The 56,884-nt window shown below is 71.2% G+C and carries 49 protein-coding genes and 1 pseudogene (2 of these 50 cut by a window edge); 25 read left to right on the forward strand and 25 right to left on the reverse strand.

Features of this window, described 5'->3' with window-relative positions; all coding sequences use genetic code 11:
• Together ABD830_RS06480 and ABD830_RS06485 are read right to left on the reverse strand one after the other, a co-directional pair.
• Positions 1–603 carry the 5' portion of an aldo/keto reductase gene (locus ABD830_RS06480; protein WP_344985474.1) on the reverse strand. Its footprint begins 351 nt before the window's first position, so the window shows 603 of its 954 coding nt (coding positions 1–603); it begins with the start codon at positions 601–603; its stop codon lies off the left edge, out of view.
• Positions 604–613: 10 nt separating this feature from the next.
• Positions 614–1,843: a cytochrome P450 gene (locus ABD830_RS06485; protein ID WP_344985475.1), complete on the reverse strand. Its 1,230-nt coding sequence runs from the start codon at positions 1,841–1,843 to the stop codon at positions 614–616.
• Positions 1,844–2,105: 262 nt separating this feature from the next.
• On the opposite strand from ABD830_RS06485, the gene ABD830_RS06490 reads away from it, so the two are divergent.
• The 5 genes from ABD830_RS06490 to ABD830_RS06510 are packed head-to-tail and all read left to right on the forward strand — an operon-like array spanning position 2,106 to position 10,460.
• Positions 2,106–3,656 (forward strand): FAD-dependent monooxygenase, encoded by a 1,551-nt coding sequence (locus tag ABD830_RS06490; RefSeq protein WP_344985476.1) that lies wholly within the window; start codon positions 2,106–2,108, stop codon positions 3,654–3,656.
• On the forward strand, positions 3,649–4,521 hold the full coding sequence (locus ABD830_RS06495) for a phytanoyl-CoA dioxygenase family protein (protein ID WP_344985477.1): 873 nt from the start codon (positions 3,649–3,651) through the stop codon (positions 4,519–4,521). Before ABD830_RS06490 ends, ABD830_RS06495 begins: the two co-directional genes overlap by 8 nt.
• A 48-nt stretch (positions 4,522–4,569) precedes the next feature.
• Positions 4,570–5,619, forward strand: coding sequence for a ketoacyl-ACP synthase III family protein (locus ABD830_RS06500; RefSeq protein WP_344985479.1), 1,050 nt, complete (start codon positions 4,570–4,572; stop codon positions 5,617–5,619).
• 45 nt (positions 5,620–5,664) lie between these two features.
• Entirely contained in the window at positions 5,665–6,723 is a 1,059-nt protein-coding gene (locus ABD830_RS06505; RefSeq protein WP_344985481.1) for a ketoacyl-ACP synthase III family protein, read from the forward strand.
• Positions 6,723–10,460: a type I polyketide synthase gene (locus tag ABD830_RS06510; protein ID WP_344985482.1), complete on the forward strand. Its 3,738-nt coding sequence runs from the start codon at positions 6,723–6,725 to the stop codon at positions 10,458–10,460. The genes ABD830_RS06505 and ABD830_RS06510 overlap by 1 nt, the downstream gene beginning before the upstream one ends.
• A gap of 6 nt (positions 10,461–10,466) precedes the next feature.
• Here the strand turns inward: ABD830_RS06510 and ABD830_RS06515 are convergent, their stop codons facing one another.
• Both ABD830_RS06515 and ABD830_RS06520 read right to left on the reverse strand, forming a co-directional pair.
• A complete protein-coding gene (locus tag ABD830_RS06515; RefSeq protein WP_344985483.1) occupies positions 10,467–11,405 on the reverse strand; it encodes a serine/threonine dehydratase in 939 nt (312 codons plus the stop codon).
• Positions 11,406–11,413: 8 nt separating this feature from the next.
• Positions 11,414–12,601, reverse strand: a complete 1,188-nt coding sequence (locus ABD830_RS06520; RefSeq protein ID WP_344985484.1) for a trans-sulfuration enzyme family protein — start codon at positions 12,599–12,601, stop codon at positions 11,414–11,416.
• A gap of 59 nt (positions 12,602–12,660) precedes the next feature.
• Here ABD830_RS06520 and ABD830_RS06525 point away from each other — a divergent pair, with 59 nt between their 5' ends.
• Genes ABD830_RS06525 through ABD830_RS06550 form a run of 6 tightly spaced genes read left to right on the forward strand, consistent with a single transcriptional unit; the run spans position 12,661 to position 18,116 of the window.
• Entirely contained in the window at positions 12,661–14,079 is a 1,419-nt protein-coding gene (locus ABD830_RS06525; RefSeq protein ID WP_344985485.1) for an aminotransferase-like domain-containing protein, read from the forward strand.
• A gap of 12 nt (positions 14,080–14,091) precedes the next feature.
• A complete protein-coding gene (locus ABD830_RS06530; protein WP_344985486.1) occupies positions 14,092–14,778 on the forward strand; it encodes an alpha/beta fold hydrolase in 687 nt (228 codons plus the stop codon).
• 45 nt (positions 14,779–14,823) lie between these two features.
• Complete coding sequence (locus tag ABD830_RS06535; protein ID WP_344985487.1) at positions 14,824–15,702, forward strand: ABC transporter ATP-binding protein; 879 nt, start codon at positions 14,824–14,826, stop codon at positions 15,700–15,702.
• A complete protein-coding gene (locus ABD830_RS06540) occupies positions 15,699–16,412 on the forward strand; it encodes an ABC transporter permease (protein ID WP_344985489.1) in 714 nt (237 codons plus the stop codon). The genes ABD830_RS06535 and ABD830_RS06540 overlap by 4 nt, the downstream gene beginning before the upstream one ends.
• A gap of 19 nt (positions 16,413–16,431) precedes the next feature.
• The gene (locus ABD830_RS06545; protein ID WP_344985490.1) at positions 16,432–17,514 is read left to right on the forward strand and encodes a sensor histidine kinase; all 1,083 of its coding nucleotides are present in this window, start codon (positions 16,432–16,434) and stop codon (positions 17,512–17,514) included.
• The gene (locus tag ABD830_RS06550) at positions 17,511–18,116 is read left to right on the forward strand and encodes a response regulator transcription factor (RefSeq protein ID WP_344985491.1); all 606 of its coding nucleotides are present in this window, start codon (positions 17,511–17,513) and stop codon (positions 18,114–18,116) included. The genes ABD830_RS06545 and ABD830_RS06550 overlap by 4 nt, the downstream gene beginning before the upstream one ends.
• Before the next feature lie 19 nt (positions 18,117–18,135).
• Here ABD830_RS06550 and npdG read toward each other — a convergent pair whose 3' ends face one another.
• A complete protein-coding gene (npdG, locus tag ABD830_RS06555) occupies positions 18,136–18,789 on the reverse strand; it encodes an NADPH-dependent F420 reductase (RefSeq protein WP_344985492.1) in 654 nt (217 codons plus the stop codon).
• Between the two features lie 183 nt (positions 18,790–18,972).
• Positions 18,973–20,115 (reverse strand): lipase family protein, encoded by a 1,143-nt coding sequence (locus tag ABD830_RS06560; RefSeq protein ID WP_344985493.1) that lies wholly within the window; start codon positions 20,113–20,115, stop codon positions 18,973–18,975.
• A gap of 174 nt (positions 20,116–20,289) precedes the next feature.
• Here ABD830_RS06560 and ABD830_RS06565 point away from each other — a divergent pair, with 174 nt between their 5' ends.
• On the forward strand, positions 20,290–20,868 hold the full coding sequence (locus ABD830_RS06565; protein WP_344985495.1) for a hypothetical protein: 579 nt from the start codon (positions 20,290–20,292) through the stop codon (positions 20,866–20,868).
• Here the strand turns inward: ABD830_RS06565 and ABD830_RS06570 are convergent.
• Positions 20,843–21,877: a LysR family transcriptional regulator gene (locus ABD830_RS06570; protein ID WP_344985497.1), complete on the reverse strand. Its 1,035-nt coding sequence runs from the start codon at positions 21,875–21,877 to the stop codon at positions 20,843–20,845. The two genes, ABD830_RS06565 and ABD830_RS06570, sit on opposite strands and share 26 nt — an antisense overlap.
• A gap of 73 nt (positions 21,878–21,950) precedes the next feature.
• Here ABD830_RS06570 and ABD830_RS06575 point away from each other — a divergent pair, with 73 nt between their 5' ends.
• Positions 21,951–22,259 (forward strand): CBU_0592 family membrane protein, encoded by a 309-nt coding sequence (locus tag ABD830_RS06575; protein WP_344985499.1) that lies wholly within the window; start codon positions 21,951–21,953, stop codon positions 22,257–22,259.
• Here the strand turns inward: ABD830_RS06575 and ABD830_RS06580 are convergent.
• Positions 22,236–23,440: pseudogene (locus ABD830_RS06580) on the reverse strand (RNA-guided endonuclease InsQ/TnpB family protein); the annotation flags it as partial. The gene ABD830_RS06575 and the pseudogene ABD830_RS06580 overlap by 24 nt on opposite strands.
• 149 nt (positions 23,441–23,589) lie before the next feature.
• Here ABD830_RS06580 and ABD830_RS06585 point away from each other — a divergent pair.
• The gene (locus ABD830_RS06585; RefSeq protein ID WP_344985501.1) at positions 23,590–24,234 is read left to right on the forward strand and encodes a cyclase family protein; all 645 of its coding nucleotides are present in this window, start codon (positions 23,590–23,592) and stop codon (positions 24,232–24,234) included.
• On the opposite strand, the gene ABD830_RS06590 is transcribed toward ABD830_RS06585, so the two are convergent.
• On the reverse strand, positions 24,231–24,404 hold the full coding sequence (locus ABD830_RS06590; RefSeq protein WP_344985502.1) for a hypothetical protein: 174 nt from the start codon (positions 24,402–24,404) through the stop codon (positions 24,231–24,233). The two genes, ABD830_RS06585 and ABD830_RS06590, sit on opposite strands and share 4 nt — an antisense overlap.
• Positions 24,405–24,436: 32 nt before the next feature.
• On the opposite strand from ABD830_RS06590, the gene map reads away from it, so the two are divergent.
• Positions 24,437–25,285: a type I methionyl aminopeptidase gene (gene map / locus ABD830_RS06595; RefSeq protein WP_344985503.1), complete on the forward strand. Its 849-nt coding sequence runs from the start codon at positions 24,437–24,439 to the stop codon at positions 25,283–25,285.
• A gap of 16 nt (positions 25,286–25,301) precedes the next feature.
• Here the strand turns inward: map and ABD830_RS06600 are convergent, their stop codons facing one another.
• The 4 genes from ABD830_RS06600 to ABD830_RS06615 all read right to left on the reverse strand — a co-directional run bounded on the left by ABD830_RS06600 (position 25,302) and on the right by ABD830_RS06615 (position 29,808).
• On the reverse strand, positions 25,302–25,691 hold the full coding sequence (locus ABD830_RS06600; protein WP_344985504.1) for a sensor histidine kinase: 390 nt from the start codon (positions 25,689–25,691) through the stop codon (positions 25,302–25,304).
• Between the two features lie 237 nt (positions 25,692–25,928).
• Complete coding sequence (locus ABD830_RS06605) at positions 25,929–27,905, reverse strand: bifunctional copper resistance protein CopD/cytochrome c oxidase assembly protein (RefSeq protein WP_344985505.1); 1,977 nt, start codon at positions 27,903–27,905, stop codon at positions 25,929–25,931.
• Positions 27,902–28,495 (reverse strand): copper resistance CopC family protein, encoded by a 594-nt coding sequence (locus ABD830_RS06610; RefSeq protein ID WP_344985508.1) that lies wholly within the window; start codon positions 28,493–28,495, stop codon positions 27,902–27,904. The genes ABD830_RS06605 and ABD830_RS06610 overlap by 4 nt, the downstream gene beginning before the upstream one ends.
• A gap of 44 nt (positions 28,496–28,539) precedes the next feature.
• On the reverse strand, positions 28,540–29,808 hold the full coding sequence (locus ABD830_RS06615) for a helix-turn-helix domain-containing protein (RefSeq protein WP_344987642.1): 1,269 nt from the start codon (positions 29,806–29,808) through the stop codon (positions 28,540–28,542).
• 445 nt (positions 29,809–30,253) lie between these two features.
• Here ABD830_RS06615 and ABD830_RS06620 point away from each other — a divergent pair, with 445 nt between their 5' ends.
• The 3 genes from ABD830_RS06620 (at position 30,254) to ABD830_RS06630 (ending at position 36,426) form a co-directional block, all read left to right on the forward strand.
• Complete coding sequence (locus tag ABD830_RS06620) at positions 30,254–31,159, forward strand: AfsR/SARP family transcriptional regulator (RefSeq protein ID WP_344985510.1); 906 nt, start codon at positions 30,254–30,256, stop codon at positions 31,157–31,159.
• Entirely contained in the window at positions 31,080–33,116 is a 2,037-nt protein-coding gene (locus ABD830_RS06625; protein WP_344985511.1) for a tetratricopeptide repeat protein, read from the forward strand. The genes ABD830_RS06620 and ABD830_RS06625 overlap by 80 nt, the downstream gene beginning before the upstream one ends.
• Before the next feature lie 529 nt (positions 33,117–33,645).
• Positions 33,646–36,426 carry an AfsR/SARP family transcriptional regulator gene (locus ABD830_RS06630; RefSeq protein ID WP_344985512.1) on the forward strand — a complete coding sequence of 927 codons (2,781 nt, stop codon included), beginning with the start codon at positions 33,646–33,648 and terminating at the stop codon, positions 36,424–36,426.
• Here the strand turns inward: ABD830_RS06630 and ABD830_RS06635 are convergent.
• From ABD830_RS06635 to ABD830_RS06650, 4 genes are read right to left on the reverse strand one after another with little or no spacing between them, the layout of a single operon-like run.
• On the reverse strand, positions 36,396–36,509 hold the full coding sequence (locus ABD830_RS06635) for a helix-turn-helix domain-containing protein (protein WP_344985513.1): 114 nt from the start codon (positions 36,507–36,509) through the stop codon (positions 36,396–36,398). The two genes, ABD830_RS06630 and ABD830_RS06635, sit on opposite strands and share 31 nt — an antisense overlap.
• Positions 36,506–36,652 (reverse strand): hypothetical protein, encoded by a 147-nt coding sequence (locus ABD830_RS06640; RefSeq protein WP_344985515.1) that lies wholly within the window; start codon positions 36,650–36,652, stop codon positions 36,506–36,508. Before ABD830_RS06640 ends, ABD830_RS06635 begins: the two co-directional genes overlap by 4 nt.
• 58 nt (positions 36,653–36,710) lie before the next feature.
• On the reverse strand, positions 36,711–37,658 hold the full coding sequence (locus tag ABD830_RS06645) for a hypothetical protein (protein WP_344985516.1): 948 nt from the start codon (positions 37,656–37,658) through the stop codon (positions 36,711–36,713).
• 60 nt (positions 37,659–37,718) lie between these two features.
• Entirely contained in the window at positions 37,719–39,212 is a 1,494-nt protein-coding gene (locus ABD830_RS06650; protein WP_344985517.1) for a PucR family transcriptional regulator, read from the reverse strand.
• A gap of 95 nt (positions 39,213–39,307) precedes the next feature.
• Here ABD830_RS06650 and ABD830_RS06655 point away from each other — a divergent pair, with 95 nt between their 5' ends.
• From ABD830_RS06655 to ABD830_RS06665, 3 genes are all read left to right on the forward strand, one after another.
• On the forward strand, positions 39,308–41,518 hold the full coding sequence (locus ABD830_RS06655) for a molybdopterin cofactor-binding domain-containing protein (protein WP_344985519.1): 2,211 nt from the start codon (positions 39,308–39,310) through the stop codon (positions 41,516–41,518).
• Positions 41,502–41,735 (forward strand): EF-hand domain-containing protein, encoded by a 234-nt coding sequence (locus ABD830_RS06660; protein WP_344985520.1) that lies wholly within the window; start codon positions 41,502–41,504, stop codon positions 41,733–41,735. The genes ABD830_RS06655 and ABD830_RS06660 overlap by 17 nt, the downstream gene beginning before the upstream one ends.
• Positions 41,736–41,886: 151 nt before the next feature.
• On the forward strand, positions 41,887–43,272 hold the full coding sequence (locus ABD830_RS06665; protein ID WP_344985521.1) for an NCS2 family permease: 1,386 nt from the start codon (positions 41,887–41,889) through the stop codon (positions 43,270–43,272).
• Here ABD830_RS06665 and ABD830_RS06670 read toward each other — a convergent pair.
• Positions 43,269–44,276: an excalibur calcium-binding domain-containing protein gene (locus ABD830_RS06670; protein ID WP_344985522.1), complete on the reverse strand. Its 1,008-nt coding sequence runs from the start codon at positions 44,274–44,276 to the stop codon at positions 43,269–43,271. The two genes, ABD830_RS06665 and ABD830_RS06670, sit on opposite strands and share 4 nt — an antisense overlap.
• 138 nt (positions 44,277–44,414) lie before the next feature.
• Here ABD830_RS06670 and ald point away from each other — a divergent pair, with 138 nt between their 5' ends.
• Complete coding sequence (ald, locus tag ABD830_RS06675; protein ID WP_344985524.1) at positions 44,415–45,533, forward strand: alanine dehydrogenase; 1,119 nt, start codon at positions 44,415–44,417, stop codon at positions 45,531–45,533.
• A gap of 33 nt (positions 45,534–45,566) precedes the next feature.
• Here ald and ABD830_RS06680 read toward each other — a convergent pair whose 3' ends face one another.
• Positions 45,567–46,283 (reverse strand): thioredoxin-like domain-containing protein, encoded by a 717-nt coding sequence (locus ABD830_RS06680; RefSeq protein WP_344985526.1) that lies wholly within the window; start codon positions 46,281–46,283, stop codon positions 45,567–45,569.
• A gap of 120 nt (positions 46,284–46,403) precedes the next feature.
• Between ABD830_RS06680 and ABD830_RS06685 the strand changes: the two genes are divergently transcribed.
• Positions 46,404–47,051: a DUF305 domain-containing protein gene (locus tag ABD830_RS06685; RefSeq protein WP_344985527.1), complete on the forward strand. Its 648-nt coding sequence runs from the start codon at positions 46,404–46,406 to the stop codon at positions 47,049–47,051.
• A gap of 7 nt (positions 47,052–47,058) precedes the next feature.
• Positions 47,059–48,471, forward strand: a complete 1,413-nt coding sequence (locus ABD830_RS06690; protein ID WP_344985528.1) for a phytoene desaturase family protein — start codon at positions 47,059–47,061, stop codon at positions 48,469–48,471.
• Positions 48,472–48,521: 50 nt separating this feature from the next.
• Here ABD830_RS06690 and ABD830_RS06695 read toward each other — a convergent pair whose 3' ends face one another.
• The 6 genes from ABD830_RS06695 to ABD830_RS06720 all read right to left on the reverse strand — a co-directional run bounded on the left by ABD830_RS06695 (position 48,522) and on the right by ABD830_RS06720 (position 56,214).
• Entirely contained in the window at positions 48,522–49,580 is a 1,059-nt protein-coding gene (locus ABD830_RS06695; RefSeq protein WP_344985529.1) for a threonine aldolase family protein, read from the reverse strand.
• Complete coding sequence (locus ABD830_RS06700) at positions 49,577–50,206, reverse strand: SDR family NAD(P)-dependent oxidoreductase (RefSeq protein ID WP_344985530.1); 630 nt, start codon at positions 50,204–50,206, stop codon at positions 49,577–49,579. Before ABD830_RS06700 ends, ABD830_RS06695 begins: the two co-directional genes overlap by 4 nt.
• Positions 50,203–52,266, reverse strand: coding sequence for a DUF6421 family protein (locus tag ABD830_RS06705; RefSeq protein WP_344985532.1), 2,064 nt, complete (start codon positions 52,264–52,266; stop codon positions 50,203–50,205). Before ABD830_RS06705 ends, ABD830_RS06700 begins: the two co-directional genes overlap by 4 nt.
• 76 nt (positions 52,267–52,342) lie before the next feature.
• Positions 52,343–52,999 (reverse strand): response regulator, encoded by a 657-nt coding sequence (locus tag ABD830_RS06710; RefSeq protein WP_344985533.1) that lies wholly within the window; start codon positions 52,997–52,999, stop codon positions 52,343–52,345.
• 69 nt (positions 53,000–53,068) lie between these two features.
• Entirely contained in the window at positions 53,069–54,751 is a 1,683-nt protein-coding gene (locus tag ABD830_RS06715) for a serine/threonine protein kinase (RefSeq protein ID WP_344985535.1), read from the reverse strand.
• Entirely contained in the window at positions 54,751–56,214 is a 1,464-nt protein-coding gene (locus ABD830_RS06720; RefSeq protein WP_344985537.1) for a zinc ribbon domain-containing protein, read from the reverse strand. Before ABD830_RS06720 ends, ABD830_RS06715 begins: the two co-directional genes overlap by 1 nt.
• 104 nt (positions 56,215–56,318) lie before the next feature.
• On the opposite strand from ABD830_RS06720, the gene ABD830_RS06725 reads away from it, so the two are divergent.
• Positions 56,319–56,884: the beginning of a hydantoinase/oxoprolinase family protein gene (locus ABD830_RS06725; RefSeq protein WP_344985538.1), read on the forward strand. It continues 1,450 nt past the right edge of the window; only the first 566 of its 2,016 coding nucleotides appear in the window; its start codon is at positions 56,319–56,321; its stop codon lies beyond the right edge, outside the window.

Consider the following 56,884-nt stretch of genomic DNA (forward strand, 5'->3'; position numbering starts at 1 on the left):
GGCCGCCGGCACCACCTCGCGCTCGGCGCCACGCTCCAGCAGCGACCAGTGGTTCTGCGCCGACACGAACGACGCGCACCCTCTCTCTCGGGCCACGTGCGCGGCCTCGGCGATCTGCCAGCCGGCGAAGTTGGAGCTGCCGATGTAGCGCACCTTGCCCTCACGCACCAGCTCGGTCAGGGCATCCAGCGTCTCCTCGATCGGAGTGACGCCGTCGGGGAAGTGGTACTGGTAGAGGTCGATGTAGTCGGTACGCAGGCGCCGCAGCGACCCCTCCACCGCCCGCCGGATGTACGAGCGGCCGCCCAGCGTTCCGCGCGCCTCGCCCTGCTCGGGATCGGGGCGGTTGCCAGGCCTGCCGAACTTGGTGGCCAGCACCACCGTGTCCCGCCGGCCGGCCAGCACCTCGCCGAGAATCTCCTCGGAGGCGCCGTGCACCGCGCCGTACGCCTCCGCGGTGTCGAAGAGCGTCACACCCTCCTCGATCGCCGCGTCCACCACCGCCCTGGTGCCGGTCACGTCGAGGCGCGCACCGATGCTGTTGCAGCCCAGCCCGACCACTGACACCCGCAGGCCCGAGGCGCCCAAGGTCCTGTAACGCATGATTCCGCAGTCACCTTTCGGTCGTACGGTCCGCCGGAGCGGCGCCCCAGGTGACCGGTAGCCGGTCCACTCCGTACACCGCCATGCGGTCACGGGTCGGCACCTCGGCCGCCGGAACGGCCAGGCGCAGGTCGGGGAAGCGGTCGAAGAGCGCGGTCAGCGCGATGCGGAGCTCGGTCCGTGCGAGGTGCTGCCCGAGACACTGGTGGATACCGTGCCCGAACGCCAGGTGCCCGGTCACGGGGCGTCCCACGTCCAGTGTGTCCGGGTCGGGGAAGCGGTCCGGATCCCGGTTGGCGACCGGCAGAGCCAGCACCACGGTCTCGCCGGTCGCGATGACCTGGCCGCCGATCTCGACGTCGACCAGCGCGGTGCGCCGTACGTCGAACTGGAGGATCGACAGGTACCGCAGCAGCTCCTCGACCGCCGGCTCCGCGAGTTCCGGGTCCGCGGCCAGGCGGGCCCGCTGGGCCGGGTCGGTCAGCAGCACGAACGTCCCGAGCGCGAGCATGCTCGACGTCGGCAGATGGCCCGTGGCCAGCAGCACCATCCCGAGGTTGGCGAGTTCGTCGTCGCTCAGGTCGCCGGTCGCCATGGCGTGAGCCAGCAGCCCGTCGTCCGACGAGCCGGCCCCGGCGCGCAGGCGCGCGAGGAGGCCGCGTATGGTCCCGATGATCGACCCCACGGCGTCGGCGGTCTGTTCCGGCGTGGAGTCCAGATCGTTCATCACCGCTGTCGCGGCCTGAACCACGTGCCGGTCCTGCGGCGGGACACCGAGCAGTTCGCAGATGACGAGTGCCGGGACCGGCATGGCGAACGACGTGACGAGGTCGGCGGTCGGCCCTGAGTCCGCCATCGCGTCGAGTGCCTCCGCGGTGTACCGCCGGATCGCGGGCGTCAGCTCGGCGACGCGCCGAGGCCCGAAGTGGTGGCCCAGCAGGCGGCGGTACCGGGTGTGTTCGGGCGGGTCCATGTGCGGAAAGATCCCCGGCGGCGCGGGTGTCGGCCGCTGCTGCGCTCGCTCGCGGCCGACCGGCTGGTGCAGCAGCTCGCGCCGGGTGCTGAAGCGGGGATCCGCCAGGATGGCTCGGGTGACGCCGTACCCGGTCGCCACCCAGCCGATGTGCCCGTCGGGATAGGCGAGCCGGCTGAGCGGGGCTCGCTCCCGTAGCTTGACAGGCGGGTCGAAGGGGGTGGGTCGGTCGGTCTCCAACGGCTGGGCCTTCCGGCCGTCGCTCATCCGGCAATCTCCCATCCGCGCACCGGGCAGGGGTCTCTCCCGGCACGCTGTTGATCATCGGCGCTGACGATTATGCCCGGTAAGTCCGAAAAATGACACCACTAGTCATTTATGGATCATCCGATTAGCATCGGCGCTGACCGTCCCGGACACCCATCTGTCAACTCCCGGATTGCGAGACCGCGGTACGTATTCACCGGTCTGTGATAGGCAACCCGGCAGCTCTTTCAGCAGTCTCGGTCTTCCCCCATCAGAGGTGTCGATGGCGTATCTGGATGCGCAGGTAGCGGTTGTCGGTGCAGGCCCGGTAGGGCTCCTGCTCGCGTGCGAGGTGGCCCTTCACGGCGTTCCGGTGGTCGTGCTCGAACGACTGCCCGAGATCGAATGGCGCCCGAAGGCCGAGGGCATCACCGGACGGGCCATCGACATCATGGACCGTCGCGGTCTCATGATCGGCGTCACCGACGCTCTCCCCAGGCCGCCCACGTCAGAGGAGCGGGAACGCGTCGCCGAAGGTGAGCGACGGCCGGACAGCCTGCTCCCCAAGGCGTTCCCCGGCGCGCGGCATTTCGCCACCATGTTCCTGCTCCGCCCGGAGTCCCCCGACCTGCTGGTGCCCCAGCAACTCCTGGAGGAGGACCTGGCGCGGCGCGCCGCGGAGCTGGGCATCGAGGTACGGCGCGGCCACACGGTCACCGGTTTCGTCCAGGACGACGACCGGGTGCGTATCGACGTCGAGGGTCCGGACGGGCCGTACCGGATGGAGACGGAATGGCTCGCCGGCTGCGACGGCGGCCGGAGCGTGGTCCGGAAGCTGTCCGGCATCGCCTTTCCCGGAACGGACGGCGTCACGACCGGATACCGCGCCTTCGCCGAGATCGACGACCCCGGGTTCCACCTCCCCGGCTGGTTCCGCAAGGACGGCGGACTCCTCGTGTACGAGGAGGGACCGCCCCGGTTCATCACGCTGGAGTTCGACGGCCCACCGGCGAACCGGGACGCGCCCATCACGCTCGAGGAGTTCCAGGAGGCGCTGCGCCGGCTCAGCGGCACCAAGGTGACGGTCACCGAGGTCAAGAAGATCACCCGGTTCACCGACAACGCGCGGCAGGCCGAGACGTACCGCAGCGGACGGGTGCTGCTCGTCGGCGACGCGGCGCACGTTCACTCCCATTGGAGCGGCCCAGGACTGCGGCTCGGGATGGGAGACGCACTCAACGTCGGCTGGAAGCTCGCCGCGGTCGCGCGCGGCCGGTGCCATGAGGACCTGCTCGACACCTACACCTCCGAGCGGCACCCGATCGGCGAGCAGACGCTGGAGATCCAGCGTGCCTCGATCGCGTTGATGCGGCCCGGCCCGTACGTCGACGCGCTGCGCCGGCTGCTCAGGGAGCTGCTGCTCCGCGACGAGGCGAACCGGCAGCTCACCTCCCTGGTCGACGACCTGCACATCCGCTACGACATGGGCGACCCGTCGCTGACCGGTCCGCTGGTCGGGCGCTACAGCCCGGACCTGCAACTACGGCGCGCCGGCGACACCGTACGGGTCGCCGAACTGCAGCGCACCGGGCGGCCGCTGCTGCTCGACCTCGGCGCCGGTCCCGAGCTGCGCGCACTCGCCGAACCCTGGGCCGACCGGGTCGACGTGGTCACGGCCGAATGCGCCGAGGCCCCGGCGGAGGCGCTGCTGATCCGGCCGGACGGCTTCGTCGCCTGGAGCACGCCCGCCGGCCCGGCGTCGCTGCGGGACGCTCTCACCCGATGGTTCGGCCCACCCGAACGCCTACCTGGACAGGAGGCTGGCAATGACTGATTCCAAGCTGACCACACTGCCCGTGTCGGCCACGGTCGACGAGGCGATCGACGTGGTCGAGCACGACGGAGCGGTGATCATCGAGGACTTCCTCGACGCCGATACGCTCAGCGGCCTCTGGGACGACCTGGGCCCGGACCTGGAACTCCAGGCGGACGGCGACGGGCGGCTGGTCGGCGAGAAGACCCGGATCCTGCCGGGGCTGGTGCGCCGGAGCGAGCACTCGATCACGATCATGCGGCAGCCGCACTTCCTCGGCAGCGCGCGGCACTTCCTGCAGCGCCCGGTCAGGGCCTGGCTCGGCGAGCAGCGGATAGAGCTGGTCCCGACGATCCAGCTCGGCATCTCGCGGGCGATCCAGATCCGGCCCGGTGTGCCGATCCAGGGGCTGCACCGGGACGACACGGCCCACCTCCGTACCCACCCGGGTCCGGAGAGCCGGGTGCAGGTGATGATCGCCGCGAGCGAGTTCACAGCGCGCAACGGCGCCACCCGCGTGGTCCCGGGGAGCCACCGGTGGGACGACGAGCGGGCGCCCCGCGACGACGAGGCGGTCCCCGCCGAGATGCGGCCCGGCGCCGCGCTGCTCTGGCTCGGCAGCACGTACCACGGCGCCGGTGTCAACGCCTCCGACGCGCCGCGCACCGGCCTGTCATACGCCTACGACCTCGGCAATCTCCGCCAGGAGGAGAACCATTACCTGTCCTTGCCGCTGGACACGGTCCGCGGCTACCCGGAGGACATCCAGCGGCTCCTCGGCTATGAGGCCTGCCCGCCCATGTGCGGCCTGTACGAGCTGAGCGATCCGATGCTGCTGCTCCGCGACGGCCCGGAGAACCCCGCCGCGACGGCCGGCCCCCAGTGACGCCGGACGGCCTTTCGCGCCACCACACCCCGCGCTGAAGAAGGACGGATGCGTACACCCGACATGTACCTGCGCAGCATCGGCGTCCATCTGCCGCCGGTGGTCAGCATCGAGACAGCCGTCGCCGAGGGCCGCTATCCGGCCGACGAGGTGGAGTACTTCCGCCTGCGCGGTGCGGCGGTGGCCGGCGACGTGCCGGCTCCGGAGCTCGCGCTCCGTGCGGCCCGGCACGCGTTCGAGCGCTCCGGCGGGATGTCACCGCGCGACCTGGACCTCATGCTGTACGCCGACGTCTGGCACCAAGGGCCGGAGGGCTGGCAACCGCAGTTCTACCTGCAGCAGCACCTGGTCGGCGGCGACGTCCTGGCGGTCGAGCTGCGGCACGGCTGCTGCGGGCTGTTCAGCGCCCTGAAGCTCGCCGCCGGCTACCTGCGGCCGGGCGGCGCCGCGCTGCTGGTCGGCGCCGACAACCACGGCACGCCGCTGGTCGACCGGTGGCGCATGATCGAGGGCAACGTGATGGGCGACGCCGGATGCGCGCTGCTGGTCACCACGGACACGGGCTTCGCGGAGCTGCGGTCGGTCAACGTGAGCGTGCTGCCGGAAGCCGAGTCGGTCAACGACGGCGGCGTGCCAATGTGGCCGCCGGACGCGACCGTGGGCCGGCCGCTCGACTTCGCCGCCCGCAACCATGAGTTCCGCAAGCGGCTGCTGGACCGCGACGGCTCCGGCGTCATGCTGGCGATCCAGACGACGCTCATGGAGCTGGTCGACCGCACGCTCAAGGAGGCGGGGATCACGCTCGACGAGGTGGCGCGCGTGGCCCTGCCCCACGGACGCTGGGACGACCTGGAGCACCGGTTGGTGAACTGGTTCGGACTGACCTTGGACGACACCACCTGGGACTACGGCGCCGGCATCGGCCATCTCGGGGTCAGCGACCAGTTCGTCGCCCTCGACCACCTGCTGGCCACCGGGGCGCTGGCACCCGGCGACTACATGCTGCTCATCGGGGTGGGCGCCGGCACCACCATGGCCTGCGCGGTCCTGCGGATCCTCGACATCCCCGGGGCGTACGCCTCCGACGGGCCCGGCTGAGCAGGCGCGCATCGACGATCGACTTCGACCAGCCCAGGAGGCGGCATGGAGACGGCGGACATGTACATCAGCGGGGTCGGGTCGTACCTTCCTGGCACGGTGAGCGTGGACCACGCCGTGGCGGCGGGTTGGTACCCGGCCGAGGAGGTCGAGCTGCACCGGCTCGCCGCGGTCGCGGTGGCCGGTGACGTGCCGCCGCCGGAGATGGCGTTACGGGCGGCGCGGAGCGCGGTGGCCCGCAGCGGGCGCTCCCCCACCGATCTGGATCTGCTGCTGTACGTCTCGACCTGGCATCAGGGGCCGGAGGGCTGGCCGCCCCAGGCGTACGTGCAGCGCCACCTGGTCGGCGACGGCGTCCTGGCCACTCAGCTCAAGCAGGGGTGCAACGGCATGTTCGCCGCCCTGGAGCTGGCCGCGAGCTACCTGCGCGCGCCCGGCCGCCAGGCGGCGCTGCTGGTCGCCGCCGACAACTACGGCACCCCACTCGTCGACCGGTGGCGGATGCTGCCCGGGGCCGTCGCCGGTGACGCGGGCAGCGCCCTCGTGCTCGACACCGAACCGGGGTTCGCCCGGCTGGCGTCGGTGTGCACGATGTCGGTGTCGGAGGCCGAGGAGATGCACCGCTGCGCCGAGCCGCTGTTCCCGCCCGGCGTCACCGAGGGCCGCACGGTGGACTTCGCGGCGCACAACGACGTGTTCCGGCGGCGCGCGGTGGTCGAGGGCGACGGCACCGGGGTCCTGGTGACGCTGGACGAGCGGATGGCCGAAGTGATCGACCAGGCCCTGTCGGAGGCCGGCGTCAAGGCGGACGGCCTGACCCGGGTGGCGTGCATGAACACCTCCCAGGAGATCGCCGACCAGATCTGCGAGCACCGGCTGGGCATTCCGGCGTCCCGGTCGGTCTGGGACTTCGGCCGGACGATCGGCCACTGCGGGGCCAGCGACCAGATCCTCGCGCTGGAGCACCTGGTCCGCGGCGGCGACCTGGGTCCCGGCGATCACCTGCTGATGTTCGGTTTCGGGCCGGGCGTGACCATCTCGGCCGCCGTCGTGGAGATTCTCGAGTCGCCCGCGTGGGCGCGGATACGGGAAGGCGATGTGTGATGGCTCGACCTGGCGAGATGATCGCGCTGATCGGGATCGGCTGCCGCCTGCCTGGCGGCGTCGGTTCGGCGGACGAGTACTGGAACCTGCTGTGCGAGAGACGGGACGCCAGCGGACCGGCGCCCGAGGACCGATGGCGTGACTACGCCGACCGCGGCCCGTCGTACGCGGCGGCGGTGCGCCGCACCCTCGCGCGCGGCAGCTTCCTGGACGGGGTGGCCGACTTCGACGCGGAGTTCTTCGGGCTCTCGCCACGCGAGGCGGAGCTGATGGACCCGCAGCAGCGCCTGGTGATGGAGACCGCGTGGGAGGCGCTGGAGCACGCCGGCGTGGCGCCGACCTCGCTGGCCGGCACGGACGCGGGCGTGTACGTGGGCGTCTGCACCGGCGACTACGGGCATCGGCTGCTGGAGGACCTGCCCGACATCGAGGCGTGGACCGGGATCGGCTCCGCCACCTGCGCGGTGGCCAACCGGGTGTCGTACGCGCTCGACCTGCGCGGCCCGAGCATGGCGGTGGACACGGCCTGCTCGGCGTCGCTGGTCGCCGTCCACCTGGCCGTGCAGGCCCTGCGGTCCGGCGAGACCGATGTGGCACTGGCCGGCGGGGTCAACCTCATCCTGTCCCCCGGTGAGACGCTGACCCTGGACGCCGCGGGCACGCTGGCGCCGGACGGGCGGAGCAAGTCGTTCGACGCCGCCGCCGACGGGTACGGGCGGGGCGAGGGCGCGGTGGTCGTGGTGCTCAAGCGGCTCGCCGACGCCGTGCGCGACGGAGACCGGGTCCTCGCGACCATCCGCGGCAGCGCGGTCAACCAGGACGGCCGCACCGCGGGCATCATGGCGCCGTGCGGCCAGGCGCAGGAGCACGTCATGCGCCGCGCGCTGCGGCAGGCGGACGTCGAGCCGGGCACGGTCGGCTACGTCGAGGCGCACGGCACCGGCACCGCGGTCGGCGACCCGCTCGAAGCGGGCGCGCTGAGCGCCGTCTACGGGAAGGGCAGGCCGCCGGAGCAGCCGTGCCTGATCGGCTCGGCCAAGTCCAACATCGGTCACCTCGAAGGCGCCGCCGGCATCGCCGGCCTGGTCAAGGCCGTCCTGGCACTCGAACGCGGTCAGATCCCGCCGAGCCGGCTCGACACGCCCACTCCGGCCGTCGACTGGGAGGGCGCCGGGCTGCGGGTGGTCGACGCGCCGACGGCGTGGCCCGGCTCTGCGCATCCACGCCGGGCCGCGGTCTCCGCCTTCGGCTACGGCGGCACCGTCGCCCACGTCGTCCTCGAACAGGCGCCGCCGGCGGAGCCACCCGCGGAAGGGACCGCGGGCCGCCTGTTCCCGGTGTCGGCCGCGTCGCGGGCGGCGCTGCGGCAGGCCGCCGGGAACCTCGCCGGCGTCGTCGGCGACCTGCCGGCGGCCGGCGTCGGGCACACGCTCGCGCTGCGCCGCGCGCACCTGCCGCACCGGGCGGTGGTGGCGGCGGAGGATCCGGCCGCGCTGGCCGACCGGCTGCGCACCCTGTCGGCCGGCACCCCGCACGACGCGGTGACCACCGGGCAGGTGCTCGTCGATCCCGGCCCCGGCCCGGTGTTCGTGTTCTCCGGACACGGCTCGCAGTGGGCCGGCATGGGCCGCGAACTGCTGGAGACCGAGCCGGCGTTCGCCTCGGTGGTCGACGAGCTGGAGCCGGTGTTCGCCGCCGAGATCGGCTTCTCGCCGCGGAAGGCGCTCACCGAGGACGAGCTGACCGAGGTGGACCGGATCCAGACCATGATCTTCGTGATGCAGCTCGGCCTGGTCGAGCTGTGGCGGGAGTACGGGGTGCGTCCGCACGCGGTGATCGGCCATTCGGTCGGCGAGATCGCCGCCGCCGTCACGGCCGGGGCGCTGAGCCGCCTGGACGGCGCCCGGTTGATCTGCCGGCGGTCCCGGCTGCTGCGGCGGGTCGCCGGCCGCGGTGCGATGGTCATGGTGCAGCTGCCGTTCGCCGAGGTGGCACGGCTGCTGGGGGACCGCACCGACGTGGTCGCCGCGATCGCGTCGTCGCCCGGCTCGACGGTCGTCTCCGGCGATCCGGAAGCCGTGGCCGAGGTGCTGACCGGCTGGCTCGAGCAGGGGATCCCGGCCCGCCGGGTCGCCTCGGACGTGGCCTTCCACGGGCCCCAGATGGATCCGCTGCTGGCCGAGCTGACCGCCGCCGCGGCCGACCTGACGGCCGACGCCCCCGGCATCCGCGTCTACTCGACGGCGCTGGACGATCCACGGACGAGTCACGGCTTCGACGGCGCGTACTGGGCGGCCAACCTGCGCCGGCCGGTGCGCCTGGCCGACGCGGTCGCGGCGGCCGCGGCGGACGGGTACCGCGCGTTCGTCGAGATCTCCCCGCACCCGGTGGTCACCCACTCGGTGCTGGAGACGCTGGGCGCGGGCGGGCACGAGGAGGTCTTCGTCGGCGCGTCGTTGCGGCGCAACCGCCCGCCGCGCGTCACCCTGCCGGCCAGTGTGGCCGCGGCATACTGCGCCGGCCTCGATGTGGACTGGCATCGCCTGCAGCCGGCCGGCGGGCCGGTCGTGCTCCCCACGTACCCCTGGCAGCACCGCAGGCACTGGCGTGCGCCGTCGGCCCCGGACACCGCCGGTCGCGGCCACGATCCGGACACGCACACGCTGCTCGGCGACGGCATCGATCTCGCGGGCTCCGACGTGCGGCTCTGGCGGACCGGCGTGGACGACCAGACCCGGCCCTACCCCGGCAGCCACGCCATCGAGGGCGTGGAGATCGTGCCGGCCGCGGTGCTCGCGGCGACCTTCTTCGCCGCCGCCGGAGGTCAGACGCTCGGCGAGGTGACGATGTCGGCGCCGCTGCTGACCGCCGACCGCCGCGAGGTCCAGGTCGTCCGGCAGGGAACCGGGCTGCGGCTGGCCGCCCGTACCGCGGGCGAACCGGACGCCGCCTGGCAGATGATCGCCACCGCGACGGTGCCCGCCACGCCGGGAGAGGCGCCGGCCCCACCGGCGCACGCGCTCTCCCCGGCGGAGCCTGGTCTGATCATGCAGCGGCTCGCCGCCGTCGGCGTACCCGGCACCGGGTTCGACTGGATGGTCGAGGAACTGCTGCGCGGCGACGGCGCGCTGCGCGCCCGGGTACGGTGCGGGCCGGCCGCCACGTGGGCGCCCGTCCTGGACGCGGCGATGTCGGTGGCGCCGAGCGCGTTCCCCGGCGACCCGCTGCTTCGCATGGTGACGCACGTCGACCGGCTGGTCGCGGCCGGAGAGCCACCGGACACGGTGGACATCGAGGTGTGGCTCGACCCCGAGCGCGCCGACACGGTGCAGGTACGGGTGACCGACGGCGCCGGTGACGTCGTCGGCTGGCTGTCGGGGCTGCGGTACCCGGTGATCGACGTGCCGGCCCCCGCGGAGAACGGCGCCGACGGCGCGCGGCCCGCCGAGTCCATCGCCGACCTGGGACCGGAGGAGCTGCGCGCGTTCCTCCTGGAGGAGGTGGGCGCGCAGATCGCCAAGGAGATGCGGCTGGCCCCCGGCGATCTGCAGCCGCACCGGCCGCTGGTCGAGCAGGGGCTGGACTCGGTGCTGACGGTGGTCGTCCGGCGGCGGCTGGAGAAACGGTTCCGCTGCTCGCTGCCGACGACCCTGCTGTGGCAGCAGCCGACCGTCGCCGCGGTCTCCGACTACATCGCCGGGCTGGTGTCCGCCAACGGGAGCACTGAAGCGGGGTAAGGGAGGTCAGGCGGTCGTGAGGGTGGCGGGGTCGGTGTTGGAGCCGCAGAGCACCACCGCCACCCGCTCGCCCGGGGCCGGGGTGTAGGCGCCCGCCAGCAGCGCCGCGTACGCGGTCGCGCCGGCGGGCTCCGCCGCCAGCCGGTGCCGCGCCCAGAGGGTGCGCCGGGCCTCGACGATCGCCTCGTCGCTCACCAGCACGCTCCGCACCCGAGGCGACGAAAGGATCTCGAACGGGATGGCGCCGAGCCTGGTCGCGCCCAGCGCGTCGGCCGCCACCCCGCTGACCTCCACCGGCACCGGCTCCCCCGCCCGCAGCGCCTCGTGCAGGGTCGGGATCCGCTCGGGCTCCACCGCGACGATCCGCGGCCCGGACATGGACCCGGCCTCATGAGCGGCCCCGGAGGTGCCCAGGGTGATCCCGGCGGCGAAACCTCCGCCGCCGACGGCGACCACCACCGTGTCCACGCCGCCCGTCTGCTCCACGATCTCCAGCCCCGTGGTCCCCTGCCCCGCCACCACCTCGGCCTGGTCGTACGCGTGCACCGCCAGCGCGCCCGTCTCGGCGGCGCGCTTGGCGGCGGCCTCGGCGGCCTCGGAGTAGATGGCGCCGGTCTGCGTGACATGCGCCCCCAGCGCCGCGAGCCCCGCCACCTTCACCGGGCTGGTCACCTCGGGCACGAAGATCTCCGCCCGCACCCCCAGGGACCGCGCCGCGTGCGCCACCGCCAGCCCGTGGTTGCCCCCGCTGGCGGCGATCACCCCGCTGGGCGGCAGCGCACCGGCCGACAGGATGCGGTTGAACGCCCCCCGCACCTTGAACGACCCCGAGTGCTGCAGCAGCTCCAGCTTGAAGAAGACCCCGGCCGAGACCTCGAGGACCGGCGTGCGGAGCACGTGCCCGTCGATACGACCCGCCGCGGCCAGCACATCCGAATAATCCACAACGCCCACTATGCCAGGGCCTGTGAGACGTCATTCCAAAGGTCCTCGGGGTGCTCGATGCCCACCGCGATGCGTACGGTGCCCTCGCCGATCCCGCTCCTCGCCAGCTCATCGGCGCTCAGCGCGCGATGCGACGTCGTGGCGGGGTGCAGGACGAGCGTCTCCACGCCGCCGAGCGAGGGAGCGAGCAGCGCCAGGCGTACGGAGCTCATGAACTTCTCCCCCGCCGCCCGCCCGCCCGCCAGGTCGAACGAGAGCACCCCGCCGAAGTCGGACAGCAGCTTGCCGGCCAGCTCGTACGAGGGATGCGAGGAGAGCCCCGGCCAGTGCACCGCGGTGACGGCGGGGTGCGAGGCGAGGCGGGTGGCGAGGAAGCGGGCGTTGGAGCAGTGGCGCTCCATGCGCAGCCCCAGCGTCTGCAGCCCCCGCAGCGACAGCCAGGCCGCGAACGGATCCGCCGAGGCCCCCAGCTCGATCGCGAAGTGCCACACCTTCTCGTAGAGGGAGTCGGAGGCGAAGACGGCGATCCCGCCCACCACGTCGGTGTGCCCGGACAGGTACTTGGTGGTGGAGTGTACGACGATGTCCGCACCGTGCTCGATGGGCCGGGAGAGCAGGGGCGTGGCGAACGTGTTGTCCACCACGGACAGGATCCCCAGCTCGCGGGCCGCCGCGCACATCCCGGGCAGGTCGGCCACCAGCGTCATCGGGTTGCTGATCGTCTCCAGGTAGACCAGGCGGGTCTCCGGCCGGACGGCGGCGCGCAGGGCGGCGGGGTCGTTCTCGGGCACGTACGACACCGTGATCCCGAACCTGCCCACCAGGTCGTTGATCATGGCGGCGGTCCCGCCGTACAGGGAGGTCTGGGCGATGAGGTGGTCGCCGGGCTTGAGCAGCCCGAGCAGGACGGTGTTGATCGCGCCCATGCCCGAGCCCGTGGCGATGGCCGCGGTCCCGCCCTCCAGGTCGGCGACGGCCAGCTCCAGCGAGCGCACGGTGGGGTTGGTGTAGCGCGCGTACACGAACGGCCCGTCGGCCCGCCCCATCGCGTCGGCCATCACGGCGGGGTCGTCGAAGCTGAACCCGGACGTCTGGTAGATCGGCATGGTGATCGGGCGGCTGCCCTCGATGGAGGGTTGCGGCACGTGAACGGCGCGGGTCTCCGGACGGAGAGACTCAGGACGGGATTCGGTCATAGACCCAGGATCCCCGCGGAGGAGGTCCGATGTGAGAGCCAATACGGCAGAATTGGTCCATGAATGGGGCCAATCTCGATGACCTCGTCGATCTGCTGGGCCGCTGGGCGTCGGGCCGCGGCCCGCTGTACCTGCTGCTCGCGGCCAGGCTGCGGGCCCTGATCGACGACGGCGTGCTGCCGCCGGACCAGGCCCTGCCTCCCGACCGGGTGCTCGCCAGGCGGCTCGCGGTGGGCCGGGGCACCGTGGTGGCCGCGTACGACCTGCTGCAGCAGGAGGGCCGCGTGCTGCGCCGCCAGGGCAGCGGCACCCGGGTGGCCGCGCTCGACCTGCCCTCGACACGGACCGCCGACAGCGTGGTGGCCAACTCGCTGCTGCTGCACATCCTGCACCCGCCGGACGGCGTGCAGCTCCTGACGTGCGCCGCGCCGGAGGACCCGCCGGCCGCGATGTTCGAGGCGTACGAGGAGGCGGGCGCGCGGCTGGCCGGGACGCGGGACCTGGGCTACCAGCCGGCGGGCCAACCCGCCTTGCGCGCCGCCCTGGCCGCCTACTTCACCGACCGCGGCGTGCCCACGACGGCCGACGAGATCATGGTGACCACGGGCGCGCAGCAGGCCCTCACGCTGCTGACCGGCCTGCTGGTGGCGCCCGGTGACACGGTGCTGACCGAGACGCCGACGTATCCGGGCGCGCTTGAGGTGTTCCGGCACGCCGCCGCCGTCGTCCGGCCGGGAACGGCGGAGGATCTGCGCGAACGTCCCGCCATGGCCTACTTCGTCCCCACCGCCCGCAACCCGGACGGCTCCATCATGGACCGCCCGGCCCGCAGGCGGCTGACCGCGCTGGCCGCCGAGCACGACGTGCCGCTGATCGACGACGAGGTCTGCGCCGAGCTGTGCTTCACCGGCGAGACTCCTCCTCCGCTGGCCTCGTTCAAGGGAGGCGAGCACCTGATCTCCGTCGGCTCGCTGAGCAAGCTCGTCTGGGGCGGCCTGCGGGTCGGGTGGATCCGCGCGGCCGCTCCGCTGGTCTCACGGCTGGCCAGGCTGCGAGCCGTGCACGACCTGGGCGGCGAGGTCTTCAGCCAGCTCGCCGCCGTCGCCCTGCTGCGCCGTCTGGACGACGTACGCGCGGCGCGCGTGCGCACGTTGCGGGAGCGCCACGACCACCTGTGCGCCGAGCTGCGCGCGCACCTGCCGTCGTGGTCCTTCGAGCCGGCCCTCGGTGGCCAGACCATCTGGGTACGGATCCCGCGCGGCGACGCCGACTCCTTCTCCCAGGTCGCGCTCAGGCACGGCGTCGCGGTGCCGCCGGGCAGGTCGTTCGACCCGCTCGGCGGGCATGCCGACCGCATGCGCCTGCACTTCCTCTTCCCGGAGGAGGAGCTTTCGCGAGCGGTGAACAACCTGGCCGCGGCCTGGGCGGACTACGACGGATCGGGCCGCTCGGTCTCCCGTCACCCCCTGGTCGTCTGACAGGGTGGACCCATGGAGACGACCTTCGTACTCGTGCACAGCCCTTCCGTCGGACCGTCGACCTGGGCGCCCGTGGCCGAGTCGCTGGAGCGCCGCGGGCACGCGGTCGTGGTGCCCGACCTGACCGGCGTGGCGGCGGGCGGCGCGCCGTACTGGCCCCGGGTGGTGGAGGCGGTGCGAGCGGTCACCCCGGACACTCCCGTCGTGCTGGCCGTACACAGCAACGCGGGGTTCTTCCTGCCGCTGGTCAAGGAGGGGCTGGGCGATCGGGTGGTGGCGTGCGTGTTCGCCGACGCGCACATCCCGCCGCGCGAGGGCCTGATCAAGGTCGCGGACGAGAGCTTCCTGCCGTTCCTGCATGACCTGGCGGGCCCCGACGGCGTGCTGCCGCGCTGGACCGACTGGTGGGACGAGGAGGACGTGGTGGCCATGCTGCCCGATCCCGCCGTACGCGTACGGGTGGCGGCCGAGCAGCCGCGGCTGCCGCTCGACTACTACACCCAGCCCGTCCCCGTGCCCTCCGGCTGGGACGACGTCAGGTGCTCGTGCCTGTGGTTCGGGCCGCCGTACGAGAACGTCGCCGAGGACGCGGCCCGCCGGGGCTGGCCCGTGACCCGCCTGCCCGGCATGCACCTGCACCAGCTCGTCGACCCTGAGGGCGTCACGGACGCGCTGCTCAGGCTCTCGCGGAAGTCGTGAATTCTTCACTGTCGCCCCGCGATCGTCCTCGGAACACTCGTACACATGACAGCGATCAACGTGCACGGGCTCAGGAAGAGCCACCAGGGGTTCGAGGCGGTGAAGGGCATCTCGTTCGAGGTGGCGGAGGGTCAGATCTTCGCCCTGCTGGGCCGCAACGGCGCGGGCAAGACCACCACGATCGAGGTGCTGGCCGGCTTCCAGCGGCCTGACGGCGGCACCGTGCGGGTGCTCGGCCTCGACCCGTACGCCGACCGCGCGGCCGTCAGGCAGCGCACCGGGATCATGCTGCAGGAGGCGGGGTTCTTCCCTGACCTGACGGTGGCCCAGACCGTCGACACCTGGCGCGGATTCACCGCCGCGCCCCGCCCGCGCGACGAGGCGCTGGAGCTGGCCGGGCTGACGGACAGGCGGACCACCAAGGTGCGCCAGCTCTCCGGCGGCGAGAAGCGCCGGCTCGACCTGACGCTGGCCCTGCTGGGCCGCCCCGACGTGCTCTTCCTCGACGAGCCGACCACCGGCATGGACCCCGAGGCACGCAGGAGCACCTGGGACGTCGTTCGCGATCTCGCCCGGCAGGGCACCACGATCCTGCTCACCACGCACTACCTGGAGGAGGCGCAGCGTCTGGCCTCCGCCATGGCGATCATGGATGCGGGCGAGGTCGTCGCGTCGGGCGACATGGCGGAGACCCTCGCCGCCCGCTCCGGGCGGGTGGCGTTCCGGCTGCCCGCGCACGTGGACCCCGGCGACCTGCCGCTGCCCGTCACCGTGGAGGGCGAGACGGCCGTCTGCCGCGCCGACGACCCCGACCTGGCCGCGCAGACGCTGCTGACCTGGGCGGCCGGGCGCGGCCTGCGCCTGGCGGGCCTCGAGGTGCGCACGGCCACCCTCGAAGACCTCTTCCTGGAGAGCGCCCGATGAGCCTGACCGCCACCTACCGCCTCGGCACGCGCCTGTTCTGGCGGGACAAGAGCATGCTGTTCGCCTCGGTGATCACCCCCGTGGGGCTGGCCGTGGGGATGCCGGTACTCATGAAGCAGGTACTCGGCGCCTCGTCGGCGACCCCGATCTTCCAGAGCTCGATCTCGCTGCTGCTGGCGATCACCGCGTTCATGAACGTCGCCGTCGCCCTGACCGCCCGCCGCGACCAGCTCATCCTCAAGCGGCTGCGGGCGAGCCGGCTGACGGACGGGCAGATCCTGATCGGCCAGATCGCCGGCACGGCCACGCAGACCGTGGTCCTGATCGTGCTGTGCACGGTGGCCGTACGGTTCGTGGCCGGCGTGCCGCTCCCCGCCGACCCGCTCGGGTTCGCCGCCGTCATCGTCGCGGGGTCGGCCGTGCTGTCCCTCCTCGGCGCCGCGTACACGGCCGCGATCCCGCGCTTCGAGCTGGTGGCCGCGTTCACCATGCCCGTCTTCCTGGTGGCCGGGGTCTCCGCGGGCGCGATGGGCCCCATCCCGCTGCCCTCGTGGCTGCGCCCCGTCCTCGACCTGCTGCCCACCACCGCCGTCGTCAACGCCGTCAAGACCGGCGACCTCGCCGTGCCCGCCCTGGTGCTGGCCGCCTGGACGCTCCTCGGGCTGGTCGCGATCCGGCTATGGTTCCGCTGGGAACCCCGCAGGTCATAAGAAAGGTCATCTCGTCGCTGTGATCTCGTCATCGGCCAGGAAGCTCGCCGGCGGTCTCATCATCGCCGTCTCGGTCGCCTACACGGTGATCGCGCTGCTCTACTTCCGGTGGGGCCTCGGCTACGGGGCGGCGAGCGGGGTCGCGATACTCGCCGTGATCTCCACGCACTACCTGAACATGCGGGCGGGCCTGCGCGGCGAGCGCCCGCCCCGCTTCCCGCTCACGCTCGTGCTCCAGGCGGTCGCCACGTACCTGCCGGACCTCCTGCTGCCCGGCGGCATGTCGGCGGTGTCCGCGCCGATGCTGGCCGGGACGCTGCTGGTGTTCCTGCCGCTGGGCTGGGGCGGCGCGCTGGTGGGGCTCATGATGCTGTACGAGGGCGGCGTGCTGGCGACGGGCATCGACATTCTGGTCGTGCTCTTCTACACGGTCACCGTGCCGACGACGGGCGCCATGATCTACGCGCTGGTGCGGTTCGTACGCGTGGCCGCGGACCTGGAGCAGGCCAGAGCCAAGCTGGCGGACGCCGCGGTGCTCAAGGAGCGCCTGCGCATCTCCCGCGACCTGCACGACGGCCTCGGGCGCAGCCTCACCGCGATCGCGCTCAAGGGCGACCTGGCCTCCCGGCTCGTCGAACGCGACCCCGCCGCCGCCCGCACGGAGGTGGGCGAGCTGGTGCAGGTCGCCAGGGAGGCGGCCCAGGACGTCCGCCAGGTGGCCAGGGGCTACCGGGCGATGTCGCTGGCCGGCGAGGTGGACCGGGCGGTGGCGCTGCTGGAGTCGTCGGGCATCGGCGCGCAGGCCCACCTGACGGACGCGGCGATGCCGAGACGCTCGGAGGAGGCCCTGGCCTGGGCCGTACGCGAGGCGGTCACCAACGTGCTGCGCCACAGCAGGGCCACGACCTGCACGATCACCACGTCCGTGAACGGCGGCAGGCTCCGGCTCGAGGTGGCCAACGACGGCGTCCCCGAGTCTCCCGGCCCCGCCGGAGGGGGCCTCACGGGGCTGGCGGAGCGGGCGGCCCAGGCAGGCGGCTCCTGCACCGCCGCCCCGACCGGCGCCGGCGGCTTCCTCCTGGCCGTGGAGGTCGCGGCGTGATCAGGGTGCTGCTCGCCGAGGACATGCACATGATCCGCGCCGCGCTCACCGCCCTGCTCCGGCTGGAGCCGGACATCGAGGTCGTCGCGGAGGTGACCCGGGGCGACGAGATCGTGCCCGAGGCCCTCCGGGTCCGGCCCGATGTCGCGGTCGTGGACATCGACCTGCCGGTCGTCGACGGCATCACCGCGGCCGCCACGCTCCTGGAGCGCCTTCCGTCGTGCCGCGTCCTGGTGCTCACGGCCATGGGCCAGCCGGGCCACGTACGCAGGGCGCTGGCCGCGGGCATCGAGGCGTTCCTGGTCAAGGACGCGCCGGGCGACCGGCTGGCGGACGCGATCAGGCGCACCGCGTCCGGGCTGCGCGTGCTGGACACCGAGCTGGTGTCCTCGGCCATGCAGTACGGCGAGAGCCCTCTGACGCCCCGCGAGTCCACGGTGCTCAAGGAGGCCGCCAGGGGCGCCTCTGCCGAGGAGATCGCCTCCCGCCTCCACCTCTCCCCCGGCACCGTACGCAACTACCTGACCGGGGCGATCACGAAGACGGGCGCGCGCAACAAGATCGACGCCATCCGCATCGCCGAGGACGCCGGCTGGCTGTGACTCCCTTGGGAATCCGGGATCAGATGTCGGTGATGCGCAGCCCCGCGTGGGCCTTGTAGCGGCGGTTCACGGAGATGATGTTGGCGGTGAGCGCCTCGATCTGGTGAGCGTTGCGCAGCCGCCCCCCGTACACGCCGCGCACGCCCGGGATCACCTCGGCCAGCGCCTGCACCGTGTCGGTGGCCTCGCGGTCGTCGCCCAGCACCAGCACGTCGAGGTCCACCTTCTCCACCGCCGGATCCATCAGCACGACCGCGGACACATGGTGGAAGGCCGCCACCACCCGGCTCCCGGTCAGCACCGCCGCGGCCTGCTGCGCCGCGCTCCCCTCCTCGACCGGCAGCGCGTAGGCGCCCTGCTTGTCGAAGCCGAGCGGGTTCACGCAGTCGACCACGATCTTCCCGGCCAGCTCGGCGCGCAGGGACTCCAGCAACGCCTTGTGCCCCTCGTACGGCACCGCCACGATCACGATGTCGGCCTGGGCGGCGACCACGGCGTTCTCGGCGCCGCTCGCGCCCGCCCCGATGTCGCCGGCCGCGTCCTGGGCGCGCTGCGCGCTACGCGACCCGATCAGCACCTGATGCCCCGCCAGCGCGAACCGCCGCGCCAGCCCCTTCCCCTGGTCGCCGGTGCCGCCGAGGATGGCGATGGAGAGTCCGCTCACGTCTGTCATACGCCAGATAATGCCACCTCGCCGGACGGCCCCCGACCCGCCCACCCCCTACCGAGCTGCCCTTCCGCCGGCCGAGCGGATGGGCAGCGTCCCGGCCGAGCCCGCGCGAGGCTGGCCCGGCCGGGCGGGTGGGCGAGGCGGCCCTGCCGGGAGGCGGGCGAAGCGGCCCGGCCGGCAAGCGGGTCAGCAGTTGCCGGTGGCGGGCAGCCCGAGGATCCGCAGGGCCAGCCATTCGATCGCCGGCGGCCCTCCTTCGACGGCCCCCGAGACGTGGTCGGGGGCGGGCAGCGCGGTCCACCGCACGGTCACGCCGGCCCGGCAGTACTCGGACCGCAGCGTGGACCCCACGGCGAGCGGGATGATCTCGTCGCCCTGCGCGTGATACAGGAACATCGGGACCCGCGGAGCCACGGCGCCCAGGCGGTTCTGCCCGAGCCGGACCAGCCACTTCGGCTGGTTGAGCAGGTCGACCGGGCTCAGGTCGGAGAAGCTGAGCCCCGCCAGCTTGCCGAGGTCGCCCACGCAGTCGTCGGCGGCGTCGGCGAGCAGGGCGCGGCCCCGGTCGTTGAGGTCGGCCTGGAGGTTCAGCTCGGGGTAGGCCGCGTCGAGCCCGACCCCGGCCGCGGCCGCCAGGCCGAAGTTCGGCCCGCCGTCCAGGTGGTCGGCGACCGCGTGCAGGTCAGCGGGCACGCCGCCGGCCGCGACACCCTTGAGCCGCAGCTCGGGCGCGTACGACGGCTGCAGCTGCGCCGCCCACCCGGCCGACGAGCCGCCCTGGGAGTAGCCCATGACGGCGACGGGCGCCCCGCTCGACAGCCCGGCCGCGGACACGCGGGTGGCGGCCCTGATCGAGTCGAGCACGGCATGCCCCTGCGAGATCCCGGCCATGTACGTGTGCGGCCCCGGCGTGCCGAGCCCCTCGTAGTCGGTCATGGCCACCGCGAACCCCTTGAGCAGGAAGAGGCTCACCAGCGCGAGCTCGGCCTCCCGGCCCTGGCTCATGCTGACCGAGGGGGCGCACTGGTCGCCGAGCCCGTGGCTGCCCACGGCGTACCCGATGATGGGGCGCGCGCCGAGCGGGTAGCCGCTCTTGGGCACGAGCAGCGTCCCCGACACGGTGTTGAGCGCGCCGGTGGCGGAGGTGGAGGTGTAGCGGAGGTGCCAGGCGTTGACCGGGACCTCCAGCAGCTTGCCCGGCAGGAGGTAGACGGTCGTGGGCTGGGCGGAGACCACGTCTCCCGGAGCCGCGGCGCGGGCCGGGGTCGTGGTGAGGGACATGATCAATAACAGGATCATGGACATGCTGACGCGGACACGTAAGGTCATGTGCCGCCCCTCTCCGTGAGGACCACATACTTGGGACGGCGGCGCCGCGAGCCGATCGTTACCCGGGAGTAACCCCGTGTCAAGGGTTGAAATGACGCGGAAACACACCTCGTGTCAGCACATCACTCCCGAATCAGCCACCCCCGGACGTGCCGGTCGTGCACCATGGGTGACATGGACTCAGGATCGGTGGCCCTGCTACGCGAGCTCCTGGCCGAGACCGGCTGGCTCGAACGCGCCCGCGAGCTGGGCGTCGCCCTGCGTGCCACCCGCTCGCCCGGCGGCCTGCTCCTGGTCGGCACCCCCGACGAGGAGCCCTGGCACCTGACCGCGCACCTCGCCGACGAGGCCAGGTTCTCGGGGTTGTCGCAGCTCACGCCCACGCTGGTGCGCTGGGCGCCGCCCGCCGACGCCCCCGCCCACCTGCGCGTCGGCCTGGAGCGCCTGGAGCGGGCGGCCCGGGGCGAGACGCTGTTCGTGCTGAGCGAGCAGCAGGCGCCGGTGCCGCTGCTCGAACGCGTGAACGACGCGCGGCGCACGGGCGCGACCATCCTGGCCGTCGAGGGCGGCGACCGGGAGCTGGCCGGGCTGGCGCACGACGCCATCCAGGTGCCGCGCGAGGGGCCGGTGACGTTCGACGGGGCGCAGCACCTGGTGAGCGCGGCGGCCGGAGAGCAGGAGCGCCGCCCCGGCCTGCGTGAGCGCCTGGCCCGCCTGCTGGAGAAGGTCAGCGGTCCCCAGCTGGCGGACTAGCCACACGATCCTCGACCGGCCGCTCGGCCGTGCGGTCCTCAGGCGGTGGACCGGCCGGCTGGTCCTCAGTGGTCGGGCCTGCCAGGCGGCCGCTCAGCGACGTGCCGAGCGCCGCCGTGGTCTCCTCGATCGCGCCGATCACCACGGCCTGCACCGGGTCGGGCTCCCCCGACCTCGTACGGCTCACCCGCGTGACGGCGTCGAGCCTGCGCGCCCCCACATCCCGGATCTCGCTCACCCGTACCTCGCCCTCGGGCACGTCCAGCAGCGCCAGCGCGGGCACGATCGCCACCCCGTGCCCGGCCGCCACCAGCGCGAGCGTCGGCCCGAACTCGGTGATGACGTGCACCTTCCGCGGCTCGAACCCGTGCAGCCCGGCCAGCCGCTCCAGCGCCTGGCCGCACGCCTGGTTCGGCTCGCCGGCCACCCACGGCTGCTGCATCAGGTCGGCGACCGTATGCGGGTCGGGCCAGTCGGGCGGCAGCACGATGCGGTATTCGTCCACGTAGAGCAGCCGGGTGCTCAGCGACGGCTGCGACAGCGCGGGCAGGCTCATGTCCTGCTCGGTGATGAGCACGTCCACGGCCCCCATCCGCAGCTCCTGCAGCGCGGGCTGGCCGTAGATCTCGTGGATGGTCGGGGTGATCTTGGGGTGGCGTGCGGCCAGGTCACGCATGGCCGGGACCAGCACGTGCTTGATGACCGTGGGGAAGGCGGCGATGCGTACGGGCCCGGCCAGGCGTTCGGTGAAGCGGGTGAGCTCCCGCCTGGCCTCCAGCAGTTCCTCCTCCACGCGTTCGGCGTAACCGGCGAGCACCCGCCCGGCCGGGGTGAGTGAGACGCTGCGCTGGGAGCGGTCGATGAGGGCCAGCCCGACCTCGCGTTCGAGCTGGGCGAGCTGCTGGGAGACGGCGGAGGGGGTCAGGTAGAGTGCCTCGGCGGCCCGCATCACGCCGCCGCGGCGGGCGACCTCGTGGAGAATGCGCAGCCGCCGTGGATCAATGTCCATGCAGGTCAGCTTACGCGCACCTTTAGGTTTCTTTATTTGTGCTTCAGCGCCCTGGATCCGGACAATGGCCGCCATGGATCTCGTCCTCGCCGCCGTCGGATGGGTCGGCGCCGCGCTGCTGCTGGGCGGCTACGCCCTGGTCACGTCGTCCCGGTTGCCCGGTGACGGCGTGACGTACCAGATCGCCAACCTCGCCGGCTCGCTCGGGCTGATGGTCAACAGCGCTTACAACGCCGCCTGGCCGTCGGCCGGGCTCAACCTCATCTGGGCGGGGATCGGCGCCGTGGCCCTCGTCAAACTCGCGCGCCGCGCGCGCGAGCAGGAGTCGCCAATTGACATCCTCCCCCTCGTAAACGAGGGGGATTCTCACGGTCGCCCGTGAGGGTTCCTGCTTCACCGCCGGTTGCCCGCCCGAGAGGACTCTCGTTGAGGTCTTACACCAGCTCCACAGGCGTTTCAGCTCTCCGCCAGCCCGGCGGCGAGCACGTTCTTGGCCGCGTTCACGTCCCGGTCATGGACCGCGCCGCAAGCACAGGTCCACTCGCGGACGTTCAGCGGCATCTTGTCTCGCAAGGCCCCGCACGCCGAGCACAGCCTGGAGGAGGGGAACCAGCGATCCACCGCCACCAGTTCCCGCCCGTACCAGGCCGCTTTGTACTCCAGCATGCCCCGCAACTCCCGCCACGAGGCGTCGGAGATGGCGCGCGCCAGCGAGCGGTTCTTCACCATGTTGCGCACGGTCAGGTCTTCCACGGCGATCACTTGATTCTCGCGAACAAGCCGTGTCGTGACCTTGTGCAGGTGATCCCTCCGGCGATCCGTGATGCGGGCATACACCCGTGCCACCCTGCGCCGGGCCTTGTCCCGGTTGTTCGAGCCTTTCTCCTTACGGGCAAGCGCCCGCTGCGCCTTGGCCAGCCTCTTGCGATCGGCCCGCTCGTGACGCGGGTTGACGATCTTCTCTCCGGTGGAGAGCGTCGCCAGAGCGGTGATCCCCGCGTCCACGCCCACCGACTGCCCCACCGGGGGCAGTGGTGTGATCTTCTCCTCGACCAGGATGGACACGAACCAGCGCCCGGCCGCGTCCCTCGACACGGTCACCGTGGACGGGACCGCCCCCTCCGGCAACGGGCGCGACCACACGATGCTCAGCGGCGCATCCATCTTCGCCAGCGTCAACTGGCCGTCCCGCCAACGGAAGGCCGAGCGGGTGTACTCCGCCGACGCCCGCGACTTCTTCCTGCTCTTGAACGTCGGGTACTTGGCCCGCTTGGCGAAGAAGTTCGCGAAGGCGGCCTGCAGGTGGCGCAGCGCCTGCTGCAGCGGCACGGACGACACCTCGGACAGGAAGTCGTACGCACCGCTGCGCTTCCACTCGGTCAGTCGTGCCGAGGACTCCACGTAGGAGATGCGGCGGCCTTCCAGGGTGTAGGCGCGGGTGCGTTCTTCGAGGGCCCTGTTGTAGACGAGGCGGACGCAGCCGAACGTCCGGGCGAGCTCGGAGGCTTGCTCGGGGGTCGGATAGAAGCGGTACTTGTAGGCCCGCTTCACGGTCTTCGCCACGTCTCACATTCTATCAGCCGACCGGCTAAAAATCGCACTCTTGTTCGATACAGCGGTCCGCCTTACGGCGAATCGCCTACCCCTGCCCTGCTCCGCAGGAGTCCAATTCCTCCCCCGCCTGAAGGCGCGGGTTTTCTCGGAGGTATCTGATGATCGTCGAACTCAGTCACCGCATCGTGGACGGGATGGTCACCTATCCCGGCATCCCCGGACCGAAGCTGGGCGTGCACCTGAGCCGGGAGGACTCGCGCGCGGTGTACGCGCCGGGCACGGAGTTCCACATCGGCGTGATCACGCTCGCCGCCAACACCGGCACCTACCTGGACACCCCGTACCACCGCTACGCCGACGGGCCCGACCTGTCGCAGGTGCCGCTGAGCAAGCTGGTGAACCTGCCGGGCCTGGTGATCCGCGGCGGCGAGGGCCGGGAGGTGGTGATCGACGAGGGTCTGGACGTACGCGGGAAAGCCGTGCTGATCCACACCGGCTGGGACCGTCACTTCGGCACCGACGCGTACCTGCACGGCCACCCCTACCTCGCGCCCGGGTCGGCGCAGTGGCTGGCCGACCAGGGCGCGGCGCTGGTGGGGATCGACTCGCTCAACATCGACGACACCCCGCCGCACGGCGAGCGCCCCGCCCACTCGATCCTGCTGAAGGCGGGGATCCCGCTGGTCGAGCACCTGACGGGCCTGGCGGAGCTGCCCTCCGGCGGCTTCCGCTTCCATGCCGCGCCCCCGATGGTCGCGGGCATGGGGACGTTCCCGGTCAGGGCGTACGCGATCGTTCCCTAGTCTTCTTCCTCGGCCTCGTCCCAGGCCTTGTTGCGGTCGGCGGCGCGCTGCAGCGCCCCGGCCGCCTCCTGTTCTGAGGCGTAGGGACCCATCCGATCCTTGTTGGGGCAGCCCTGCTCGGGCTCGACCCGCATGTGCTTGAGACAGAACCACCACTGGCCTTCGCTCACGAGGTCAATTCTGCCCCGTAGACTCATGTTTCATGACGACACTGCTCCAGCCCGGGCGAGTTTCGCCCATGCGAAAGGTTCCCGCCCACATCGAGCGGCCGGAGTACGTCGGCAAGAAGCGCCCCAGGACCGGCGAGTCCGACGTGAAGAGCCCCGAGATCATCGAGCGCATGCGGGTGGCCGGCCGGATCGCCGCCCAGGCTCTCGATGAGATCGCCAAGCACATCCAGCCGGGCGTGACGACCGACGAGCTCGACCGGATCGGCCACGAGTTCCTCATCGACCACGGCGCCTACCCGAGCACGCTCGGCTACAAGGGCTACCCCAAGTCGCTGTGCACGTCGATCAACGAGGTGATCTGCCACGGCATCCCCGACGACACCGTGCTCCAGGACGGCGACATCGTCAACGTCGACATCACCGCCTACATCGGCGGCGTCCACGGCGACACCGACGCCACCTACCTCGTGGGCGAGGTGGACGAGGAGTCGCGGCTGCTGGTCGAGCGCACGCGCGAGGCGATGATGCGGGCCATCAAGGCGGTCGCGCCCGGACGGCAGCTCAACGTGGTCGGGCGGGTCATCGAGGCGTACGCCAAGCGCTTCGGCTACGGCGTCGTGCGCGACTTCACGGGTCACGGCATCGGCACCAGCTTCCACTCCGGGCTGATGGTGCCCCATTACGACGACCCGTCGCTGCGGGTGGAGCTGGTGCCGGGGATGACGTTCACGATCGAGCCGATGCTCACGCTGGGCACGATCGAGTACGACATCTGGCCCGACAAGTGGACCGCGGTGACCAGGGACCGCAAGCGCACGGCCCAGTTCGAGCACACGATCGTGGTGACCGAGACCGGCAGCGAGATCCTCACCCTCCCCTGAGGAGTGTGGCGGTTCGTCACCGGTGCCTGGGCACCACCCCGGTCACCGTCGTGCCCTGCCCCGGCACGCTGTTGACCGAAAGACTCCCGCCCAGCTCCGCGAACGCCGCCCGCATCCTGGCGATCCCGCTCCCCGCGCCCGTGAGGGAGAAGCCCTGCCCGTCATCGCTGATCGTCATGCGTAACCCGCTCTTGGAGACGGTCACGGCGATGGACACGATCTGTGCCCGGCTGTGCAGCTCGACGTTGGACAGGGCGTCGTCCATCGCGGTCATGACGCCGCGTAAGACCCGTGAGGAGACGTCGGTGGCGGGCAGCGCCCAGGTCTCCACGACGATCCCCGTGCGCTCGGACCACTCGGTGAGGTAGCTCTCGAGCGCCTCCCCCAGACTCTGCCCCCCGCGCATCCGTGTCTCTTCCGACAATGGTCTCGCCTTCCTCGGCACGCCGGTCCCGCGCCGGTCCCCACTCCGGCGCTCCAACCTGGCGGTGCGCATCCCCCCTCAAGGCCTACGCACGCTGACTGATGCGGTTATGCCCGTCTCCCCTGCGAGACAGGCTACCGGCCGGTCCAGAGACGTGTAGTGGGAAGATAGAAGGCCATGGCCGAACCGCTACTCGCCCATGCGGCCGCGGGAGAAGGGCTACTCGCCCTTGTCGGCGCGGTTGAGGCGGGCGAGATAGTCGTTGTAGGAGTCGAGCTCGGCATCGCCCCCGCCCGAGCGGTCGGCCCGCCTGTCGGTGCGCCGGGCCTGCCGCTCGTCGTCCCTGTACCACTGCGCGGCGATGGCCAGCAGCACGAGCAGGGTCGGGATCTCGCCGAACCCCCACGCGATGGCCCCACCGTCGCGCTGGGTCTGGATCAGCGTGTCACCCCAGGTGCGGCCGAGCTGCTCGTACCAGCCGGAGGCGATCACGGTGCCCATCATCATCAGCGCGATCCCGAAGAACGCGTGGAACGGCATGGTGACGAAGAGCATCAGCAGCCGCCCGACGTACGGGAGCCGGTTGGGCCCGGGGTCGATGCCGATGATGACCCAGAAGAACAGGCACCCGCTGAGCAGGAAGTGAAGGGTCATCCAGATGTGCCCGAGATGCTCTTGCATGGCCGACTCGAAGAGCGGCGTGAAGTACAGCGCGTACGTCGAGGCCACGAAGATGAACGTGGCGACGCCGGGATGCGTGATGACCTTGGCGAACCGGCTGTGCAGGATCGTCGTGATCCACTCCCGCGGCCCCCGGTCGCCCCTGCGGGTGGCGGGCTTGAGCGCGCGCAACGCCAGCGTGACGGGGCCGCCGAGGACCAGGAAGATCGGCACGACCATGGAGAGCGTCATGTGCTCGATCATGTGCATGTCGAACATGACCTTGGCGTACCGCGACAGGCCGCTCTGCGTGGCGAAGACGAGCAGGGCCACCCCGATGTACCAGGAGACGGTGCGTCCCCACGGCCACTTGTCGCCACGCCGCATCAGCCTGAAGACGCCGAGCCCGTACAGGCCGCCCAGGACGGCGGCGACCACGGCGAAGAACAGGTCGAGCCACCACAGGGTGAACACGTTGCCGAGCGTGATCGCGGGGGGAAGCGGGAAGCCGAGCAGCTCGAACGCCCGGTCGGCGGGCACGCTGAACTCGGGCGGCGGCGTGCGCGACAGCGCCACGGCCACGCCGACGGTGGCGAGCATGAGCAGGAACTCACCTGAGGCCAGCCGGGTGAACGCGTGGGGCCTGCCCTTCTTGAGGTCGGCCATCGTGCGCTGCCTGTGCCAGTAGCCCACGTAGCCCAGCAGCACGAAGGCCACGATCTTGGCCACGGCGAGCAGGCCGTACTGGCTGGTCCACAGGTCGGACAGCGCACCCAGCCGCGCGACCAGGCTGAACACCCCGGAGACGCCGACCCCGGCGTAGCACCAGACGGCCATGTCGGAGAAGCGCGCCGCGGCGATCTCAAGCTGCGGCTGCCTGCGGACCGCGTGCTGGGCCAGCACGGCGAGCCCGCCCACCCACAGCGCGAGCGCGAGCAGGTGCAGCGACACCGCCGACGTGGCCAGGTCGTGGTTGGGTGAGGACGAGCTGTGCCCGGTGAGAGGCACGGGCAGCAGCGTCGCCAGCGCGAACACCAGCAGCCCCGCCGCGGCCCCGGCCGTGATGGCGCCGCGTGAGAACAGCGCGATCGCCACCCCGAACAGCACCACGAGCGTGAGCGCCACGCCCTGCGTGGTCTGGGTGGCATAGCTGGTGAGGAAGGGACCGCTGAGGATCTCGGGCACGGACCGGCCGATGGACTCGGCGGTGCCGAACACGATGCTGGCGAAGGCCGACCCGGCCCAGGCCAGCGCCGCCCACGAGGCGGCCTTGACGTATTCGAGGCCGCTCCTGCCGAGCACGCCCTTGTCGTTGGGCAGCAGCGCGGCGGCCATCAGCAGCAGGCCGACGGTGGCCAGGCCCGAGACGTCCATGGCCAGCTTGGACAGCGGCAGCCCCCACCGGACGACCGCTCCGGAGTCGGGCAGCCCCGGGATGATCCGCGGGAACGCGCGGCCGCCGGCAATCATGCCGATCACCAGCGCGACGACCGAGGCGGCCGCCCCGGCGAGCGCCAGACGCGCCGCCTTGGTCATGGCTTCTTTCTCCGCGCGCTCAGCAGGAAGCCGATGCCGATGCCGACGAGCGCGCCGATCACGATGACCAGCCAGACCGGGAACGTCGCCGCTTGGGAGGCCGACGCCTGGTCAGTGGCCGTCGCCTGGTCAGTGGCCGAGGGCTGGACCTGAGCCTGGGCAGGCGGTTCGGAACTCACCGACGCGGCGCTCTCGGCGCTCGCGGACGCGCTGGGGGACGGCGTCTCCGCCCCCTCCACCTTGAACGGGATCTCGCCCTCGATGGGATGCCCGTCGGACGACACGACCCGATAGGCGATCGTGTACTTCCCGTCGGGCAGCGGCCCCCCGACCGCCTGCGTCACCACTTTGCCGTCCGCCTCGGGCTTGCCGCGCTGATGCTCGGCGTCACCGGGACCGCGCACGATGACGTACGGCAGGCGCACGCCGGCAGTGAACTCCAGCCGCACCTCCTCAAGGGCCTTGACCTTGGCACCCTTGGCCGGGGAGCTGCTCTTGAGCGCGTCGTGCGCCAGCGCGGGCGGGGCGGTGACGAGCACGAGCAGGGCGGCGGCGACAGCGGCGAGTGCCGCGAGCGGGGATCTCTTCATGACATCCTCAAGGCTACCGACGCCGCTGCCCGGTCCTGACCTCGCTACAACCCCGCGCAGGCCAGGGCCCGCTGGTAGGCCTCCACCGCGCCGTCGGAGTCGTCCAGCATCTCCATGGTCTCGGCCGCGGCGTACCAGGTGCCGGCCACGCGTCGGGAGTCCGGCAGCGGCGCGAGCCAGTCACGCACGGCGCGCGCGTGCCCCTGGGCCTCCTCAAGGTTTCCCATCGCCCCATGAGCACGGCTGATCAGCAGGTCGGCCTCTGCTCCAAGGGCGCGCACCTTGCCGGGCAGGACGTCCTGCCCGGCCTGAACGTGGGCGAGCGCCTGGGCGGGCGAGCCCAGGATGATCTCGGCGCGGGCCAGCTCGACCCGGCACCGGGCGATGTCGACCGTGCTCGCCGAGGTCTGCGCCAGCTCTTCCGCCGCCCGCAGCATGATGTCGCGGGCGGCCTGCGCCTGGGCGGGACGGGCCTTCAGGAGCATCGAGCCGTACGCATTACGCATGCGGGCGAGGTTGCGCGGCTGGCCGCTCTCGGACTGCACCGCCATCGCGCGCTCCGCGAAGGTGAGCGTCTCCTCGCCGTGCCCGGTGCTTTGCGCCACCACCGCGGCGTTCCAGCAGGCGGCGACGACCGACCTGGGCGTACCCAGCATGTCGGCGGCGTTGAGCAGCTCGGCGGCGAACTGCCTGGCCCTTAGCATGTCGCCGCGGAACATATAAGCGGACAGGAGCGTGGCACCCAGCTCGACAAGGAGGTCCGTCCACGTGGGACGGGCAGGGCCGCCCAGGATCTGCTCCCCGACCGCGACCGCTTCGGTGAGCCTGTCGCTGTCCCGGTAGACTCGGCACAGCGCGATGGCGAGCTCGACCTCACGCTCCGGCGTGGTCTCCTCGGTCCGCAGCCTGGCGAGGATGGAGATCGCTTCGTCGAGGTCGCCGATCGCCTCCGTGGCGAGCGCCAGCCCGAATTCCGTATCTTGACGAAGCTTGGTGAGACCTGTCAGGTTGTTGTCCGTCAATAGCTCAGCGAAGCGAGTCCGAGCCTCGGAGGCCTCACCGTTCTCCAGGGCGAGACGCGCGTAGCCCAGCGCCAGCTCGATGTCTTCCATCTGCTCGGCCGTGACACCGTTGACCAGGTAGGAGAGCGAACAGTCGAGCTTCTGAGCCAGCAGCTCCAGCACCGCCGGGGTAGGGGTACGTTTGCCACTCTCGATGAGCGAGACGTAGCTGTCCGACAACTCCGGATGCGCAAGCTGTGCCTGCGACAAACCTCGCTGCCGCCTCACTGTCTTGATACGGAGTCCGACCATGTCAGATGTGGTCACCGCTGCCGCTCCCTGAGATTATTGCGTCCGAGCAACACGAATAGGCGAGGGAGAACCCCCGATGCGTACGCGTACTGCGTTGACTGTACTTGCTGCCGTGATTCTGGCTCTCACGACCGTCGGAGGCAATGCTACGACCGCATGGGCCGATTCGTCTCCTGTGAGTATGTTCGACACCCCCGTTTGCTGCTGACCACCGCGGGCAAGAGGCGAGGTACATGATCTGCCCGCAGGGAGCGACTCTCGGCTGTTCCGCACGAGGCCCAAGGCGCGAGGCGGGATTGTCGTGCCTGGACAGGCACACTCACCACATTTTATTGATCTTGACTTTGGCAGCACGGCCCGCACTCCGGCGATCTTTCTTTATGCCACGGCGATTCTTACTACGCTGACTCCTCGACGGGAATCATGGGCGATTAGAGGAGGCCGCTTGAGCGAAAGAATCTTCATCCGCCTCCTCGGAGAAGTCACCGCCGAGTTCCGCCGCGAGGGCTCCGGCCACCCCATCGACCTCGGACCGGGCAGACAGCGAGCCACTCTGTCGATCCTGGCCGCGACAGCCCCCCGCCCTGTCCCGATGGGCGAGCTGATCGCCGGCGTCTGGGGCGAGGACGCCCCGCGAAACGCTGAGCAGAGCGTTTACACCTATATCGCCGGGCTACGTCGCGCTTTTGAGCCCGATCGCGGGCGGCGCGAACCGTCACGCGTACTGGCGGGAATGTCGGCCGGATACGTCTTGCAGCTGGAACCCACCCAGGTGGATGCGCAGCTGTTCGCCGAGTGGACCGCGGAGGCCAGGCAGGTCCAGCGCGCCGGCGACGACAGCCAGGCCGTACGCCGCCTCGACGAGGCCCTGGCAATGTGGCAGGGTACCGCGCTGAGTGGGCTGTCCGGCCCGTTCGTGGAAGCAGAGCGCGACCGCCTCGAGCAACTCCGGCTTGCCGCACTGGAACTGCGCGCGGAGAGCCTGCTGCGCCTGGGCCGCCACCGGGACATCGTCGAGGAACTCTGGCATCTCACTCGCCTGAATCCCCTACGTGAGCGGGTCCGTGAGCTGCTCATGGTGGCCTTGTTCCGCTCGGGCCGCCCGGCGGAGGCTCTGAAGGCCTATGAGGAAGGCAAGGTCCTGCTTGCCGAGGAGGTCGGCCTGTCGCCGGGCGAGGGGGTTGCGCCGGTGCTACGAGATGGTGCTGGAGGCCGATACGGCGCCCGCTTCAAGTGCGTCGCCCGCCCCGAGTGCGCCGACACCACACCAATTGCCCCGCCCGCTGGCGGAGTTCGTGGGCAGGTCGACGGAGATCCTGCGCCTGAAGGAGCAGCTCGCGCCATTCGGTGAGACTCCGCCGAGCCCATTGGTGATCATCACCAGGCCACCGGGCGTCGGCAAGTCAGCGCTGGCCGCCCACGTCGCCCACCTGGCCAAGGACCGCTTCCCCGACGGGCAGCTCTATGTCAACTGCCGAGGCGCCATGCCCGACTTACCGGCGCTCACCCCGATCGACGTACTCGGCCGGTTCCTGCGCGCGCTCGGTGTGCCGCCCAGTGCCGTGCCCACCGACCTGGACGAGGCGGCGGCCGCGTGGCGCAGCCGCCTGCACGACCGGCGAGTGCTGGTCGTGCTGGACGACGCCGCCGACCTCGCGCAGATCCGGCTGCTGCTGGCGGCCTCGCTCGGCAACACACTGCTTGTGACCAGCCGGGAGACCATGAGCTGGGGCGAGGACGCCGTCCAGCTGGAACTCGCCAGGATGTCCCAGGCGGAGTCGGCCACGATGCTGGCCAAGCTGGCAGGTGCGGACCGAATCTCGGCCTACGCGGGCGAGACAGCCAGGCTCGTGCGCCTTTGTGATGGTCTCCCGCTTGCATTACGCATCGCCGGGGCGCGCCTGGCCAGCCGCCCTGACTGGAGCGTGTCCGCGCTGGCGGCCCGCCTGAGCGACGAGCAGACCCGGCTGAACGAGCTGGCGGTCGGCGACCTGGCGGTCCGCTCCAGCCTGGCCGCCAGCCACACCGCGCTCGAACGCGGCTCGCGACCCGTGGACCGGCTGGCCGCGCGCACGCTGTCGCTGCTGGGCCTCCTGCACGTCCCCGAAGTGACCGCGGAGGCGGCGGGCGCGCTGCTCGGCGTCACATCAGGCGAGGCGGAAGCGGCCCTGGAGCGGCTGGTGGACGCCTACCTGCTCGATCGCTCCGGCCCTGGTCGCTACCAGTTGCACGACCTCATCCGCCTTTTCGCCGGCGAGCTGCACCCCAGCGACTGGCGCGAGGCGCTGATCCGCGCACTGTCGTACTACGCCGCCTCCACCCGCCTGGCCAGCCACGTCAGCGACCCGCACCGCACTCAACCGGCAGCCCCGGTCGACGCCGTACCGCACGAGGTCCGCACTGCGGAGGAGGCGAGGGCGTGGCTGCGCGAGGAGGAGGCTGTCCTGTCGGCCGCGGCAGTGCAGGCCCTGCACTCCCCCGACGACACGATTGCCCGGCTCGGCGTCAATCTCACGTTCGGCCTCCAGTGGCGTCAGGAGCGGGCCTACCACATGACGGAGATGAAGGAGCTGAACACGCTGGCGTTGCGGGTGAGCGAGCGCCTCGGGGACGAGGCGGGCGCCCTGCTCGCGCACGACCACATCGCCAACGCCCTGCGTTTGACGGGACACACGGACGAGGCCGTCACTCACCTGCGGGCCGGGCTGGAGCTGGCCCGGCGGCTCGGCGATGCCTTCAGCGAGATGCGTACGCTGGGCAACCTGTCCAGCGCTTACAACTCGGGGGAACGCTACGAGGAGTCGCTGCCCTGGGCGGAGCTCCAGCTCTCCCTGGCCAGGAGCATCGGCGCAAGCGTGGGGGTCCGGTACGCGCTGCTGAGCATGGGGTATTCCCACCTGGGCGCGGGACGTCCGGAGGAGGCGCGTGAGACGCTGCATGAGGCGCTGGCCGAGGCCGAGAAGGCGGGAGACATCGGCCAGGAGGGGGTGATCCGGGTCGCGCTCGGCGAGGCCCACGTCGATCTCGAGGACCCGAAGCAGGCTCTGCCACACCTTCTTAGGGCTCGTGAGGTGTTCGAGGCGAATGGTTACCGGATCGGGAAGCTACGTTGCCTGATCGCGCTGTCGCGCGCGTACCGGATGCTGGAGGATCCCGACCGGGCCCTGTCCTGCGTCAACGAGGCCGTCGTCTGCGGTGGCGGGCTCGGCCACGCCCGCTGGGAGCAGCGGTTGAGGGAGGAGCGGGCGGCCGTGGACGCGACGCAGACGGCTGCACCTAGGCCAGGCTCCACGACCCCGGCGTGTTGAGGCTTTGACCGGGGTCTGATTCGTTGCGTATGACCGATAGCGGATGTCCCCGTGGGTAATAACCCTTCAATTCGAGCAGGGAGCCCATGGGTGAAAGTTCGTGACGCCGAGGCGCGCTGGTCGCAGGTAATCCTGGGCGAAGCGCGATAATGGCGTGCGGGACGCACAACTCGCATTCGTCGCCTCGCGGCTCCTGACCGGAGCCATGCCGCGTCTCCGCCTGCGGCCCTGCAGCCTACGCAGGTGGTGACCAATGCGAGGGCGGGAGATGACCAGCGGATTCAGCGGGGGTTTCAAGCGAATTCAGGATCGGCTTGCAGCCACCGGTGAGGAGCCGATCGTGCCAAGGCAGGCGAGCACTCGATCCCGTCAAGCTGATCTGGCATTTACCGGCCGCCTATACGTTCGTTCCACATGCGGCTGGGGTTATCCCCCGCTCGGATTCTGACTAAGCTGCCGTGGTCGCATCCGTTCGCGATCATCGGAGAGGCGTATGGCCACGAGCCCCACAGTCCGTCTCCTGGGTCCAGTGGGCGGCGAGATCGCCGGCGTGGAGATCGATCTGGGCCCGCCGAGGCAGCAGGCGACCATGGTGATGCTGGCGGGGCCGCCGGGGCGGGTGGTCACCATGGGGCAGCTCGTCGAGGGATTGTGGGGCGCGACTCCGCCTGCGAGCGCCGAGCAGAGCGTCTACACGTACATCGCGGGGTTGAGACGCGCGCTGGAACCGGATCGGCGGCCCAGGGAGCCGTCGCGGCTGCTGATCGGCACGGCCGGCGGATACCGGCTGGACATCGACCCGTCCCTGGTGGACTCCCACGTCTTCGCCGCATGCCTGGACGCGGCCCGTCAGGCGAAGCTGGACGGCGACCTCGACAACGCGCTGGGCGAGCTGCAGCAGGCCCTGGCGCTGTGGCGCGGCCCGGCGCTGAGCGGCGTCCCCGGCCCCTTCGCCGAAACCGAGCGGGCCCGCCTGGAGGAGCTCCACGTGACGGCCGTCGAGGCACGTGCCGACGTGCTCGTATGTCTTGGACGCCCGCAGGAGGCGCTCGACGGACTCCCTGAGCTGATCCGCTCCCGTCCGCTCAGGGAGCGCCTGCGTGAGCTGCTCATGCTCGCCCTTCACGGGTGCGGCCGCCAGGCGGAGGCGCTCGAAGTCTTCGAGGAGGCCAGGCGCGTCCTGACCGAGGAACTCGGCGTGAATCCGGGTGCCGGCCTGCGCCACGCCTATCAGCTCGTCCTGCGTGGTGGCGGCACGGCGGCCGAGGAGTCGACGCCGCGGCAGCTGCCACGCGATCTTCTGGGCTTCGTCGGCCGGACGCCGGAGATCGTCCGCCTGAGATCCCTGCTCGTCCCGCCGGACGATGCCCGGCCGCATCCGTTCGTGGCAATCTCCGGCCCGCCGGGCGTCGGCAAGTCGGCGCTGGCTGTGCACGTGGCGCACCTGGCGAAGGAGCGGTTCCCGGACGGGCAGCTGTTCGTCGGCCTGCACGGGGCCACGCCGAACGTGGCCCCGCTGTCCACTCACGAGATCTCCAGCCGGCTCCTCCGGGGTCTCGGCACGCCGGATCACGCCATTCCGGCGGACGCGGATGAGTCTGCCGCCTTGTGGCGCAGCAGGCTGCACGGGAAACGCATTCTCGTGTTGCTCGACGACGCCGCCGGTCTCGGTCAGGTTCGGCCGTTCCTGTCGGCGCCCCTCGGCGTGGCGGTGCTCGTGACCAGCCGGGAGTCACTCGCCGCGGGCGACGACTGCGTACAGCTGCGCCTGGGCCCGTTGTCGGACGCCGACGCGACCACCATGCTGGCCGGACTCGCAGGGGCCGGCCGCGCCTCCGCGGACCTCGGCCAGACCATGCGACTGGTGCGCCTCTGCGACGGCCTTCCCCTGGCGTTGCGCATCGCGGGCGCACGGCTGGCCGACCGCCCGGAGCTGAGCGTGGGCGCGCTCACGGCCAGACTCAGCGACGAGCGGAGCCGGCTCCGCGAGTTGGAGTCGGGCGAGCTGGCGGTGCGTTCCAGCCTGGCTTCGAGCTGGAACACGCTCAGGGACAGCAGCCGCCCGGCCGACCGGGCGGCAGCACGCATGCTGGCACTCCTCGGCCTGTTCCATGTCCCGGACATGACCGCGGAGCTGGCAGCCCCGCTCGCGGGCTGCTCACCGGCGGAGGCCGGACACGCCCTGGAACGCCTCTCCGACGCTCACCTTCTGGAACGCGGCGGGCAGGAACGTTACCACCTGCACGATCTCGTCCGGCTTTTCGCCGCCGAGTTACCTCCGCCCGAGGGAAGGGTGGCGCCGCTCGTCCGCGTGCTCACCTACGCCGCAGCGTCCGCGCGTACGGCCGCGCGGATCAGCGACCCCCACCGGGTGCATTGCTCGTATCCGAAGGTCGAGGGCGGGGGCCGGCGGTTCGAGAGCCAGGAGGAGGCGTACGAGTGGCTCAGAGTGGAGGAGTCCACGCTGCTGGCCGCCGCCTTCCAGGCGATCGACCATCCGGACGACGAGATCGTCAGGCTCGGGGCGGCGGTCGGCTTCGCCCTCTGGTGGTATCAGCAGAAGGGGTTCCGCGTACCGGACACGATCGCTATGGGGACGCGACTGCTGGCCGCGGGAGACCGGCTCCAAGACGACGTCATCACGATGGAGGCACACGCCTACATCGCGACAGGTCTGCATTTCAAGGGCGATCTCGCCACGGCGCGGCAGCACAACGAGCAGCATCTGCAGCTGGCGAAGCAGCTGGGGGACCGGTTCAACGAGCAGCGTGCGCACGGCAATCTGGCATCCGTGCACGCCGCGCGGGAGGAGTTCGACGACGCATCTCGTCACGCGCTCGCCCAGCGGAAGATCGCCAGGGAGATATCGTCGGCGGTGGGGGAACGATACGCGTTGCAGGCGCTCGGCCGCGCCTACAGGGGCCTCGGCCGACCATACGACGCCATGGCCGTGCTGGAGGAGATGATCGCGATGGCCGAGCGCGCGGGCGACACCATGCACATGTCCGTCGGCGGCTCGCTGCTCGGGCAGGTGTTCCTCGACCTGGGAGAGACGCTCAGGGCCCGCGATCTGCTCGAGCGGACCCTGACACAGGCCCGGGCCGTCCGCGTGAAGACCGCCGAAGTGGCCTGCCTGACCCGCCTGGCCACGGCCCATCGCCTGCTGGGCTCGCCGGATGAGGCGAGCCGACGCGCTGCCGAGGCGATCGCGCTCGCCCGGCAGATGGGCAGCGCGGACTGGCTCGAACGCGCGGTCGAAGAGCAGGAAGCGCTCTCGGATCAGCGGGCGGCACCGCGGAGCACCAGGTAGAAGTCGACCCGATCCCCCATGGTCGACAGATTCCGCTGGGTGAGCTCTTCGCCCCTTTTGATCCGGTATCGGACCGTGTTCACGTGTGCGTGCAGCCGCTCCGCGCAGGCGTTCCAGGCCCGGCGCGGTCCAGGAAGATCCCCAGCGTACGCACCAGCTCCGACTGGTGCCTGCGGTCGTAGTCCAGCAGCGGCGACAGCAACCGGGCCGCGAAAGAGCGGCGCACCTCACCCAGTGGCTCGCCCGGAAGCACCAGACCGGGCGACCCGCTTGGCACCACGTATCTAGGACTGGGGTTCCGGCTCCGAACCGTCGTCAAAGAGGTCGTCGATGTGCGTGGCTTCGAGAGCGCGCCGCAGCCAGACCTCCAGGAGGGCAAGGTCGGTGCAGGTGGCGATCTGCATGTGCCGCTCGGGGGGAATGTCGATGCTGCGGAAGCGCAGGACGGTAAACACAGAGGCCACCTTTTCCCTGATGCGGCCTTGTGTATCGCCCAGTCTCCAGCCCTCTTTCCAGCCTTCTTCGCGGCCTTCTTCTCGACCTGCGGCCTCACCCTTGCGGTACAGGTTCTGGGCCCAGGGGCTGTGCTCGGGAATGTAGATTGTCACGGTTTCCTCCAGAAGCCGGCGCGCCTGCGGCGGGGCCATGTCGATAGTGTAACCAAACAGAGACGCGGCGTCATCGGCTGGCAAGTCGTCGAGGAGCTTGATGAATGCCTCGGTGACCTTCGGCAGGTGGCCGTGCGCCATCACCGACAGCGCCGCAGTCAGCAGGTCCGCGGCCATCTGCTCCGGGTCGGTCAGGACGGGGATCCGGTCGGGCCCGACGATCACCGGCCGCATGATGACGGTCAGGCAGCCGCTGTGGATCTCCACCTGCGAGGTGAAGCGCGCCGCGCAGGGATCGGGCGTGATGAAGATGACGTAGACCGGTTTGCGGGTCTCCAGCCGGAGCATTTCGGCTGCTTCGACGGTCTGCCGCAGCTTCTGCTCAGACATTTCGGTCTCGACCTCGACGATGGTGGAGAACCATCGGTCCTGGGGCGGGCCGCCGAACACGACGGTGTCGGCATGCATCTCCCTGGAGATGCGGTCCCGCAGGTCTCCCGGCCCCACCCACAACGGGGCGCCGGTCGGCAGTTCGATCCCACCGACCTCCCGCAACAGCCGTATCGGCAGGTCGAGATGGTCGCGGACAAGTCGAAGGAGGGCGTCGTGCCGGGGAGAAGGCATGCACGGAACGTTATCAATCGATCACGCATCTGGATGCTTTTTCGCCGAACTGTAGTGCGATCAACGAGGCAGGCCCGTGTCCCGGAGGGCCAGGAAGAAGTCCACGCGGTCCGCCATCGTCGACAGGTCTCTGCCTGTCAGCTCCTCGATCCGGCGGATCCGGTAGCGGACCGTGTTCACGTGCACGTGCAGCCGCTCCGCGCAGGCGTTCCATGACCCGGCGCAGTCCAGGAAGACCCCCAGCGTCCGCACCAGCTCCGACTGATGCCTGCGGTCATAGTCCAGCAGCGGCGACAGCAGCCGGGCCGTGAAGGAGCGGCGCACGTCGCCGGGCACCGTGGCGAGCAGCAGCGCATGCGTATAGATCTCGTCGCTGGTCACCACCCCACCGGCACGGGCCTCAGCCAGACGCCTGGCGTGCCCGGCCTCCTCGACACCGCCCTTGATCGCAGCGGCCCCGGTCAGGGCACCGCTCAGCCCCACGCACAGACGGGTGTCGGGCAGGGCTGCCAGCACCTCGGTGCCGGCGCGCAGCCGCTCGGCCAGCTCGGTGGTGGTGCGCTCGCGCAGCGGCACCAGGGCGACCGCGCCGTCCGCGCCCGCCGCCGCGACGACCTCGCGGCCCAGCAGCTCCTCCACGATCTGCCCGCCGAGCGTGGCGGGGTCGGGGCCGCGGGTGGCGCCGCGGCGGGGCGCGGTGGCGTTCACGATCGCGTAGGGCTCCGCCGCGTCGATCCCGCACGTGCGCAGCCTGGCGTTGAGCTCGGCCACGTCCGACTCGGCCAGGGCGGCCACGATGAGCTGCTCGGCCAGACGGCGCTCGACCCTGCGCCCCTCCTCCATACGGCTGCGTTCGAGCCCGACACAGGCCGCCAGCTCATAGCCCAGATCGGCCCGACCCATCAGGTCGCCGTCGCAGGCCAGCGCCCAGCCGGCGGCCCGGTGCCCGCGCCCGACCGCGAAGATCGTGTGCTCGCCGACGTGCACGGGCAGCTGCGGCGCCGTCAGGTACGCCTGCGCCAGCCGTACCGGATCACCGGCCGCGCCCACGATCACCTCGCCCGAGGCGGACACGACGGCGCCGGTGACGCCCAGCTCGGCGGCGGTCAGCTCGAACAGCTCGCCCAGGTCGGCGCCCTCGGCTATGGCCGCGACGAGCCTGCGGTGGCGGCCGAGCGCGTCGCGCACGTCGCCGGACAGCCGCGGCACGACCAGCTCCGCCAGCGTGCGGAACGACACCTCCGTCGGCACCTCCACCAGCGGCAGCCCGGCGGCCTCGCACGCCGCCACCAGGTCGGCCGGGACGTGGCCGAGCCACGCCTGCCCGGCACCGAGCGCGGCGACCCCCGCCTCGACCAGCGCCGACACGAACCCGGCGGAGTCCTCGGGCGCGTGCCACCACATCAGCCCGGACAGCACCAGCTCGCCGCCGGCCAGGTAGCGGCCGGGCTCGGGCAGGTCCGTGATGTGCACGGCGTGGAACTCGCGGGCGGGGTCGCCGGCGAGCAGGGTCAGGCGCAGGTCCTCGATGGCCAGCAGGTCAGAGATGCGCACTTGGAGGAATATACAAGGCCGTGAGGTCAACCGCTGACCGGGATTTCACGCGACGCGCATAGGAGGCGGCGGGGCGGCGGTGCTCTACTCGAAAGATGACCGAGACCGCGTACACGACCCGGAGCGGAGTCGGCGAGAGCGCGCGGCGGCCCGACGCGACGCTGAAGGTGACCGGGGAGTTCGCCTACGCGTCCGACCTGTGGCTGGAAGGCATGGTGTGGGGCGCGACCCTGCGCAGCCCGCATCCGTCGGCGTGGATCCGCTCGATCGACGTGGGTCCCGCGCTGATGATCCCCGGCGTGCTGACCGTGCTGACGCACGAGGACGTGCCGGGCGCGAAGTTCTACGGGCTGGAGCACAAGGACCAGCCGGTGCTCGCCATCGACCAGGTCCGCTACCAGGGCGAGCCCGTCGCGCTGGTGGCTGCGGACCACCCGGAGACGGCCCGCAGGGCGGCCGCGGCCATCGTGGTCGAGTACGAGGTCCGCGAGGCCGTCACCGACCCCCGCGACTCCAAGGAGATCGTGCGCTACCAGCCGGTGCGCAGGGGGGACACGTTCGAGGCCGAGGTGGTCGTCACCGGCGAGTACGAGGTCGGCATGCAGGACCAGGCGTTCCTCGGCCCCGAGTCCGGCCTGGCGGTCCCGGCCGAGGACGGCGGCGTGGACCTCTACATCGCCACCCAGTGGCTGCATGTGGACCGCGACCAGCTCGCCCCCTGCCTCGGCCTGCCCGCGGAGAAGGTGCGGCTGACGCTGTCGGGCGTCGGCGGCGCGTTCGGGGCCCGCGAGGACCTGTCGATGCAGGCGCACGCCTGCATGCTGGCCCTGCGGCTGAACCGGCCCGTGAAGATCGTGTACGGCCGGGAGGAGTCGTTCTTCGGCCACGTGCACCGCCATCCGGCCCGGATGCGCTACGAGCACGGCGCGACCAGGGACGGCCGGCTGGTCTACGTCAAGGCCGACATCCTGCTGGACGGCGGCGCGTACTGCTCCTCCTCCCCCGCCGTGGTCGGCAACGCCGCCTCGCTCGGCGTCGGCCCGTACGAGGTCGAGAACGTGCGGGTGGACGCCACCGGCGTCTACACCAACAACCCGCCGTGCGGCGCGATGCGCGGATTCGGCGCGGTCCAGGCGTGCTTCGCGTACGAGTCGCAGATGGACCGGCTGGCCGAGGCGTGCGGCCTGTCACCGGTCGAGATCCGGGTGCGCAACGCCGTCTCCCAGGGCTCCCACCTCATCACCGGCCAGGTGATCGACTCGCCCGCCCCGCTCGCGGAGATGCTGGGTGACCTCGAGGCGCTGCCACTACCTGGGCCGCTACCGGGTGAAGTGCCCGTGGACCTGCGGTCGATGCCCGGCGGCGTCTCGCAGACCACGCGCGGCGAGTCGGCGCGGCGCGGCGTGGGCTACGGCGTCGGCATCAAGAACATCTGCTTCTCCGAGGGTTTCGACGACTACTCCACGGCCAGGGTGCGCGCCGAGCTGATCGGCGGCGAGCCCCACGTCACCGTGCACACGGCGGCCGCCGAGGTGGGGCAGGGCCTGGTGACGATCCAGGCCCAGATCGCCCGCACCGAGCTCGGCATCGCGAACGTGACCGTGGCCACCGCCGACACCTCGGTCGGCTCGGCCGGCTCCTCGTCGGCCTCGCGCCAGTCGTACGTGACCGGCGGAGCGGTGAAGGCCGCCTGCGAGGCCGTACGGGCACGGTTCAACGGCCTGTCGCCGGAGGAGGCCCTCGAGAAGTTCGGGCCGATCGAGGAGACGCGCGAGTACCGGCACCGCCCCACGTACCCGATGGACCCGCGCACCGGGCAGGGCGACTCCCACACGCAGCTCGCCCTGTGCGTACACCGGGCCGTCGTGGACGTCGACGTGGAGCTGGGCCTGGTCAAGGTGGTCGAGCTGACGGCCGTCCAGGACGTGGGCCGGATCCTGAACCCGCAGGCCCTGGAGGGTCAGATCCACGGCGGCTCCGCGCAGGGGCTCGGGCTGGCGCTCATGGAGGAGATCCAGGTCCGCGACGGCCGGGTGCTGAACCCGTCCTTCACCGACTACCTCATCCCCACCATCCTTGACATGCCGCCCATGCAGCTGAAAATCCTGGAAAATGCGGACCCGGCGGCGCCGTACGGGCTGCGTGGCGCGGGCGAGCCCCCGACCTTGTCCTCCACCCCCGCCATCGCCGCCGCGGTACGCGCGGCGACCGGGCTGCGGTTGACTCGCGTTCCGATCAGGCCGGAAGATATCGCGTTGTTCAACAGTGGCTCGACCATGGGGGTATCCGATGGCAGACGCGCGTGAAGCGGCCGAGGCAGAGTTCAGGCGGTTCGACACCGACGGCGACGGCCTGCTGACCGCCGCCGAGATCCGCCAGGCCAACGAGGCGCTGGGCGGGCAGGGCGCTTCCGAGAGCGAGATCGAGGCGTTCATCAAGTCCGCCGACAGCGACGGCGACGGGACGATCGCGCTCGAGGAGTTCGTCGGCCTGGTGGGCCACGGGCGCCACGAGCAGGCGTGATCTCGTCCCCTGACGGGTACGAACAGAAAACCTGCATTGGACCGCCGCTACGGCCTTGACCAGGCACGGCAGTAGCGCGGCGCCATGATGAGCAGGTTTTCCATTCGGCAGATCCCGCAGTCCCCCTGATCATCGTGAAGGGGGACGGCGGGTGCTCGATCGATTCTTCGAGCTCACCGGGCGGGGGACCACCGTCGGTCGCGAGGTGCGTGGCGGGCTGACCACGTTCGTGGCCATGGCGTACATCATCCTGCTCAACCCGATCATCCTGGCCGGCGCGACGGACGTCACGGGTGCCCGGCTCTCGATCGCCCAGCTCACGACCTCCACCGCGCTGGCCGCGGCGGTCTCGACCCTGCTGATGGCCTTCATCGGCAACGCCCCGTTCGGCCTTGCCGCCGGGCTCGGGCTCAACGCGGTCGTCGCCTACCAGGCCGCGCCCCACATGACCTGGGCGCAGGCCATGGGCCTGGTGGTGCTGGAGGGCCTCGTCATCATCGTGCTGGCCGTGACAGGGCTGCGCACGCTCATCATGAACGCGATCCCGCTGGCGCTCAAACACGCGATCAGCGTGGGGATCGGGCTGTTCATCGCGCTGATCGGCCTGGTGGACGCCGGGTTCGTGGCGCGGGGCACGGGCACGCCCGTGCAGCTCGGCGCCACGGGCCACCTCGTGGGCTGGCCGGTCACGGTGTTCTCCTTCGGCCTGCTCCTGATGATCGCCCTGTACGTGCGCAGGACCCCGGCCGCGATCCTGATCAGCATCATCGTGACGGCCTGCCTGGCGATCCTGGTCAACTCGCTGGCCCGGGTCCCACGCAGGTCGTGGGGCGTGGTCACGCCGCGCGTGCCGGAGCGGCTGATCTCCGCGCCCGACTTCGGGCTCGCCGGCGCGTTCGACCTCTTCGGCGGCTTCGGCAGGGCCGGGGCGCTGACGGCGACCGTGGTGCTGTTCACGCTGGTGCTGTCGGGGTTCTTCGACGCGATGGGCACGATCATCGGCGTGAGCGACGAGGCGGGGCTCGTCGACGAGCGGGGGCAGGTGCCCCGGCTGGGCCGGATCCTGACCGTGGACGGCGTGGCGGGCATGGTGGGCGGCTCGTTGAGCTCCTCGGCGAACACCGTCTTCGTCGAGTCGGCCGCCGGCGTCGGCGAGGGCGCGCGGACCGGCCTGGCCAGCGTGGTGACCGGGGCGCTGCTGGGGCTGACGCTGCTGTTCACGCCGCTGGCCGCGGTGGTGACCTCCGCCGCCGCGGCGCCCGCGCTGGTGCTGGTGGGCGCGCTGATGATGATGCAGAGCAAGAACGTGCCCTGGGACGACCTGGACCTGGCCGTGCCGGCGTTCCTGACGATCGCGCTGATGCCGTTCACGTACTCGATCACGAACGGGGTGGGCGCGGGCGTGATCGCCTACACCCTGGTCAAGGCGGCCAGGGGGCGCTTCTCCGAGATCCCGTGGCTGCTCTGGATCGTCTCGCTGATCTTCGTGGCCTACTTCGCGATCGACTGGCTGGAGGAGCTGTTCGGCCGCCGTTAGCGGAGGTCGCCGCTGTTGCAGGCCACGCCGTTGTGGTCGACGTCCACGTACCAGGAGTACTCCTCGTGCGTGCCCTTGGTGTAGGGGCCGTCTCCGGCGGCCACGGCCTCCTTGCAGCTCGCGTACCGCTTGTCAGGGGTGCGTCTGGTGCCCGAGGCCCGGTTCGTCGCGGTGGGGTTTGCCCCTACGGGGTTCGTGGCGCCGGGGTTGGTGGTGCCGGTGGCGCCGGGGTTGGTGGTGCCCGTGGTGCCCGGGTTGGTGGTGCCCGTGGTGCCCGGGTTGGTGGTGCCGGGGTTGGTGTTCTGCTGGTTGCCGGTCTGCGGCGGGGTGGTGCCGGACGGCGGGGGAGGCGCTCCCGTGGAGGCGGGGCCGGTCGGCGCCGGGTTCGTCGGGGCGGTGCTCTGGCCGGGCGAGGTGCCCAGCAAGCGGGCCACCAGGGCGTCGGCCTCCTCCTTCTCGAACCCCGCGATGCTCATGCTGTCGCCGTCCATGTACTGGGTGACGATCGGCGCGGCCAGCACGATCTTGGGCGCGTCCGGCTGCACGGGCGCCAGCACGATGGCGACCTGCCGCTGATCGGGCACCAGCTCGTCGATGAGCTGCACCAGGCGCTCCTTGAACTTCGGAGCGATCGCGATGCGCACGGAGTACTGGCCGTCCTTCTCGCGCACGGGCTGGACGGACTGCACCTGGTCCACCGTGACGCCGTCCTCCAGGAGGTAGCAGGTGGTCTGCTGCTCGTCGAGCACGGCCTGCTCGCCGGGGCACGGTGCGGCCTTGGCCTGCCGGACCGGGGCGAAGTGGATGGGCACGGCCAGCTGCTGTGCCCGCACGCCGCCTAAGAGGGGCATGTCGGGATTTCTGGTCATCAGGACGGCTATGGTGCCCAGCACGCCTGCGACCAGCACGACGAGAACGAGCGAGACGATCAACACGATGGTGGTGATTCTGCTGGCTCTCGGCTCCCCCGGGTCCGCGGTCGGCGGCTCTTCCGGCTTGTCCATCGATGACGTTCCCATCCTGACGTTCGGACTGCCGGTGAGCCTATCGAGGTCCGGCGGCACCGGGGTAATCAGCCGAATAATCCGTGAGGTGGAGGAAGAATAGAGGTGTACAAACACCTCACCGAGAAGAGTTCGCTCATGAAGGTCGGTGTTCCGCAAGAGCTCAAGAACAGCGAATATCGGGTGGCGCTCACCCCGGCCGGAGCGCACGAGTTCGTCCGCCACGGCCACCAGGTTTTCGTGGAGCAGGGCGCGGGTCTCGGCTCCTCGATCCCCGACGCCGACTTCGCCGCAGTGGGGGCCGTCATGGTCCCGGACGCCGACGAGGTCTGGGGGGTCAGCGACCTGGTCATGAAGGTGAAGGAGCCGGTGCCGGAGGAGTACCACCGGATGCGCAAGGGGCAGGTGCTGTTCACGTACCTGCATCTGGCCGCCTCCAGATCGTGCACGCAGGCGCTGCTCGACTCGGGCTGCACCGCGATCGCCTACGAGACCGTCCAGACGCCGAATCGTGCGCTGCCGCTGCTCGCGCCCATGTCCGAGGTGGCGGGGCGGCTGGCGCCGCAGGTGGGCGCGTACCACCTGATGCGCTCGCAGGGCGGCAGGGGCGTGCTCATGGGCGGCGTGTCCGGCGTGCGCGCGGCGAACGTCGTGGTCATCGGGGCAGGCGTGTCGGGCATGAACGCCGCCGCCATCGCCCTCGGCATGCAGGCCGAGGTGCTGCTGCTCGACAACAACATCGACAAGCTGCGCCAGGCCGACATGATCTACCAGGGCCACTGCCAGACCGTCGCCTCCAACACGCTGGAGATCGAACGCGCGGTGCTGGAGGCCGACCTGGTCGTCGGCGCGGTCCTGGTGCCCGGCGCCAAGGCGCCCGAGCTGGTGAGCAACGAACTGGTGAGCCGGATGAAGCCGGGCTCTGTGCTGGTGGACATCTCGATCGACCAGGGCGGCTGCTTCGAGGACTCCCGGCCGACCACGCACGCCGAGCCGACGTACCAGGTGCACGACTCGATCTTCTACTGCGTGGCCAACATGCCCGGGGCGGTGCCGCACACCTCGACGTTCGCCCTGACGAACGTGACGCTCCCGTACGCGCTGGCCATCGCCGACCTCGGCTGGCAGCGGGCCCTGAGCGAGGACCCGGCGCTCGCGCTCGGCCTCAACACCCACGAGGGCCGCCTGACCAGCCGCCCGGTGGCCGAGGCGCACGGTCTGGAGTGGACCCGGCCGAACCGCGTCCTCTCCCCCTGACCCGCCCCGGCCCCTCATCAGGACCTCAGGGGGCTACTTCTGGGACTGGCTGGGCGACGCCGACGGCTTGAGGGTCTCCATCGGCGCCTGCTGGTTGCCCTTGGGCTCCGGCGGCAGCGGCGCCTGGTCGGCCGTCGTGGTGATGGCGCCCTCGCCACCGCACGTGGCACCGAGTTCCGGAGTGTCCTTCCCGTTCTGGAACTTCTTGATGAACGCGGGCAGCTTGGGGTCGGCCGGGTCGGTCAGCTTGAGCTGGTGCCCCCACGTCGACACGACCACCGGCGAAGGCAGGCCGGGGTACGGGCTGACCAGCATGTAGTCCTGCTGCCCCGTGGACGTGGCCACGTCCTTCAACTTGTCGACCTGCGCCTTGGGCAGGTCGGGCCGGTAGGTGATCCACACCGCGCCGTGCTCGAGCGAGTGCACCGCGTGTTCGTTGTGGATGGGCTTGTCGTAGATCGCGCATTGCTGCCAGTAGTTGTTGTGCTGGCCACCGACCGGCGGCGTCTCCTTGTACGTGACCGCGGTCCACACGTGCTGCCCGGCCTCGTACTTGTAGTTCGTCACGGCGTCCAGCGAGGTCTCGCGGGCCTGCTTGATCAGGTAGAAGCCCACTACGCCGACGAGCAGCACGATGATCAGGCCACCGGTGCCCCACATGAGCAGCGCGGCGCGGCGTTGTTTGCGCTTCTGCTCGGCCCGCATCTTTGCCAGATGCTCGCGCCGCGCCTGCGCTTTCTCCTTCGTCAACGTTCCTCCATCGGCGTACCAACTCCGGTCACCCTATTGCCTTCCGGGGTATGCGGAGAATAAGAGCGTTATAAGCGTCCGATCACGACGCCTTCCCCCTATGGGTACGCTGGACGAGCCATGGAAAAACCCGCGAGTAAAACCATCCTGATCGTCTGCGGCGTGCTCGTCCTCGCCGTGGCCGCCTTCCTGTTGTTCGGCCGCGGCGGCACGCCCGGCGACACCTCGCCCGAGGCCGGGTTCGCCCGCGACATGGCCACGCATCACGCGCAGGCCGTCGACATGGCGTTCGTCATCAGGGACAAGGGTCCGGCCAAGGAGATCAGCAGCCTGGCCTTCGACATCATCAACACCCAGTCCAACCAGCGTGGCATGTTCCTGGGCTGGTTGCAGCAGTGGGGGCTGACACAGGCGACCGACCAGAAGCCGATGGCCTGGATGAGCGGCCACGGTCATGGCGGCACCGCGACGGCCGCCAATGGGGCCACGCCCGGCGTCATGCCCGGCATGGCCACGCCGCAGCAGCTGACCCAGCTCAAGCAGGCGCAGGGCCGGCAGGCCGAGGTGCTCTTCCTGCAGCTGATGATCCGCCATCACGAGGGCGGCGTGCAGATGGCCGAGGGGCTGCTCAAGCTGTCCACCCGCCCCGAGGTGGTCGGCATGGCGCAGAAGATCATCCAGGGGCAGAGCGGGGAGATCAAGTTCATGACGGAGCTGCTCAAGCTGCGCGGCGCGCAGCCGTACCCGTCGATACTCAAGCCCCAGTAGACCGGCGATGGACGCGGACGCGATCGTGGTGGGGTCCGGGCCCAACGGGCTCGTCGCCGCCGTCACGCTCGCCCGCACCGGGCGCAGGGTACTGCTGCTGGAGGCGGCCGACCGGTTCGGCGGCGGGCTGCGCTCCGCGGAGCTGACGCTGCCCGGGCGGGTGCACGATGTGTGCGCGACCGTGATGGCGATGGCGCTGGCGTCTCCCGCGTTCCGATCTCTAGAGCTCAAGGGCGTGGAGTTCGCGCATCCTCCTGTGGCCGTGGCCCATCCCCTCGACGACCGCCCCGCCGTGCTCGTGCACCGCGACGCCCGGCGCACCGCCGAGGGGCTCGGGCGGGACGCGCGGGCCTGGCTGGCGACCGTCGGCGCCGCGGCCCGGGCGGGGTTCCCGCTGGTGGAGCTGCTGCTCAAGCCGCTGGGACCGTGGACGGCCGGGCCGCGGACCCTCGTGGAGGCGGCCAGGTTCGGGCCGGCGGCGGCGCTGCCCGCCACGACGTTCGCCCGGCGCGCGTTCAGGACCGTGGAGGGGCGGGCGCTGATCGCGGGCATGGCCGCGCACTCGGTGCGCGACCTGCGCGCGCCGATCACGGCCGGGTACGGGCTGATGCTGGCGACCCTGGCCCACCTGGTGGGCTGGCCGCTGGTGCGGGGCGGGTCGCAGGTGCTGGCCGACGCGCTGGTGGCCGAGCTCAGGTCGCTGGGCGGGGAGGCCGTCACCGGCCACCGTGTGCGCCGCCTCGCCGAGCTGTCCGCGCCGACGGTGGTGCTGGACGTCTCGCCCCGTCAGCTTCTCACGATGGCGGACCTTCCGGCGGGCTACCGCAGGCGGCTGTCACGCTTCAGGTACGGTCCCGGCGTCTTCAAGATGGACTGGGCCCTGGACGGGCCGGTGCCGTGGCGGGATCCCGCGGTGGCGGACGCGGGCACGGTGCACCTCGGCGGGACGCTGGAGGAGATCGCGCTGAGCGAGGCGGAGATGGCCGCGGGCCGGCACTCACCCAGGCCGTACGTGCTGGCGGTCCAGCCGTACGCGGCGGATCCGACGCGGGGCGGGCATACGCTGTGGGCCTACTGCCATGTGCCCAACGGCTCGTCCGTGGACATGACGGACGCCATCGAGACCCAGATCGAACGGTACGCGCCGGGCTTCCGTGACCGGGTGCTGGCCCGGCACGCGATGGGCCCCGCCGAGCTGGAGGCCGCCAACCCCAACCTGGTCGGCGGCGACATCACCGGTGGCCTAACCAGCCTCGTCCAGTTCCTCCGCCGCCCCGTCTGGTCGCCCGCCCCTTGGCGCACCCCGCTGCCGGGGGTGTTCCTCTGCTCGGCCTCCACTCCCCCTGGCCCCTCGGTGCACGGGATGGGCGGCTGGCAGGCGGCCCGCCTCGCCCTCCGCGCCTCGTCCCCCAAGCGCTGACGCGCCGTACTTCGGCCGAATGTCGCTGGGCTGGGCGGAGGCGGGTGGGCTCAGGGGTGGGTGGAGCGCATCTCCTCGGCGAGGGCCGCGGCGAACGCGTCCACGTCCGCCTCCGTCGTGTCGAACGCGCACATCCACCGCACCTCCCCCGTGGCCTCGTTCCACGTGTAGAAGCGGAACCGCTTCGCCAGCCGCTCGGTCACGTCCCGGGGCAGCACCGCGAAGACGGCGTTCGCCTCCACCGGCCGGGACAGCGAGACCCCGGGGATGCCGCTCACCGCGTCGGCCAGCCGCCGCCCCATGGCGTTGGCCCGCCGCGCGTTGCGCAGCCACAGGTCCCCCGACAGCAGCGCCTCGAACTGCGCCGACACGAACCGCATCTTCGACGACAGCTGCATGAACGTCTTGCGGATGTAGTCGATCCCGTTGGCCGCCGAGGGGTTGAGGACGACGACCGCCTCGCCGTACAGCAGCCCGATCTTGGTGCCGCCGAACGAGAGCACGTCCACTCCCACATCCGTGGTGAGGGCACGCAGCGGCACGTCCAGGGCGGCGGCGGCGTTGGTGAGGCGGGAGCCGTCGAGGTGGACGAGGAGCCCCAGGTCGTGGGCGTGCGAGCAGATCGCGGCGAGCTCGTCGGCGGTGTAGAGGGTGCCCAGCTCGGTGGTGTTGGAGACGGACACCACGCGCGGCTGCGCCCGGTGCACGTCGCCGAACCCCCACGCCTGCCGGTCGATCAGCTCCGGAGTGAGCTTGCCGTCGGGCGTCGGCACGGTGAGCAGCTTGATGCCGCCCGCCACCTCGGGCGCGCCGCCCTCGTCGGTGTTGATGTGGGCGCTCTCCGCGCAGATGACCGCCTCCCAGTGGGAGGTCATCGAGCGGAGCGACACGACGTTCGCGGCCGTGCCGTTGAAGACCGGCCAGGCCTCCGCCTGCTCGCCGAAGTGCTTCTTGAAGACGCCCTGCATCGCCTCGGTGTAGACGTCCTCGCCGTAGGCGATCTGGTGGCCGCCGTTGGCGGCGGCGATCGCCTGGAGGATCTCGGGGTGCACCCCGGCGTAGTTGTCGCTGGCGAACGCCTTGAGCCGGGGGTCGTGCCGGGGAGTCACGCAGTCAGGTCCAATCGGGTGCCGTTGATCTCGGCGGCGGGGCGGTCGTAGAGGCCGCCGATCGCCGCCGCGAGGTCGTGTACGTCGGTGAAGCCGGAGAACTTCCCCTCCGGCTTGGCGGCCCGCATGGCGTCGTTCACCAGGGCCTTGACGACCAGGATGACCGCCGCGCCGCCGGTGCCGGACAGGGCGTCGGCCAGCGAGAGCGTCCACGCCTCCGCCGCCGCCTTGGCCGCCGCGTAGACGGCGCCGCCGGCGGAGGGCCGCTCGGCCGCCTTGGCGGAGACGATCACGAAGCGGCCGTTGTCGCTCCGCCGCAGCAGCGGCTCGAAGGCCAGCGACACGTGCTGGAGCGTGCGGATCAGCAGGTCGTGCAGGGCGTCCCAGTCGTCGAGGCTGGTCTCGGCGAACGAGCCGGACCCGCGCCACCCGCCGACGAGGTGCACCACGCCGTCCACGCGGCCGTGCTCGCGCTCGATGCGGTCCGCCAGGTCCTGTACGGCGGCGCGGTCGAGCAGGTCGACGTCCTCCTTGTCGACCCCGATCACAGTGTCACCGTTTTTCTGGAAATATCCGCAAACGGCCTCACCGGTCGGCCCGCCGGCCCCGGTAACCAGAATGATCATGCGCGCAGTCCCTTAGTCGATTCGACCACATCCGTCAGCTTACGGCGCAGTGCCTCGTAGAACATGCTCAGCGGGAACTCGTCCGGCAGCACCGCGTCCACCTTGGCCTTCTGCTCCTCCGGCAGCGCCTCGACCCCCTTGGCCCAGGTGGAGCCGGGGTGCGCCGCCACGTACGAGCTCACCAGCTCGTAAGCCGCCAGCCAGTGCGCCAGCTTGGACCGGTCGATGCTGTCGCGGTACAGCTTCTCCACCTCGCCGCGCAGATCGGCGACGCCGTCCGCGACCCGCTCCCAGTCGATCGTGAGCCGGTTGTCCGTCCACCGCACGATGTCGTTGCGGTGCAGGTAGGCGAAGAGCAGCTGCCCGCCGAGGCCGTCGTAGTTCCGCACCCGCTCCCCGGTGATCGGGAACCTGAACAGCCGGTCGAACAGGATCGCGATCTGCACGTACCGCGCGTGCGGCACCCCGCGCTCCTCCAGCTTGACCGCCTCGCCGAACGCGGTCAGGTCGCAGCGCAGCTCCTCCAGCGAGTACAGCCAGTACGGCATCCGCTGCTTGATCATGAACGGGTCGAACGGCAGGTCACCGTGGCTGTGGGTGCGGTCGTGGACCAGGTCCCACAGCACGAACGTGTCCTGCGCGAGCCGCTGCGAGGCCAGCAGCCTGGCGGCGTCCGGCGGCAGGTCCAGCTTGAGCGTGTCGGCGGCCGCCTGCGACACCCGCCGGAACCTGGCGGCCTCGCGGTCGGCGAAGATCCCGCCCCAGGTGAAGCGGGCCGGGGCCTGCCGCACCGCGACCGTCTCGGGGAACAGCACGGCGGAGTGGGTGTCGTAGCCCGAGGTGAAGTCCTCGAACGCGATCGGCACGAACAGCGGGTTGTCGTAGCCGCCCGCCTCGAGCTCGGCCAGCCAGTCCGGCCAGATCGTCCGGATCCAGACGGCTTCGAGGTTGCGGTCGGGGTTGCCGTTCTGGGTGTACATGGGGAACACCACGACGTGCTCCAGGCCGTCCTCGCGCTGGGTGTCGGGGTGGAAGAGGTCGAGCGAGTCGAGGAAGTCGGGGACTCCGAGGTCCTGCGCGGCCCACTTCGCCAGGTCGGCCTGGACGGCCCGGAGGTACGCGGCGTCATGGGGGAAATATGGTGATATTTCGCCCACCCCCGCCTCGATCTCGGCCACCAGCGCCTTGGCCCGCTCCTTCTCCTCCGGCACGGAGCCGTCCTTGACCTGGAGCGGCCTCAGCTCCTCGACGGCCGCCTTGAGCCGGGCGAACAGGGCCGCCTTGGCCTCGTCGCGGCCCTCCGAGGCGCCTCCGGCGTCCGGGACGCGGGCGGCCCAGGTGACCACGTTGCCCCAGAGGCGGCGGTGGTCGTAGTCCTCGATGGAGTCGTCACCGAACAGGTCGGAGTCGGCGAACGCGACCACGCGCCCCAGCCCGTACCGGACGGCGACGGCCAGCGGCGCGCCCGCCGGGTCGGCAGTCGGCGAAGAGGCGAACAGCACCTCGGACTCGCCCTTGGTCGTGAGGACGCCGGTGCGGTAGAAGCAGGCCGAGCGGACCCCGGCGAGCAGGCCGGAGGTGGTGGCGGGCTCGGCGAGCACCCAGGTGGCCACGCCCCGGTGCGCGTGCTTCGGGTCGCGCACGGTCGCGTGCTCCACGCCCACCCCGAAGCGGGCGAGCAGTTCGCGCAGGTTGTTGCCGTACTTGTCCTGCTCCTCCTCGGCCAGCACCACCAGGCCGCCGCCCCCGGCCACGAAGGACTGGATCGCGTCCAGCTCGGCGTCGGTGAAGACGGGGCTGCCCTGGCCGATGGTGCGCTCCCAGCGCTCCCCCGACGGGTGCGCGATCACCAGGACGTCCTGCTCCGCCAGGACCTCGGACGTCAGCTCGCCCGACGTGCGGGCGGCGACCACGTGCCCCAGGTGCCGCAGCAGCCCGGCCGCGCGCGCGTAGCTGTTGTCATCGGGATGGGCGGGGTTGATGGCCTCCGCCACCTCGCGGCGAACGGTCCACGACTCGCTGTGGGCCTCGTCGAACAGCACCCGAGGGAACGCTTGCATGAAAATCTCCTGTATCTACCGCCTTACGCAGAAAAATATACACATAGACCGCGAGTGCCCCGCAATCCCTAATCACTCAGATGGTGCCCGGCCGGACGACCCCGGTCTCGTACGCGAAGACCACGGCCTGCGCCCGGTCCCGCAGGGAGAGCTTCATCAGCACCCGCGCCACGTGCGTCTTGACCGTGGCCTCGCCCACGTACAGCTCTCTGGCGATCTCGGCGTTGGTGAGGCCGCGGGCCAGCAGCCGCAGCACCTCCAGCTCACGCGGCGTCAGCTCGGCCAGCCGGGGTGAGGGCGTCGGCTCGGCCCGGCCCGCGAACGTGGCGATCACCCGGCTCGTCACCGCCGGGTCGAGCAGCGCGTCACCGGCGTGCACGACCTTGATCGCCTCCAGGAGCTGCTCCGGCGGCGACACCTTCAGCAGGAACCCGCTGGTGCCCGCGCGGAGGGCGGCGTAGAGGTTCTCGTCGGTGTCGAACGTGGTCAGCGTGATGACCTTGGGCGGCGACGGGGTGTCCAGCAGCTCTCTGGCCGCCGCCAGCCCGTCGAGCCTGGGCATCGAGATGTCCATGAGGACGATGTCCGGGCGCGTTCGCCTGGCCACCTCGACGGCCTCGCGGCCGTCGGAGGCCTCACCCACCACTTCCATGCCGGGGTCGCTGTCGACGACCATGCGCAGCCCGGCCCTGACCATCGCCTGATCGTCGGCGATGACAATACGAATGACCACACGCGGAGGGTAGACGCCGGACGCCCGCCTTGGACACCCGTGCCAAGCCGCACGCAAGTGAGTCACAAGTCAGGACACGTGCACGCTCTGCCTGATGCGGGCCTGGGTGGCGTCGTCGCAGGTGGTCTTGGCACAGAAGTACATCACAAGCATGGTCTTGGGCTGCCGGTCGATCACGTAGCTCACGAACCCCAGCCTGGTGCCGCTGCCGGGGTCGTGCAGGGCGCCGTCGAAGCGGGTGGCGGGACTGGTGCCCGCCTGGTCCTGCACGGGTTTGCCCACGTCGACCTGGCCGGGCAGCAGGGCCTCCATCTTGGCCTTCATCTGGTCGGAGGTGCCGTTGGCGTCGAGGGTGTCGGAGACCTGGACGTACACGCCCGAGGCGCTGTCGGGGTCGTCCTCGACGATCTGGGAGATCGCCGTCCAGTCGGCGCCCGGGCCGGCCACGAACAGCGACTCGAACTCCTGGGCGTGCGGCGAGGCCACCGCGAACAGGTCCTGGTGGGTGCGTACGGTCCAGTCGCCCGGATATTCGAACGTGAGCGGCGCGGCGGCGCTGGTCTTGTAGCGGGACCAGGTGTCGCTGCGGTGGTTCATGATGATCATGACGACCAGCGCGAGCGCCGCGACGGCGGCGACCAGCGTGGTGGCCACGATCGGGACGCGGCCGGGGCGCCTCTTCGCCGTGTTCGGCTGGGTGGGAGGCGCGAACCTGGACGCCGACCCCAGCGCCACGTGCGGCCCGGACGTCGGCGCCGCCAGAGGTGACGGGCCGGTGTGAGGGCCGGTGTGGGGGCCGGTGTGGGGGCCGGTGCCGGGTCCCGTGGACGGTCCCGATCCGAGCACGGGGTAGGGCCCGGAGGGCAGGCCCTGGCGCGGCACGAAGTGGGCGTCCCCGAGCGCGTCGGGCTGGCCTCCGCTGATCGCGTCACGCAGCGCGGTCACGAACTCCGTGCAGGTCGCGTAGCGCTGCTCGGGCGACTTGGCCAGCGCCCGCATCATCACGGCGTCGATCTGCGCCGGCAGCTCGGGCCGCAGCTGCGACAGCGGCGTCGGCTGCTCGGCCAGGTGGGCCCAGAGCAGCGCGATGTCGTTCTCGCGCTGGAACGGCAGCCGTCCCGACAGCGCCTCGTAGACCACGCAGGCCAGCGCGTACTGGTCGCAGCGGCCGTCGATGTGCTCCTTGTTGATCTGCTCGGGCGCCATGTACCGGGGCGTGCCGATGAACTGGTCGGTCTGGGTGAGCCCGGAGATCGACGAACGGTGCTTGGTGATGCCGAAGTCGGTGAGGTAGACGTGGTCGCCGGCCAGCAGGATGTTGGCCGGCTTGACGTCGCGGTGGATCAGGTCGTGCGCGTGCGCGGCGTCGAGCGCGGCGGCGACCTGGGCGAAGATCTGGTACGCCTGGCCGATCGGCAGCGGGCCGCGGTCGTAGATGAGGCGGCGCAGGTCGAGGCCGTCGACGTAGCGCATGGCGATGTAGAGCACGCCGTCGGCGTCGGCGTTGGCCTCGTAGATGGGGATGATGTTGGGGTGCTCGATGCTGGCGACCGTCCTGGACTCCAGGATGAACCGCTGCCGGAACCGGTCGTCGACGCTGAGCACCGGGTTGAGGATCTTCAGCGCCACCCGGCGGCTCAACCTGGGGTCGAGCGCGAGGTAGACGACGGCCATGCCGCCCTTGCCGACGATGTCCTCGATGTAGTACCCGGCCACCTCCTGGCCGATGAGCGATCTCTCATTCAATGGCATCACGTCTCGATGGGGTGGCCGCAGTAACCGCAGAAGCGGTGCGCGGGCCCGAGTCGCATACCGCACGACGTGCAGTACTTGATCGCCGAATCCGGCGCGGTCATCACCTGCTGTTGCTGCGGGACCACTTGGAACGACTGCGAACGCCGTACGACCACGGTCTGATCGGCGCGGTCGTCGATCGGCGGGCCGGCCGCCAGCGGCTCTGGCAGGCCTTCCGGTCTTTCAGGAGTGCGGCGGCGCCACAGCAGATACGCTCCGCCCCCGGCGGCCAGGAAAAGTATCCCGGCCGCCAGGATGAACGGCCACAGCGGCGTGGACCTGGCGGGCGTGACCGCCGCCTGCTTCGTGCCCTTGTCCTCGGGCCCGCCCCGCTTGGCCAGCGTGGTCTTCAGCAGCTGGGCGGCCACCGCGTTGCCCGGATAGAGCTCCAGCACGCGCTGGAAGCCGGGCGCGGCCTCCGTGTAGTACTGGGTGTGGTAGCGGGTCAGCGCCGCCTCGAACGCGGTGTCGATCGCGCCCCTGCGCGGCACCACCTTGGCCGCGGCCAGGATGCCGGTGACCTCCCTGATGCCGATCATCCTGCCCTCTTTGCCGCCGCCCACCAGCAGGCCGATGACGTGGCCGTCCTTGTCGCCGATCACCGGCGCGCCGATCAGGCCCTTGTCGGCGAGGGCGCCGAGTTTGACCGGCTCGTCCACCTTCTTCTCCGGATCGGCGAACGACCTGCCCTTCTCCCCTGCCACGCCGCCCTTGCCCAGGTGGGCGATCTCGACCGTGGCCTGGACGTTCGGGCCCGGCCTGCCGACGAAGCCCGCCACGTTCGTGGGCGAACCCTCCTGCTCGGGCACCTTGTCGGCGAGCGGAGCGGTGGGCATCCCGACGCCTCCGGCCGCGGGGGTCACGGGCACCAGCACGGCGGGGCTGTCAGGCGTCGGACCGGCCTTGATGCACTTGACCTTGAAGCCGTTCTGGCTGGGCGGCGACACGTTGGGGAAGGCCGTGATCTCGGTGGTCACGTTGACGATGCAGGTCGCCGTGTCGGTCTTCGGCGGGTAGCACTCCTGCAGGTGGTGGTTGAGCAGGTCGTCGGAGAGCTTGTGCTTGGTGTAGTCGAGGGGGATCTTCACCTTGTGGTGCTCGGCGAAGATCTTGTTCGCCGCGTAGACGGCGACATCGTTCGGATTGACCGCCAGGCGTCTGAGCGTGACGATCGTGCCGTCGGGGTTGATGACGGTCCCCGTGCCCGCGCCGAACGGGATGTCGTAGGACCGCTCCACATGTCTGAGCTCGCCGATGTGGTCGAGCAGGGTGATCTCCACGTGGGACACGGCTTCGAGCCGCACCACGGCGGGGGTCACCAGGTCGGTGATCCCGCTGGGGTGCTCGTGAGCCGCGACCGGCATCGCGATCAGCACAAGTGCCGCCGCGACACCACCGGCAAGAGCTGTGAGGCGCGCCATCTCCGCTCCAAACGCAGGCCCTGAATCCAGGGTCCCAATCAGGTGCCGTAAGTCAATAGATCCGCACATAGACAAGCGCTTGTTTGGTGACATAACGTACCCGGATGGGCTACACGATCGGCGTCGATGTCGGTGGCACCTTCACCGATGTGGTCCTCCGTGACACGTACGGCGCGGTTTCCGTGGCCAAATGTTTGAGCACCCACTACGACCCCATCGCGGGCATCGTGACCGGCGTTACGCGCGCGCTCGGCGACCGCGACCCGGCGCTGGTCACGCGGGTGGTGCACGCCACGACGCTGGCCACCAACGCGGTGCTCGAACGCAAGGGGGTCCGCGTCGCCTTTGTCACGACCCAGGGCTTTCGTGCCGCCATTCCGCTCGGCCGCTACGCCCGGGTCGAGGAGGACCGCTACGACCTGCGCTTCTCGCCCCCTCCTCCGCCGGTCGCGGCGGGCGACTGCTTCGAGGTGGTGGAGCGTGTCTCGGCGCGCGGCGCCGTCCTGACGCCGCTGGATCCCGGCTCGGTACGTCGCGTCGCCGCCGAGATCGCCGAACGCGGCATCACGTCGGCGGCGGTCTGCCTGCTGCACTCGTACGCCAACCCGTCCCATGAGCGGCAGGTCGCCGCGATCCTGCGCGAATCGCTCCCGAACGTGGTGACGTCGTC

It is taken from the genome of Nonomuraea helvata (genome assembly GCF_039535785.1).
Lineage (GTDB): Bacteria > Actinomycetota > Actinomycetes > Streptosporangiales > Streptosporangiaceae > Nonomuraea > Nonomuraea helvata.

What these genes read in the sequence shown, in the direction of transcription:
- ABD830_RS06690 (WP_344985528.1), top strand. Translation starts at nt 47,059, where the DNA reads ATGGACGCGGACGCGATCGTGGTGGGGTCCGGGCCCAACGGGCTCGTC.
- ABD830_RS06600 (WP_344985504.1), bottom strand. Translation starts at nt 25,691, where the DNA reads ATGCGCGGGGGGCAGAGTCTGGGGGAGGCGCTCGAGAGCTACCTCACC.
- ABD830_RS06560 (WP_344985493.1), bottom strand. Translation starts at nt 20,115, where the DNA reads ATGACCTTACGTGTCCGCGTCAGCATGTCCATGATCCTGTTATTGATC.
- ald (WP_344985524.1), top strand. Translation starts at nt 44,415, where the DNA reads ATGAAGGTCGGTGTTCCGCAAGAGCTCAAGAACAGCGAATATCGGGTG.
- ABD830_RS06495 (WP_344985477.1), top strand. Translation starts at nt 3,649, where the DNA reads ATGACTGATTCCAAGCTGACCACACTGCCCGTGTCGGCCACGGTCGAC.
- ABD830_RS06720 (WP_344985537.1), bottom strand. Translation starts at nt 56,214, where the DNA reads ATGGCGCGCCTCACAGCTCTTGCCGGTGGTGTCGCGGCGGCACTTGTG.
- ABD830_RS06485 (WP_344985475.1), bottom strand. Translation starts at nt 1,843, where the DNA reads ATGAGCGACGGCCGGAAGGCCCAGCCGTTGGAGACCGACCGACCCACC.
- ABD830_RS06510 (WP_344985482.1), top strand. Translation starts at nt 6,723, where the DNA reads ATGGCTCGACCTGGCGAGATGATCGCGCTGATCGGGATCGGCTGCCGC.
- map (WP_344985503.1), top strand. Translation starts at nt 24,437, where the DNA reads ATGACGACACTGCTCCAGCCCGGGCGAGTTTCGCCCATGCGAAAGGTT.
- ABD830_RS06570 (WP_344985497.1), bottom strand. Translation starts at nt 21,877, where the DNA reads ATGGACATTGATCCACGGCGGCTGCGCATTCTCCACGAGGTCGCCCGC.
- ABD830_RS06685 (WP_344985527.1), top strand. Translation starts at nt 46,404, where the DNA reads ATGGAAAAACCCGCGAGTAAAACCATCCTGATCGTCTGCGGCGTGCTC.
- ABD830_RS06670 (WP_344985522.1), bottom strand. Translation starts at nt 44,276, where the DNA reads ATGGACAAGCCGGAAGAGCCGCCGACCGCGGACCCGGGGGAGCCGAGA.
- ABD830_RS06490 (WP_344985476.1), top strand. Translation starts at nt 2,106, where the DNA reads ATGGCGTATCTGGATGCGCAGGTAGCGGTTGTCGGTGCAGGCCCGGTA.
- ABD830_RS06525 (WP_344985485.1), top strand. Translation starts at nt 12,661, where the DNA reads ATGAATGGGGCCAATCTCGATGACCTCGTCGATCTGCTGGGCCGCTGG.
- ABD830_RS06535 (WP_344985487.1), top strand. Translation starts at nt 14,824, where the DNA reads ATGACAGCGATCAACGTGCACGGGCTCAGGAAGAGCCACCAGGGGTTC.
- ABD830_RS06565 (WP_344985495.1), top strand. Translation starts at nt 20,290, where the DNA reads ATGGACTCAGGATCGGTGGCCCTGCTACGCGAGCTCCTGGCCGAGACC.
- ABD830_RS06585 (WP_344985501.1), top strand. Translation starts at nt 23,590, where the DNA reads ATGATCGTCGAACTCAGTCACCGCATCGTGGACGGGATGGTCACCTAT.
- ABD830_RS06605 (WP_344985505.1), bottom strand. Translation starts at nt 27,905, where the DNA reads ATGACCAAGGCGGCGCGTCTGGCGCTCGCCGGGGCGGCCGCCTCGGTC.
- ABD830_RS06645 (WP_344985516.1), bottom strand. Translation starts at nt 37,658, where the DNA reads ATGCCTTCTCCCCGGCACGACGCCCTCCTTCGACTTGTCCGCGACCAT.
- ABD830_RS06540 (WP_344985489.1), top strand. Translation starts at nt 15,699, where the DNA reads ATGAGCCTGACCGCCACCTACCGCCTCGGCACGCGCCTGTTCTGGCGG.
- ABD830_RS06500 (WP_344985479.1), top strand. Translation starts at nt 4,570, where the DNA reads ATGCGTACACCCGACATGTACCTGCGCAGCATCGGCGTCCATCTGCCG.
- ABD830_RS06615 (WP_344987642.1), bottom strand. Translation starts at nt 29,808, where the DNA reads ATGGTCGGACTCCGTATCAAGACAGTGAGGCGGCAGCGAGGTTTGTCG.
- ABD830_RS06700 (WP_344985530.1), bottom strand. Translation starts at nt 50,206, where the DNA reads ATGATCATTCTGGTTACCGGGGCCGGCGGGCCGACCGGTGAGGCCGTT.
- ABD830_RS06530 (WP_344985486.1), top strand. Translation starts at nt 14,092, where the DNA reads ATGGAGACGACCTTCGTACTCGTGCACAGCCCTTCCGTCGGACCGTCG.
- ABD830_RS06575 (WP_344985499.1), top strand. Translation starts at nt 21,951, where the DNA reads ATGGATCTCGTCCTCGCCGCCGTCGGATGGGTCGGCGCCGCGCTGCTG.
- ABD830_RS06520 (WP_344985484.1), bottom strand. Translation starts at nt 12,601, where the DNA reads ATGACCGAATCCCGTCCTGAGTCTCTCCGTCCGGAGACCCGCGCCGTT.
- ABD830_RS06505 (WP_344985481.1), top strand. Translation starts at nt 5,665, where the DNA reads ATGGAGACGGCGGACATGTACATCAGCGGGGTCGGGTCGTACCTTCCT.
- ABD830_RS06610 (WP_344985508.1), bottom strand. Translation starts at nt 28,495, where the DNA reads ATGAAGAGATCCCCGCTCGCGGCACTCGCCGCTGTCGCCGCCGCCCTG.
- ABD830_RS06655 (WP_344985519.1), top strand. Translation starts at nt 39,308, where the DNA reads ATGACCGAGACCGCGTACACGACCCGGAGCGGAGTCGGCGAGAGCGCG.
- ABD830_RS06715 (WP_344985535.1), bottom strand. Translation starts at nt 54,751, where the DNA reads ATGCCATTGAATGAGAGATCGCTCATCGGCCAGGAGGTGGCCGGGTAC.
- ABD830_RS06660 (WP_344985520.1), top strand. Translation starts at nt 41,502, where the DNA reads ATGGCAGACGCGCGTGAAGCGGCCGAGGCAGAGTTCAGGCGGTTCGAC.
- ABD830_RS06705 (WP_344985532.1), bottom strand. Translation starts at nt 52,266, where the DNA reads ATGCAAGCGTTCCCTCGGGTGCTGTTCGACGAGGCCCACAGCGAGTCG.
- npdG (WP_344985492.1), bottom strand. Translation starts at nt 18,789, where the DNA reads ATGACAGACGTGAGCGGACTCTCCATCGCCATCCTCGGCGGCACCGGC.